Annotated in this window: 46 protein-coding genes, 2 pseudogenes and 1 riboswitch; of the genes and pseudogenes, 19 read left to right on the plus strand and 29 right to left on the minus strand. The window is 73.4% G+C overall.

Annotated elements, in window-relative coordinates; all coding sequences use genetic code 11:
* Nucleotides 1–245: GntR family transcriptional regulator (locus tag EAO70_RS25915; RefSeq protein ID WP_148005365.1), on the minus strand; the 245-nt coding region annotated here is incomplete at its 3' end.
* 150 nt (nucleotides 246–395) lie between these two features.
* Here EAO70_RS25915 and EAO70_RS25920 point away from each other — a divergent pair.
* Nucleotides 396–1,184, plus strand: a pseudogene (locus EAO70_RS25920) (EamA family transporter); the annotation flags it as partial.
* Nucleotides 1,185–1,283: 99 nt separating this feature from the next.
* On the opposite strand, the gene EAO70_RS25925 reads toward EAO70_RS25920, so the two are convergent.
* On the minus strand, nucleotides 1,284–2,117 hold the full coding sequence (locus tag EAO70_RS25925) for an alpha/beta fold hydrolase (protein WP_148005135.1): 834 nt from the start codon (nucleotides 2,115–2,117) through the stop codon (nucleotides 1,284–1,286).
* A 122-nt stretch (nucleotides 2,118–2,239) separates the two neighbouring features.
* On the opposite strand from EAO70_RS25925, the gene EAO70_RS25930 reads away from it, so the two are divergent.
* Entirely contained in the window at nucleotides 2,240–3,136 is an 897-nt protein-coding gene (locus EAO70_RS25930; RefSeq protein WP_148005136.1) for an RNA polymerase sigma-70 factor, read from the plus strand.
* Nucleotides 3,137–3,427: 291 nt separating this feature from the next.
* Complete coding sequence (locus tag EAO70_RS25935; protein ID WP_148005137.1) at nucleotides 3,428–4,168, plus strand: GntR family transcriptional regulator; 741 nt, start codon at nucleotides 3,428–3,430, stop codon at nucleotides 4,166–4,168.
* Between the two features lie 44 nt (nucleotides 4,169–4,212).
* Here the strand turns inward: EAO70_RS25935 and EAO70_RS25940 are convergent, their stop codons facing one another.
* The gene (locus EAO70_RS25940) at nucleotides 4,213–5,370 is read right to left on the minus strand and encodes an ROK family transcriptional regulator (protein ID WP_148005138.1); all 1,158 of its coding nucleotides are present in this window, start codon (nucleotides 5,368–5,370) and stop codon (nucleotides 4,213–4,215) included.
* 197 nt (nucleotides 5,371–5,567) lie between these two features.
* On the opposite strand from EAO70_RS25940, the gene EAO70_RS25945 reads away from it, so the two are divergent.
* Nucleotides 5,568–5,978: a hypothetical protein gene (locus EAO70_RS25945; protein ID WP_148005139.1), complete on the plus strand. Its 411-nt coding sequence runs from the start codon at nucleotides 5,568–5,570 to the stop codon at nucleotides 5,976–5,978.
* A 105-nt stretch (nucleotides 5,979–6,083) separates the two neighbouring features.
* On the opposite strand, the gene mug is transcribed toward EAO70_RS25945, so the two are convergent.
* The 11 genes from mug to bioB all read right to left on the minus strand — a co-directional run bounded on the left by mug (nucleotide 6,084) and on the right by bioB (nucleotide 16,892).
* The gene (gene mug / locus EAO70_RS25950; RefSeq protein ID WP_148005140.1) at nucleotides 6,084–6,581 is read right to left on the minus strand and encodes a G/U mismatch-specific DNA glycosylase; all 498 of its coding nucleotides are present in this window, start codon (nucleotides 6,579–6,581) and stop codon (nucleotides 6,084–6,086) included.
* Between the two features lie 62 nt (nucleotides 6,582–6,643).
* A complete protein-coding gene (gene purB / locus EAO70_RS25955) occupies nucleotides 6,644–8,086 on the minus strand; it encodes an adenylosuccinate lyase (RefSeq protein WP_187284020.1) in 1,443 nt (480 codons plus the stop codon).
* Nucleotides 8,087–8,237: 151 nt separating this feature from the next.
* The gene (locus EAO70_RS25960; RefSeq protein WP_148005141.1) at nucleotides 8,238–9,068 is read right to left on the minus strand and encodes an SGNH/GDSL hydrolase family protein; all 831 of its coding nucleotides are present in this window, start codon (nucleotides 9,066–9,068) and stop codon (nucleotides 8,238–8,240) included.
* Between the two features lie 155 nt (nucleotides 9,069–9,223).
* Nucleotides 9,224–10,243: a hemolysin family protein gene (locus EAO70_RS25965; RefSeq protein ID WP_148005142.1), complete on the minus strand. Its 1,020-nt coding sequence runs from the start codon at nucleotides 10,241–10,243 to the stop codon at nucleotides 9,224–9,226.
* The gene (locus tag EAO70_RS25970; RefSeq protein ID WP_148005143.1) at nucleotides 10,240–11,583 is read right to left on the minus strand and encodes a hemolysin family protein; all 1,344 of its coding nucleotides are present in this window, start codon (nucleotides 11,581–11,583) and stop codon (nucleotides 10,240–10,242) included. Before EAO70_RS25970 ends, EAO70_RS25965 begins: the two co-directional genes overlap by 4 nt.
* Before the next feature lie 217 nt (nucleotides 11,584–11,800).
* The gene (locus tag EAO70_RS25975) at nucleotides 11,801–12,226 is read right to left on the minus strand and encodes a GNAT family N-acetyltransferase (protein WP_148005144.1); all 426 of its coding nucleotides are present in this window, start codon (nucleotides 12,224–12,226) and stop codon (nucleotides 11,801–11,803) included.
* A 64-nt stretch (nucleotides 12,227–12,290) separates the two neighbouring features.
* Nucleotides 12,291–12,971 carry a class I SAM-dependent methyltransferase gene (locus tag EAO70_RS25980; protein WP_148005145.1) on the minus strand — a complete coding sequence of 227 codons (681 nt, stop codon included), beginning with the start codon at nucleotides 12,969–12,971 and terminating at the stop codon, nucleotides 12,291–12,293.
* Between the two features lie 10 nt (nucleotides 12,972–12,981).
* Entirely contained in the window at nucleotides 12,982–13,326 is a 345-nt protein-coding gene (locus EAO70_RS25985; protein ID WP_148005146.1) for a VOC family protein, read from the minus strand.
* A gap of 118 nt (nucleotides 13,327–13,444) precedes the next feature.
* A complete protein-coding gene (gene bioD / locus EAO70_RS25990; RefSeq protein ID WP_148005147.1) occupies nucleotides 13,445–14,179 on the minus strand; it encodes a dethiobiotin synthase in 735 nt (244 codons plus the stop codon).
* A gap of 165 nt (nucleotides 14,180–14,344) precedes the next feature.
* Nucleotides 14,345–15,643: an adenosylmethionine--8-amino-7-oxononanoate transaminase gene (locus tag EAO70_RS25995; RefSeq protein WP_148005148.1), complete on the minus strand. Its 1,299-nt coding sequence runs from the start codon at nucleotides 15,641–15,643 to the stop codon at nucleotides 14,345–14,347.
* Nucleotides 15,636–16,892, minus strand: coding sequence for a biotin synthase BioB (bioB, locus tag EAO70_RS26000; protein WP_148005149.1), 1,257 nt, complete (start codon nucleotides 16,890–16,892; stop codon nucleotides 15,636–15,638). Before bioB ends, EAO70_RS25995 begins: the two co-directional genes overlap by 8 nt.
* 143 nt (nucleotides 16,893–17,035) lie before the next feature.
* Here bioB and EAO70_RS26005 point away from each other — a divergent pair, with 143 nt between their 5' ends.
* Nucleotides 17,036–18,217 (plus strand): 8-amino-7-oxononanoate synthase, encoded by a 1,182-nt coding sequence (locus EAO70_RS26005; RefSeq protein WP_148005150.1) that lies wholly within the window; start codon nucleotides 17,036–17,038, stop codon nucleotides 18,215–18,217.
* Between the two features lie 157 nt (nucleotides 18,218–18,374).
* A complete protein-coding gene (locus EAO70_RS26010; RefSeq protein ID WP_148005151.1) occupies nucleotides 18,375–18,812 on the plus strand; it encodes an ATP-binding protein in 438 nt (145 codons plus the stop codon).
* Nucleotides 18,813–18,928: 116 nt separating this feature from the next.
* Here the strand turns inward: EAO70_RS26010 and EAO70_RS26015 are convergent, their stop codons facing one another.
* The 3 genes from EAO70_RS26015 to EAO70_RS26025 all read right to left on the minus strand — a co-directional run bounded on the left by EAO70_RS26015 (nucleotide 18,929) and on the right by EAO70_RS26025 (nucleotide 20,866).
* Complete coding sequence (locus EAO70_RS26015; protein WP_148005152.1) at nucleotides 18,929–19,405, minus strand: C40 family peptidase; 477 nt, start codon at nucleotides 19,403–19,405, stop codon at nucleotides 18,929–18,931.
* 3 nt (nucleotides 19,406–19,408) lie between these two features.
* Nucleotides 19,409–19,615, minus strand: a riboswitch (cyclic di-AMP (ydaO/yuaA leader).
* A 314-nt stretch (nucleotides 19,616–19,929) separates the two neighbouring features.
* On the minus strand, nucleotides 19,930–20,235 hold the full coding sequence (locus EAO70_RS26020) for a hypothetical protein (RefSeq protein WP_148005153.1): 306 nt from the start codon (nucleotides 20,233–20,235) through the stop codon (nucleotides 19,930–19,932).
* A gap of 7 nt (nucleotides 20,236–20,242) precedes the next feature.
* The gene (locus EAO70_RS26025) at nucleotides 20,243–20,866 is read right to left on the minus strand and encodes a ClpP family protease (protein ID WP_261993032.1); all 624 of its coding nucleotides are present in this window, start codon (nucleotides 20,864–20,866) and stop codon (nucleotides 20,243–20,245) included.
* A gap of 58 nt (nucleotides 20,867–20,924) precedes the next feature.
* Between EAO70_RS26025 and EAO70_RS26030 the strand changes: the two genes are divergently transcribed.
* The 8 genes and pseudogenes from EAO70_RS26030 (at nucleotide 20,925) to EAO70_RS26065 (ending at nucleotide 27,841) form a co-directional block, all read left to right on the plus strand.
* The gene (locus tag EAO70_RS26030; protein WP_148005155.1) at nucleotides 20,925–21,203 is read left to right on the plus strand and encodes a type II toxin-antitoxin system Phd/YefM family antitoxin; all 279 of its coding nucleotides are present in this window, start codon (nucleotides 20,925–20,927) and stop codon (nucleotides 21,201–21,203) included.
* 313 nt (nucleotides 21,204–21,516) lie between these two features.
* Nucleotides 21,517–21,819, plus strand: a complete 303-nt coding sequence (locus EAO70_RS26035) for an urease subunit gamma (RefSeq protein ID WP_148005156.1) — start codon at nucleotides 21,517–21,519, stop codon at nucleotides 21,817–21,819.
* Between the two features lie 14 nt (nucleotides 21,820–21,833).
* Nucleotides 21,834–22,139: pseudogene (locus tag EAO70_RS26040) on the plus strand (urease subunit beta); the annotation flags it as partial.
* A 109-nt stretch (nucleotides 22,140–22,248) separates the two neighbouring features.
* Nucleotides 22,249–23,970 carry an urease subunit alpha gene (locus EAO70_RS26045; protein ID WP_148005158.1) on the plus strand — a complete coding sequence of 574 codons (1,722 nt, stop codon included), beginning with the start codon at nucleotides 22,249–22,251 and terminating at the stop codon, nucleotides 23,968–23,970.
* Nucleotides 23,970–24,635 (plus strand): urease accessory protein UreF, encoded by a 666-nt coding sequence (locus EAO70_RS26050; RefSeq protein ID WP_148005159.1) that lies wholly within the window; start codon nucleotides 23,970–23,972, stop codon nucleotides 24,633–24,635. The genes EAO70_RS26045 and EAO70_RS26050 overlap by 1 nt, the downstream gene beginning before the upstream one ends.
* 16 nt (nucleotides 24,636–24,651) lie before the next feature.
* Nucleotides 24,652–25,329, plus strand: a complete 678-nt coding sequence (gene ureG, locus EAO70_RS26055) for an urease accessory protein UreG (RefSeq protein WP_148005160.1) — start codon at nucleotides 24,652–24,654, stop codon at nucleotides 25,327–25,329.
* Nucleotides 25,326–26,069: an urease accessory protein UreD gene (locus EAO70_RS26060; protein WP_148005367.1), complete on the plus strand. Its 744-nt coding sequence runs from the start codon at nucleotides 25,326–25,328 to the stop codon at nucleotides 26,067–26,069. The genes ureG and EAO70_RS26060 overlap by 4 nt, the downstream gene beginning before the upstream one ends.
* Before the next feature lie 206 nt (nucleotides 26,070–26,275).
* Nucleotides 26,276–27,841, plus strand: coding sequence for an alpha/beta hydrolase (locus EAO70_RS26065; RefSeq protein ID WP_148005368.1), 1,566 nt, complete (start codon nucleotides 26,276–26,278; stop codon nucleotides 27,839–27,841).
* A 52-nt stretch (nucleotides 27,842–27,893) separates the two neighbouring features.
* Here EAO70_RS26065 and EAO70_RS26070 read toward each other — a convergent pair whose 3' ends face one another.
* Both EAO70_RS26070 and EAO70_RS26075 read right to left on the minus strand, forming a co-directional pair.
* Entirely contained in the window at nucleotides 27,894–28,931 is a 1,038-nt protein-coding gene (locus EAO70_RS26070) for an NAD-dependent epimerase/dehydratase family protein (RefSeq protein ID WP_187284021.1), read from the minus strand.
* A gap of 99 nt (nucleotides 28,932–29,030) precedes the next feature.
* Nucleotides 29,031–29,720: a lysophospholipid acyltransferase family protein gene (locus tag EAO70_RS26075; RefSeq protein WP_148005161.1), complete on the minus strand. Its 690-nt coding sequence runs from the start codon at nucleotides 29,718–29,720 to the stop codon at nucleotides 29,031–29,033.
* Nucleotides 29,721–29,800: 80 nt separating this feature from the next.
* On the opposite strand from EAO70_RS26075, the gene EAO70_RS26080 reads away from it, so the two are divergent.
* Complete coding sequence (locus tag EAO70_RS26080) at nucleotides 29,801–30,850, plus strand: DUF3048 domain-containing protein (protein ID WP_148005162.1); 1,050 nt, start codon at nucleotides 29,801–29,803, stop codon at nucleotides 30,848–30,850.
* A 26-nt stretch (nucleotides 30,851–30,876) separates the two neighbouring features.
* On the opposite strand, the gene EAO70_RS26085 is transcribed toward EAO70_RS26080, so the two are convergent.
* From EAO70_RS26085 to EAO70_RS26105, 5 genes are all read right to left on the minus strand, one after another.
* On the minus strand, nucleotides 30,877–31,089 hold the full coding sequence (locus EAO70_RS26085; RefSeq protein ID WP_148005163.1) for a hypothetical protein: 213 nt from the start codon (nucleotides 31,087–31,089) through the stop codon (nucleotides 30,877–30,879).
* Nucleotides 31,090–31,299: 210 nt separating this feature from the next.
* The gene (locus EAO70_RS26090; protein WP_148005164.1) at nucleotides 31,300–32,247 is read right to left on the minus strand and encodes a cytochrome c oxidase assembly protein; all 948 of its coding nucleotides are present in this window, start codon (nucleotides 32,245–32,247) and stop codon (nucleotides 31,300–31,302) included.
* Nucleotides 32,248–32,362: 115 nt separating this feature from the next.
* Nucleotides 32,363–33,388: a 6-phosphofructokinase gene (locus EAO70_RS26095; protein ID WP_148005165.1), complete on the minus strand. Its 1,026-nt coding sequence runs from the start codon at nucleotides 33,386–33,388 to the stop codon at nucleotides 32,363–32,365.
* Nucleotides 33,389–33,582: 194 nt separating this feature from the next.
* On the minus strand, nucleotides 33,583–34,311 hold the full coding sequence (locus EAO70_RS26100; protein WP_148005166.1) for a type 1 glutamine amidotransferase: 729 nt from the start codon (nucleotides 34,309–34,311) through the stop codon (nucleotides 33,583–33,585).
* A gap of 19 nt (nucleotides 34,312–34,330) precedes the next feature.
* Complete coding sequence (locus EAO70_RS26105) at nucleotides 34,331–35,578, minus strand: Mur ligase family protein (protein ID WP_148005167.1); 1,248 nt, start codon at nucleotides 35,576–35,578, stop codon at nucleotides 34,331–34,333.
* Between the two features lie 125 nt (nucleotides 35,579–35,703).
* On the opposite strand from EAO70_RS26105, the gene def reads away from it, so the two are divergent.
* Nucleotides 35,704–36,264, plus strand: coding sequence for a peptide deformylase (gene def, locus EAO70_RS26110; RefSeq protein ID WP_148005168.1), 561 nt, complete (start codon nucleotides 35,704–35,706; stop codon nucleotides 36,262–36,264).
* A gap of 50 nt (nucleotides 36,265–36,314) precedes the next feature.
* Here def and EAO70_RS26115 read toward each other — a convergent pair whose 3' ends face one another.
* The gene (locus tag EAO70_RS26115; RefSeq protein ID WP_148005169.1) at nucleotides 36,315–36,962 is read right to left on the minus strand and encodes a TetR family transcriptional regulator; all 648 of its coding nucleotides are present in this window, start codon (nucleotides 36,960–36,962) and stop codon (nucleotides 36,315–36,317) included.
* A gap of 161 nt (nucleotides 36,963–37,123) precedes the next feature.
* Between EAO70_RS26115 and EAO70_RS26120 the strand changes: the two genes are divergently transcribed.
* Together EAO70_RS26120 and EAO70_RS26125 are read left to right on the plus strand one after the other, a co-directional pair.
* Complete coding sequence (locus tag EAO70_RS26120; protein WP_148005170.1) at nucleotides 37,124–38,338, plus strand: acyl-CoA dehydrogenase family protein; 1,215 nt, start codon at nucleotides 37,124–37,126, stop codon at nucleotides 38,336–38,338.
* 73 nt (nucleotides 38,339–38,411) lie between these two features.
* Complete coding sequence (locus tag EAO70_RS26125) at nucleotides 38,412–38,849, plus strand: DUF6221 family protein (RefSeq protein ID WP_148005171.1); 438 nt, start codon at nucleotides 38,412–38,414, stop codon at nucleotides 38,847–38,849.
* A gap of 43 nt (nucleotides 38,850–38,892) precedes the next feature.
* On the opposite strand, the gene EAO70_RS26130 is transcribed toward EAO70_RS26125, so the two are convergent.
* Both EAO70_RS26130 and EAO70_RS26135 read right to left on the minus strand, forming a co-directional pair.
* Nucleotides 38,893–39,072, minus strand: coding sequence for a hypothetical protein (locus tag EAO70_RS26130; protein ID WP_148005172.1), 180 nt, complete (start codon nucleotides 39,070–39,072; stop codon nucleotides 38,893–38,895).
* Nucleotides 39,073–39,285: 213 nt separating this feature from the next.
* Nucleotides 39,286–39,753 (minus strand): VOC family protein, encoded by a 468-nt coding sequence (locus EAO70_RS26135; RefSeq protein WP_148005173.1) that lies wholly within the window; start codon nucleotides 39,751–39,753, stop codon nucleotides 39,286–39,288.
* Nucleotides 39,754–39,894: 141 nt separating this feature from the next.
* Here EAO70_RS26135 and EAO70_RS26140 point away from each other — a divergent pair, with 141 nt between their 5' ends.
* Nucleotides 39,895–41,268 carry a cytochrome P450 gene (locus tag EAO70_RS26140; RefSeq protein WP_148005174.1) on the plus strand — a complete coding sequence of 458 codons (1,374 nt, stop codon included), beginning with the start codon at nucleotides 39,895–39,897 and terminating at the stop codon, nucleotides 41,266–41,268.
* 47 nt (nucleotides 41,269–41,315) lie between these two features.
* Here the strand turns inward: EAO70_RS26140 and EAO70_RS26145 are convergent, their stop codons facing one another.
* Nucleotides 41,316–42,524, minus strand: a complete 1,209-nt coding sequence (locus EAO70_RS26145; RefSeq protein WP_148005175.1) for a helix-turn-helix domain-containing protein — start codon at nucleotides 42,522–42,524, stop codon at nucleotides 41,316–41,318.
* A 216-nt stretch (nucleotides 42,525–42,740) separates the two neighbouring features.
* Nucleotides 42,741–43,685, minus strand: a complete 945-nt coding sequence (locus tag EAO70_RS26150; RefSeq protein WP_148005176.1) for a hypothetical protein — start codon at nucleotides 43,683–43,685, stop codon at nucleotides 42,741–42,743.
* Nucleotides 43,686–43,699 lie beyond the last annotated feature (14 nt).

Raw genomic sequence — 43,699 nt, forward strand, 5'->3', positions numbered from 1 at the left:
CCCGCCCCACGGTCGCTGCGCAGGTATCCCTCGGCGGTGAGTTGTTCGTACGCCTCCGTGACCAGGCCCCGCGAGACGCCCAGGTCCGACGCGAGCGCGCGGCTCGACGGCAGGCGGGTGCCGGGCGCGAGCCGGCCGGAGCGCACCGCGTCGCGCAGTGCCTCCTGGAGGGCCCGGCCGCGTCCCCGCGCGGGGGCGGCGGCGGGCAGGAGCAGCTCCCACGCAGCCTGTCCGTGGCTGGTCATCTCCGTGCGGCCCCCTCTCCCCGTCCCCGCGGCCSGGCGCKCCSGGCCGCGGCGCCCATGATGCCGTGCCGCGAGACGCGGAAGTGGTCCCCGATGGCGGTACGGAAGTGGACCCCGAACCGGACCGCCCGTCTTCCTACCGTCGGAGCCATGAACGCCAACGCCCTGCGCGGGGTCCTCCTCGTGACCGTCGCCTATGCCCTCGTCGGAGCCTCCTTCACCGCCAACAGCCTGCTCGGCGACTACCCGTACGCGGGCGGCCAGGCCCTGCGGTACGCCGCCGCCTGCCTGCTGCTGCTCCCCCTGCTCGGCCGCGGCGGGACGGCCCCGCTGCGGCTCCTGACCGCCCGTCACTGGGTGCGGCTCGCCGCCGTCGCGGGGGTCGGCATGGTCGGGTTCAACCTGGCCGTCCTCGCCGCCGAGCGGACTGCGGAACCCGCCGTGCCCGGCGTCCTCGTCGGCTGCGCCCCGGTCGTCGTCGCCGTCCTCGTCCCGCTGACCGAGGGCCGCAGGCCCGCCCCCGCAGTACTGTACGGGGCGCTGCTGGTCGCCGCCGGAGCCTTCACGGTGCAGGGCTGGGGGCGTACGGACCTGGCGGGAATCGGCTGGTCCGTGGCGGCGCTCGCCGGCGAGGTCGGCTTCACGGTCCTCGCCGTCCCGGTGCTGCGGCTGCTCGGGCCGAAGCTGCTCACGGCGGTCGTGTGCGGGATCGGCGCGGCCGAGGCGGCGCTCATCGGCCTGGTCGTGGACGGCGCCGACGTCGTCCGGATGCCGACGGCGGTGGAGGCGGGTGCCCTGGTCTGGCAGGCCGCGCTCGCCACCGTCGTCGGGTTCGTCCTGTTCTACATGGGCGTGCAGCGCATCGGCATGGAGCGGGCCACGCTCTTCACGGGCGCGATCCCGATCGCCGCCGCGCTGAGCGCGGCCCTGGTCGCGGGCGCCGCCTTCGGCCTCCCGCAGGCGTGCGGCAGCCTGCTCGTGGGGGCCGGCGCCGCCGTGGGCACCGGCCTGTTCGCCCGGCGCGTCCCGGGCACGGCCTCAGCCGCGGCTGCCGTCCAGGATGACCCGTGCGACGAGAGCCGGGTCGTCGTTCATGGGCACGTGCCCGCAGCCGGGCAGCCGGACGAGCCGCGCGCCGGGGATGGTGTGCTTGGCACGGACGCCCTGCCGCGGAAGGAGCAGCCGGTCGCGGGCGCCCCAGGCCACGGTGACCGGTAGACCGGGCACGTCCTCGCGGAAGGTCACGCTCCCGCCGGCCGCCAGCGTCTGCCGGAACCCGGTGGCCCCGCGCAGCGCGAGCGTCTCGGCGTACGCGGCCGAAGGGGAACGCCGCCCGGGCCGTGCGTAGATGGAGCTGGTGAGCACGGTGCGCCCGGCGGCGGTGCGGGAGAGGCGGTCGATCACCGGTACGGGCAGCGACCGCGCGGCGCCCCGCATCGCCCGCAGCGTCGCGAAGGCGTACCGCCGCTCGCCCTCCGACCAGAAGCCGGCGGGGGAGAGGGCGGTGACCGAGCGCACCAGCTTCTCCCGGGCCAACTGGAGGGCGAGCAGCCCGCCGAGCGAGTTCCCCGCCACGTGCGGCCGCTCGACACCGAGTGCCTCGCAGAAGGCGCCGAGGACGCTCCCGACGGTCGACAGGTCGTACGCGCAGCCCTCGGGCAGCGGGTCGGAGGCGCCGAATCCGGGCAGGTCCACCGCGATCACGTCACGTTCGGCGGCCAGCACGTCAAGCACCGGCTCCCAGGCCTGCCAGTGGTGCCCGATGCCGTGCAGGAGCAGCAGCGGTTCCCCCGCTCCGCGGCGTTCGTACCGGAGGGACGTCGGGCGGGGACCCGCCGGGGTCCCGATCGTGAACGTGATCCGTGCGGGCATGCGGACTCCCTGTCCTGAGGCTTGTCAGACGTCCCGTCAAGGAGAATTACCGATCAGTAGCCCGGAGTTCAAGCCTCTGCCCGAAACTGGACAGCGCCACCGCGGTCGGCTGGGATGGAGGGGTGCCCACCGACCTTCCGACCGACACCCCGACCGCGCGCTTCGAGGAGCACCGCGCCCTGCTGCTCGGCGTCGCCTACCGGATGCTCGGCCGCGTCGCCGACGCCGAGGACGTCGTCCAGGAGGCCTGGCTCCGCTGGACCGCCGAGGACCGGGCCGGGGTCCGCGAGCCCCGGGCGTTCCTGGTGCGGATCACGACCCGGCTGGCCGTCGACCGGCTCCGGCAGGCCACGGCGCGCCGCGAGTCCTACGTCGGTCCGTGGCTCCCCGAGCCCGTCGTGACCGACTTCGGCCCGACCGCGCCCGACACCGCCGAACGCGCCCTGCTCGCCGACTCCGTCTCGCTCGCGGTCCTCGTCGTCCTCGAATCCCTCTCCCCGCCGGAGCGGGCCGTCTTCGTGCTGCGCGAGGCCTTCGGCTTCCCGTACGCCGAGATCGCCACGGCCCTGGACCGCAGCGAGGCGGCCGTGCGCCAGCTCGCCGGGCGGGCCCGGCGCCACGTCGACGAGCGGAGGCCGCGCTACGACGTCGACCCGGCGGCGCGCCGGGACCTCACCGAGCGGTTCCTGGCGGCCGCCGCGGGCGGCGACCTCGGCGGGCTCCTCGACCTCCTCGCCCCCGACGTACGGCTCGTCGGCGACAGCGGCGGCAAGTCCAGGGCCCCGCTGCGGATCATCGAGGGCGCGGACAAGGTCGGCCGGTTCCTCCACGCGACCGCCCGGAGCGCGGACGCGGCCCTCGACGTCCGCCTCCTGGAGCTCAACGGCGCCCCCGCCCTGCTCGCCCTCGCCGACGGCAGGCCGGACTCGGTCCTTCAGATCGAGATCCTCGACGGCCGCGTCCAGCGCGTCCACATCATCCGCAACCCCGACAAGCTGGCGTCGCTCGCCGGCCTCTGACGCGCCCCGCGGCCACCCCACGCGAGGAACCGGCCCGATCACGCCGATCGGCCGGAAGTACACCCCGTCTCCCGCCCCGGAGACGGGGTGTTTTGCTGCGCCGGGCGCACGGGGACGCGAACGTCCTGTGAACGATCTAGGTCAGAGGGTCACATTCGGGGGCGTCCGGCAGAGGATTGGTCTTGACCAAGGGGTGGGCTCGCCTTATGGTCGCAGAGTTAGTGCAGGAACCTTTAATAAACAAGGGCGCGGAAAAACGCCGCGGGACACGGCGAATTGCGGAGGATCAGGGTGGGGACCACGCAGCTGGCATCGGTACCGGAACCGAAGTACCAGCACCTCAAGACAGTCATCGGCGAAGCACTCGACTCGGACTTCGCGGTCGGGGAGATCCTTCCCAACGAGCGCGACCTCGCGGCCCGCTTCGGCGTCGCCCGCGCCACACTGCGCCAGGCACTGGAGCAGCTGGAGCTCGAAGGCCGGCTGCAGCGCCGCCGCGGCGTCGGCACCACCGTCGCCCCGCCGCGCGTCGGCGTCGACGTCTCCACCACGCAGCACACCTGGCCGGGAGTCGGCGACGACGCCTGGCAGCCCCTGGACTCCGCCGCCGACATGGCCCCGGCCGCCGTCGCGCGCGTCCTGGACAGCGGCGCCGAGGAGCGGGTGCACATCGTCCGCCGCGTCCGCACCAGCCAGGGCCAGACCGTCGCCGCCGAGCTGCTCTACGTGCCGGCCGCGTCCGTCCCGGGTCTCAGCGCGATCGACGCCCCCGCCGGAGCCGCCCGCGCCCGCGCGGTGCTCCGCGAACTCCAGCACCTCGCCCTCGACGGCCAGGACCGCTCGGTGGAGCTCGGCTCGGCCCGCGCGGACGACGCGAAGGAGCTCGACCGGCTCCCGGGCGCGCCCGTCCTCGTCGTGACGACCCGCTACCTCTCCGGGGGACGTACCGCCGCCGTCTCCGTGGCCACCTACCGCGCCGACACCTGCCGCCTCACCTTCGGCGACTCCGTCGACCTGGTCATGGCCTCCTAGCCACGGTCACAGCACGCCCCGCGGCCCGTCGCACGAGGAACTCCTCAGCGGCGGGCCGTCACCGTGCCGTCGACCGCGAACAGCTGCTCCTCCACGTGGTCGAGCGCGAGCCGCAGCGCGCCCGTCCCCACCGCGGCCTCGCCGAGCAGGGACAGCACCACCCGCGGCGGCCGCAGACAGAACCGGGCCAGCTCCTCGCGGAGCGGCTGGAGCACACCGTCCAGACCGGCCGCCCAGCCGCCGACGACCACCAGCTCCGGGTCGATCGCCAGGACCAGCGCCGCCACGTCGTGCACCAGCCGCTGGATGAACCGCTCGACCGCCGCCTCCGCGCGCGCGTCGCCCTTGCGGGCCAGCGCGAAGACCTCGGCGACCGCCTGCTCGTCCAGCGGGTGCAGCGGTTCGTCCGTCGTCGACAGCAGGTGCTCGGGGGTGACGCCCCGGCCGAGCAGGTGCAGGGCGCCGATCTCCCCGGCCGCGCCGCCGAAGCCGCGGTGCAGCCGGCCGCCGATCAGCGAACCGGCGCCCGGGCTCAGCCCGGCGAGGACGAAGACGATGTCGTCGGAGTCGGTCGCGGCACCCTTCCAGTGCTCGGCCACGGCCGCCGCGTTCGCGTCGTTCTCCACGATGACGGGGCACTTGAAGGACCGGCGCAGCCGCTCGCCGAGCGCGAGCCCCGTCCAGCCCGGCAACGCCGTGCCGAGGCGGACCGTACCGTCGGCCTCCACGATGCCGGGAGTGCCGACGCCGACGGCCCGCAGGTTCGACCGGGCGACGCCGGCGCGGCGCAGCACGTCGGCCACGACCGTACGGACCCGGTCCAGCCGCTCGTCCTCGGGGGCCGTCTCCGACACCTCGCGCGCGCCGGCGCCGATGATCCGTCCGTCCAGACCGGAGAGCAGCGCGGCCACCCGGTGCGGGCCGATCTCGATGCCCAGCAGATGCCCGGCCTCGGCGCGGAAGCGGAACCTCCGCGCGGGACGGCCCTGCCGCCGCGCCTCGCCCTCCTCGGCCGCCGCCTCGACGACGAGACCGCCCTCCATGAGCCCCTCGACGACCCCTTCGACGGTGGGCCGCGACAGACCCGTGATCCGGGTCAGATCGGTGAGCGTCGGCGCGTCGGCGCCGCGCAGCGCATGGAGTACCACCGCGGAGTTGATCCGCCGCAGCAGAGACGGATCCCCGCCGGTCAGCCGCCCCACAGTGTGTCCTCCCAGCTCGTGCACCTCTTCGGCGGATGGTACTCAATGGCTCCGGTCGCGGCGAGTGCCGCCCCCATGACGCTTTGGATTCGACTCGGCGTCGATACGGGCTCCGCGCGCGCCCCCCAGCCGGCCCGCCGGACCGTCCCGAACCTGACGCGGCGCCAACTGTCAGTGCCGGCCGCTTTACTGGAGCCATGACCACGGCAGGCCTTCTGGCGGCGATCGACTTACTCAGGGCCCGGGGATACGACGACGGCCGGGACCACCACCTCGCGGAGCTCGCGACCAGCGAGGACTTCTGGGAGGACGACGGCACGCGCCGCGAGGTCGTCGAGGACCAGTACGAAGCGGAACGGGACGGGCTGGGCGTCCTGCTCGCCGCCCGCTGGGGGGAGCCCCGTACCGTCGACCTCTTCCCCGTCCTGGAGCGGAGCATGGAGGGCGAGCCGGTGCCGGAGCCCTGGGCCACCCTCAGCTGCCACACCCCGAACCTGCGCCTGTGGCGGGCCGACGGGCAGTGGATAGGACTGGGCGTCTCCCAGTGGGACAAGGAACTCCCGTTCCAGCTGGTCGCCGTGGTCACCACGGTCGACCCGCCGACCTGACCCCGGGGGCGCGCACTCCGGCGCCGGGAGCGGTCGGCGACCGCCCGCGCCCGCGACCGCCGCGCCGACGACCGCCCGCGGTGCCAGGTCGGCGGGCGGCCCCCGCTACCCGGCCGGTGTCTCCGCGGCCTCGCGGAGCCGCGCGTACTCCGCGGCCATCGTCTCCGCCGTCCAGTGCGCGTTGAGGCCGCTCGGGTTGGGCAGCGCCCAGACCCGGGTGGACCCGATCACGCGCTCCTGCGGCCCGATCACCGCCTTCGGCTCGTCGAACGCCGTGCGGTACGCGGTGACGCCGACGACCGCGAGCCAGCGGGGCGCGAGCCGCTCCACCTTCGCGGCGAGGATCCGTCCGCCCTCCCGGTACTCCTCGCGGGTCAGCTCGTCGGCGCGCGCGGTCGCCCGCGCCACCACATTGGTGATCCCGAGGCCGTACGTCAGGAGTTCCTCCTGTTCGTCCGGCCGCAGCCGCCGCGGGGTGAAGCCGGACAGGTGGAGCACCGGCCAGAACCGGTTGCCGGGACGGGCGAAGTGGTGGCCCGTCGCCGCCGTCATGAGACCCGGGTTGATCCCGCAGAACAAGACCGAGAGGCCGCCCGCCACCACGTCGGGAACGACGCGGTCACGGGCGGCCTCCAGCTGCTCCCTGGTGAACCGGGGGCTCCCGGTCAGAGGATCGCGCCGGGGGTGTAGGCGGCGGCCTCCGGGTGCTGCTTGAGGATCTCCTCGATCCGCGACACCACGGACGCGACCTGGTCGGCGGCGGCGCCGGTGAAGGACAGCTTGTCCGCCATCAGTTCGTCGAGCTGCGCGCGGTCCAGCGGGATCCGCTCGTCCGCGGCCAGCTTGTCGAGCAGCTCGTTCTGCACGGTGCCCTGCTCGCGCATGGCGAGGGCGGAGGCCACCGCGTTCTCCTTGATGGCCTCGTGCGCGACCTCGCGGCCGACACCGGCGCGGACGGCGCCCATGAGGACCTTGGTGGTCGCCAGGAAGGGCAGGTAGCGGTCGAGCTCGCGGGCGACGACGGCCGGGAAGGCGCCGAACTCGTCGAGGACGGTCAGGAAGGTCTCCAGGAGACCGTCGAGCGCGAAGAACGCGTCGGGTAGCGCGACCCGGCGGACCACGGAGCAGGAGACGTCGCCCTCGTTCCACTGGTCGCCCGCCAGCTCGCCGGTCATCGAGGCGTAGCCGCGCAGGATGACCATGAGCCCGTTGACGCGCTCGCAGGAACGGGTGTTCATCTTGTGCGGCATCGCCGAGGAGCCGACCTGGCCGGGCTTGAAGCCCTCGGTGACCAGTTCGTGGCCGGCCATCAGACGGATCGTCTTGGCGATCGACGAGGGGGCCGCGGCCAGCTGCACCAGCGAGGTGACGACGTCGTAGTCGAGCGAGCGCGGGTAGACCTGGCCGACCGAGGTGAAGGCGTGGGCGAAGCCGAGGTGACCGGCGATCCGCCGCTCCAGGTCGGCCAGCTTGTCGGCGTCGCCGCCGAGCAGGTCCAGCATGTCCTGCGCGGTGCCGACCGGGCCCTTGATGCCGCGCAGCGGGTAGCGGCCGAGCAGCTCCTCCAGGCGCGCGTGGGCCACGAGCAGCTCGTCCGCCGCCGTCGCGAAGCGCTTGCCGAGGGTGGTGGCCTGGGCGGCGACGTTGTGCGAGCGGCCCGCCATGACCAGCTCCGCGTACTCGGCGGAGAGCTTGCCGAGCCGGCCGAGGACGGCGACCGTACGATCCCGCATCAGCTCCAGGGAGAGACGGATCTGCAGCTGCTCGACGTTCTCGGTGAGGTCGCGCGAGGTCATGCCCTTGTGGACGTGCTCGTGGCCGGCGAGGGCGTTGAACTCCTCGATCCGGGCCTTCACGTCGTGCCGGGTGACCTTCTCGCGCTCCGCGATGGAGCCGAGGTCGACCTGGTCGAGCACACGCTCGTAGTCGGCGAGGGCGGCATCCGGAACCTCGATCCCGAGGTCCTTCTGCGCACGCAGCACGGCGAGCCAGAGCCGGCGCTCCAGCTTGACCTTCTGCTCGGGGGACCAGAGGACGGCGAGCTCCGCGGAGGCGTAGCGGCCGGCCAGAACGTTGGGGATGCGGGGCTTCGCAGTCACAGCAGTCACGTGCACAGAGTTTACTGGCGATTTCTGCAGGCCAGCGCCAGGGTCCGAGCTGGAGGTTGCTACGAGACGCAGTTCACGCACCCCGCCCGCGGACGGCCTCGGGCTACGGTGCCGCGAACGGCCCGCGAACGGCCCGCGAACGAACTCAGGGCTACGGCTCCGTGGACGGTCGCGTGGAGGGCCGTGCGGACGGCTCCGCGGACGGCGGCGTCATCGGCTCGTACGGCAGCAGCTTCGGGCGCTTCGGGGCGAGGCCGTCGCCCGACGAGCGGCCGGTCAGGCGCCGGCCGATCCACGGGCCCAGGTGCTCCCGGGCGAAGCGGGCGTCCGCCGCCCGGCGGGTCGCCCAGCCCGGCAGCGGGGTCGGCGGCGGCGGCGTCCGCCAGTCCGCCTCCGGCGTCATGCCAAGGGTCTGCCAGACGGCCTCGGCGACCCGCCGGTGCCCCTCGCCGGTGAGGTGGAGCCGGTCCACGTCCCAGAGCCTCGGGTCGGCGAGCGAGGGCGCGCCGTACAGGTCGACGACGAGCGCCCCGTGCCGGGCGGCGAGCGCGTCGACGTGCGCGAACAGCTCCTCCATCCGGGGGCGGAAGCGCTCCAGGACCGGCCCGTTGCGGCCGGGGCTGCGCATCAGGACCAGCTGCCCGCAGGAGGGGGTGAGCCGTTCGACCGCCTCGGTGAGCAGTCCGCGCACCCGCCCCATGTCGACCTTGGGCCGCAGGGTGTCGTTGAGCCCGCCGACCAGGGTGACGACGTCGGCCTTCATCGCGACGGCCGTCTCGACCTGCTCGTCGACGATCTGGCCGATCAGCTTGCCGCGCACGGCGAGGTTGGCGTACCGGAAGTCGGGGGTCCGGGCGGCCAGCCGGTCGGCGAGGACGTCGGCCCAGCCCCGGTAGGTACCGTCGGGCCTCCGGTCGGACATTCCCTCGGTGAAGCTGTCGCCGAGGGCGACGAAACTGTTGTACGTGGCATTGATCTCCATGGCGGAGAAATCGTACCGCGCGGTATGCGGGTCCCGCCGCCGGAGCCCGGCGGGCCCCCGGTGGCGGCCGCGTAGCTGCCCGCCGCCCCGGCCCGGGACGCGAAAGGGCCCCGGGAGCGCCTGCTCCCGGGGCCCTCGCCCGCACACCGAGGCCGTTACGGGGCCGCCGGGCGGCCCACCAGCTCCCGCAGCACGTCCTCCATCGCCACGAGACCGGCCGGCTTGTCGTCCTCGTCGAGCACCGCCGCCAGATGCGTCCGGCTGCGGCGCATCGCGGTCAGGACGTCGTCGAGCGGGGCGGCCGCCCGGACCCGGGCGACCGGCCGCAGCATGGACACCGGGAAGGGCTCGTCGCGCGGCAGGACGTCGAGCGCGTCCTTGACGTGCAGATAGCCCAGGATCCGGCGGTTCTCGTCGACCGTCGGGAAGCGCGAGTAGCCGGTCCGCGCCGACAGCGCCTCCAGCTCCTCCGGAGTCGTGCCCACCTGCGCGTACACGACCTTCTCCGCCGGCATCACGACGTCCCGCACGGGCCGGCGGCCCAGTTCGAGGGCGTCGTGCAGCCGCTCCGCGGCCCGGTCGTCGAGCAGGCCCGCGTCACCGGCGTCGGTGACCATCCGGGCCAGCTCGTCGTCCGAGAACGTCGCCGAGACCTCGTCCTTGGCCTCCACCCGCAACAGCTTGAGCAGCACGTTCGCGAAGGCGTTGATCGCGAAGATCACCGGCCGCAGCGCCCGGGCGAGCGTCACCAGCGGCGGGCCGAGCAGCAGCGCCGTCCGCGTGGGCTCCGCCAGGGCGATGTTCTTCGGCACCATCTCGCCGAGCAGCATGTGCAGATACGTGGCCACGCTCAGCGCGATCACGAACGAGATCGGGTGGACCAGGCCGTGCGGCACGCCCACCGCGTCGAAGACCGGTTCGAGCAGGTGCGCGATGGCCGGCTCGGCGACGATGCCGAGGACCAGGGTGCACAGGGTGATGCCGAGCTGCGCCGCGGCGAGCAGCGCGGAGACGTGTTCGAGGCCCCAGATGACGCTGCGCGCCCGCCGGTTCCCCTCCTCGGCCTGCGGCTCGATCTGGCTGCGCCGGACCGAGATCAGGGCGAACTCGGCGCCGACGAAGAACGCGTTGACGACCAGGGTCAGCAGACCGATCAACAGCTGGATCACGATCATCCGTCGACCTCCTCGGTCTCGTCCCCGTGCGCCTGCGCCACGGGCGCGTGCAGCTGCACGCGGGCGGCACGCCGCCCCGAGGCGTCGGCCACGTCGAGCCGCCAGCCGTCCAGGTCCACGATGTCCCCGACGGCCGGGATGCGGCCCAGCTCGTGGGCGACGAAGCCCGCGAGCGTCTCGTACGGTCCGTCCGGCACCCGGAGGCCGATGATCTCCACCTGGTCCGTCCGGGCGGCGCCGTCGGCGGACCAGAGCTCGCGCCCGTCCGCGTCCTCGCCCGCCCGCGCCAGGTCCGGCGTCTCGTGCGGGTCGTGCTCGTCGCGCACCTCGCCGACGACCTCCTCGACGATGTCCTCCAGGGTGGCCACCCCGGCGGTGCCGCCGTACTCGTCGATGACGACGGCCATCGTCTGCCGGCCGGACAGCCGGTCGAGCAGCCGGTCCACGGTCAGCGTCTCGGGGACGAGCAGCGGCTCGCGCATCAGCTCGCCGACCCCGCGGTGGCGGCGCTCCTCGGCCGGTATGGCCAGGACGTCCTTGATGTGCGCGATGCCGACGACCGCGTCGAGGCTGCCCCGGTAGACGGGGAAGCGGGAGAGACCGGTCGCCCGGGTCGCGTTGGCGACGTCCTCGGCGGTGGCCTGCACGTCGAGCGCGGTGACCTGCACGCGCGGCGTCATCACGTTCTCCGCGGTCAGCTCCGCCAGGTTGAGGGTGCGGACGAACAGCTCGGCCGTGTCCGCCTCCAGGGCGCCCTCCTTGGCGGAGTGCCGGGCCAGCGCGACGAGCTCCTGCGGGGAGCGCGCCGACGCCAGCTCCTCGGTCGGCTCCATGCCGAGCCGGCGCAGGATCCGGTTCGCGGTGTTGTTGAGATGGCTGATCAGCGGCTTGAAGGCGGCGGTGAACACCCGCTGCGGCGGGGCGACCACCTTCGCGACCGCGAGCGGCGAGGAGATCGCCCAGTTCTTGGGGACCAGCTCGCCGACCACCATCAGGACGACGGTCGACAGGGCGGTGCCCAGGACCAGCGCCACGGACGAGGCGACGGAGGCGGAGAAGCCGAGGTCCTCCAGGGGACCGCGGATCAGCTTGGTGATCGAGGGCTCGGAGAGCATGCCGACGACCAGGTTGGTGACGGTGATGCCCAGCTGGGCACCGGAGAGCTGGAAGGTCAGCGACTTGACCGCCTTCAGCGCTCCGGCCGCGCCGCGCTCGCCGCGCTCGGCGGCGTCCTCCAGCTGGCGGCGCTCGACCGTGGTCAGCGAGAACTCGGCCGCGACGAACGCACCGCACGCCACGGAGAGGAGGAGCGCCAGGAGGAGCAGCAGCACTTCGGTCATCGGTTCACCTCCGTCCCATGATCAGTCAGGGGGAGGAGGAACGCTCGATGTCGGCCGTGGGGGCCGGTGCTTTCGGGAGCAGTACCCGCGTGGGCACTACCGGGAGGCTCGCCCATGGGCGGACGTTCACACCTTTCGGTCGGTCGGACGAAGGGGAGACCATGGTAAAGGACCGGCAAAACGGCACGTCGGCGGGGGAGCGGCCGGGATCCGCCGCTCAGTCCGTGAGCGGCTTCACCCAGCGGCGCCACTGGTCCTGTCGCTCGTACCCGGCTGCCGCCCACAGATGCCGGCCGGTCTCGTTCTCCTCCAGGACCATGGCGTCGGCCCGCCGTCCGCCGAGGGCGGCGAAGCGCTCCTCGGCCGCCCGCAGCAGCGCCGTCGAGATGCCCCGGCGGCGGTACGCGGGCAGGACCGCGAGCCGGTAGAGGGAGGCGCGCCAGCCGTCCCAGCCGGCGATCACCGACCCGACGAGGACCTCGCCGGAGACCGCGAGGAGCAGCGCTTCCGGGTCGCGCGTGACGAGGCGGATCACCCCGTCCAGGTCGTCGGAGACGGAGGTGCCCTCGGCGGACTCCTTCCAGAAGGTCAGGACCGCCTCGGCGTCCTCGGGAGTGGCGTGACGTATGCGCAGGTCGATCATGGCCGGATCCCATCACGGAGTGTCGCTCCGCTGCCAGGACTTCCGTTCCGCGAGACGGCACCCGCTACCGCCGGGCCGAGCCCAGGACACAGGGCGAGGAGGGGAGCCGCGGGCCCTTCTCCGGCACGTCGAACGAGCGGTACGGGCCCAGGGTGAACCCGGCCGCCTCGATCGCCGCGAGCGGGGCGCGGGAGGTGTGGCAGCCGCCGAAGAGCAGCGGCCAGACCGTCCGGTCGAGTCCCCGCTGCACCCGGGCGAGCCCGGGGGTGTCCGCCAGACCGTGCTCGAAGAAGCGCAGTTCGGCGCCGGGGCGCAGCACGCGGTGGAGTTCGGCGAGGGTCTGCGGGAGGTTCCGCACCGTGCACAGGACGAGCGAGGCCACCGCCGCGTCGAAGGAGGCGTCCTCCAGCGGCAGCGCCTCGGCGGTGTCCGGGAGCAGGGTCACCGGCACCGGGGCGCGGAGCGCGGCCTCCCGGGCGAGCCGCCGGAGCCGGGACTCCGGTTCGAGCGCGACGACCTCGGTGACGTCGGGCGGGTAGTGCGCGAAGTTCAGGCCGTTGCCCGCGCCGATCTCGATCACCCGGCCGGACAGCCCGGAGAGCAGCTCCGCCCGCAGTGCGCCGAGCCCGCCCCTGATGTCGGCGGACACGCTGCACCGGGCGTAGAAGCGGGCGAACAGCGGATGGTGGACGCCGGACGGGGCGGCGGGACCGGGCGGCGTCGACGGGGTGCGCGGCGGTGTCATCGGTGTCTCCTCAGCCCGTCACGAAGCAGAACTCGTTGCCCTCCGGGTCCCGTACGACCTGGAAGGAGCCCTGCGCGTCGGTCACGAGGTCGCCGACCGGGGACGCCCCCTCCGCGACCGCCTCGGCGGTGGCCCGGACCGGGTCCTCGACCTCCAGGTCGAGATGGACGCGGTTCTTCGCGGCCTTGCCCTCGGGCACCCGCTGGAAGGCGATCCGGACGAAGTCCGGTGGGTCCACGTACGACCAGTCGTCGCTCCGGTCGACCGGGCTGCCGCCGAGGAGGCCCGCCCAGAACCGGACCAGGGCGGCCGGGTCGGCGCAGTCGAAGACGATCTCCTGAACGTGAGCGCGCATGCCTCCACCCTACGGAGTGGAGGCACCCGCGTCCTGTGTCGCGAGCCGTTCGCGTCGCCGCGCTCGAAGCGGTGCGCCGCCGCGTGGTGCGTGGTCGGTGAGCCTGCCGTGGTCCGGCCTACGAGGCTCCGGCGTACGGCTGGGCGAACCGCTCCCGGAAGGCCTCCGCGTCCCACGTGCCGCCGAGCTGCGGCCCCAGCCAGCCGGCCGCGGCCGCCCGGAAGTCCGCGGGGTCGAGCGCGCCCGACCCCTCCGGCACGGCCCCGAGCAGCGGAGCGTCCGCCTCCCTCGGCAGATCCGCCAGGTTGCAGCGCATCGCCAGGTCCGGCGCGTCCGGCCAGCTGCCGACCACCACGCCCAGCTGGGCGATCCCGCGCGCCCGCAGCGCCTCCGCGGTCAGGGCCGTGGAGTTGAGCGTCCCGAGCCCGGCCGGGACCACCGTGAGCACCGGCGCGCCGAGGAGCGCGGCGGCGTCGGCGAGGGTGCCGCCGTCCTCGTCGAAGCGGACGAGCAGCCCGCCGGCCCCCTCCACGAGCACCAGGTCGTGCTCGGCGGCCAGCTTCCGGGCGGCCTCGGCGACCTCCGCGGGCCCCACCGGGGCGAGCCCCGCCCGCCGGGCCGCCGTCCCCGGGGCCAGCGGCTCCGGGAAGCGCCCCAGCTCGGCGGAGCCCGCCGCGCCCGAGAGCCGGACGACCTCGTCCGCGTCCCCGCGCTCGTCCGGGCCGACGCCGGTCTGCGCGGGCTTGAGGACGGCGACCGTCCGGCCGGCGGCCGTGGCGATCGCGGCGACGGCGGCCGTGACGACGGTCTTGCCGATCTCGGTCCCGGTGCCGCTGACGACGATGATTTCCACTGTTCTCCTCGCTCCGGCCTCGCTTCGGCCGTTCTGTCCGTTCCCGCGGTCCGTCCGTGCCCGCGGCGCCGGCCGTCGCCGCGGTCCCGCCCGTTCCCCGCGGTGCCGGTCGCTGCCGCGGCCTGACCGCTCCCACGGCCCCGTACGCTCCCGCGGTCCCGCCGGTCAGCCCGCGCTCGCCGCCGCGCGCACGGCGGCGCAGATCCGGGCCAGGTCCTCGTCACCCGTCACGTACGGCGGCATCGTGTAGATCAGGTCGCGGAACGGGCGCAGCCACACGCCCTCCCGGACCGCCGCGCGGGTCGCCGCCGCCATGTCGACCTCGTGGTCGAGCTGGACGACGCCGATCGCGCCGAGCACCCGCACCTCGCGGACGCCCGGCAGCTCGGCCGCCGGGGCGAGCCCGGCCCGCAGGCCGGTCTCGATCCGCTTGACCTCGACCTGCCAGTCCTGGGAGAGCAGCAGGTCGATCGAGGCGAGAGCGACGGCCGACGCCAGCGGGTTCCCCATGAACGTCGGCCCGTGCGCCAGGACGGGGACCTCGCCGCGCGAGATCCCGTCGGCCACCCGGCTCGTGCAGAGCGTCGCCGCCATCGAGAGGTAGCCGCCGGTCAGCGCCTTGCCCACGCACATCACGTCGGGGGAGACCCCGGCCTGGTCGGCGGCGAAGAGCGTGCCCGTCCGGCCGAAGCCGGTCGCGATCTCGTCGAAGACGAGCAGGACGTCGTGGGCGTCGCACGCCTCGCGCAGCACCCGGAGGTACGCCGGGTCGTGGAAGCGCATCCCGCCCGCGCCCTGCACGACCGGCTCCACGATCACCGCGGCCAGCTCGTGCGCGTGCTCGGCGATCCGGGTCCGCAGCAGCTCCGCGTACGACTCCTCGTAGGCGGCGGGCGGCGCGTCCACGAAGACCTGCCGCTGGAGCACCCCCGTCCACAGCTCGTGCATCCCGCCCTGCGGGTCGCACACGGACATCGGCTGCCAGGTGTCCCCGTGGTAGCCGCCGCGCCAGGTGAGGAGCCGCTGCTTCCCGGGACGGCCCAGGGAACGCCAGTACTGCAGGCACATCTTGGCCGCGACCTCGACGGAGACCGAGCCCGAGTCGCTGAGGAAGACGTGCCGCAGCGGCTCCGGGGTGATCTCCACGAGCCGGGCGGCGAGCCGGACGGCCGGCTCGTGCGTGAGCCCGCCGAACATGACGTGGCTCATCTTCTCCAGCTGGCCGCGCACCGCCTCGTCGAGCACGGGGTGGTGGTAGCCGTGGATCGCCGACCACCACGAGGACATGCCGTCGACCAGCTCGTCCCGGCCCTCCGCGGGCTCGGCGAGCCGGAGCCGGACGCCGGACGCGGACGCGACGACCAGCGGCTCCGCACGGCCCGGCATGGGGCCGTACGGATGCCAGACGTGCGCCCGGTCCAGGGCGAGGAGTTCGCCGGTGCCGAGGGGTGCGCCGTCAGGCATTCGGCGCGAGGTCCGTGCCGGCGCCCCGGCGGCGCACGGCCACCAGGTCGGTGCGGGCGTCACTCGCCGTGGGCACCGAAGGCGCTGCCGCCGCTGTCGCCGCCGGAGCCGCGTGACCGCCGCAGGGGCCGCAGCCCCCGCCCTCCTCGCCGTGCGGGCCGCAGCCGGACGAGGCCTCGGAGCCGCAGCCCGCCGAGGACGCCGTGCCGCAGCCGCCGGTCGCGCCCGCCGCGGCGAGGGCGTCCGCGCGGTGCTTCGGCAGCGTCGTCGTGCCCGCGCCCTCCACCTCGAAGCCCGCGTCCGCGATCATGTCCAGGTCGGCCTGACCGGCCTGGCCCTCGCTCGTCAGGTAGTCGCCGAGGAAGATCGAGTTCGCGATGTTCAGCGCGAGGGGCTGCATCGAGCGGAGGTGCACCTCGCGACCGCCGGCGATCCGCACCTCGACGTCGGGGCAGACGAACCGCACCATCGCAAGGATCCGCAGACAGCGCTGCGGGGTCAGGTTCCACTCCTTGGCGAGCGGCGTCCCCTCGAAGGGGATGAGGAAGTTGACCGGCACCGAGTCGGAGTCGAGCTCGCGCAGCGCGTAGACGACGTCGACGAGGTCCTCGTCCGTCTCGCCCATGCCCGCGATCAGGCCCGAGCAGGCGGACAGACCGGCGGCGTGCGCCTTCTGCACGGTGTCCACCCGGTCGGCGTACGTGTGGGTCTTGGTGATCCCCGCGTACGTCGCCTCGGACGTGTTCAGGTTGTGGTTGTACGCGTCTGCGCCGGCGTCCTTGAGCCGCTCGGCCTGGCCGTCCGAGAGCAGACCGAGGCAGGCGCACACCTCGACGCCCTCGTTCTCCTCCTTGATGGCCTCGATGGTCCTACCGACCCGCTCGACGTCCCGGTCCGTCGGACCGCGGCCGCTCGCGACCAGGCAGACACGCTTGGCGCCGCCCGCGACACCCGCGGCGGCGGCCCGGGAGGCCTCGTCCGGCTTCAGCCAGGTGTACTTGAGGATCTCGGCCTTCGAGCCGAGCCGCTGCGAGCAGTACGAGCAGTCCTCGGGGCACAGGCCCGACTTCAGGTTCACCAGGTAGTTGAGCTTCACCCGTCGCCCGAACCACTGGCGGCGCACCTTCCCGGCCGCCGCCACCACATCGAGCAGTTCGTCGTCGGAGGTCGCCAGAACGGCGAGTGCTTCTTCACGGCTCGGCAGCTCGCGCCGCAGCCCCTTCTCCACCAGCGTGTTCAGCAGGTCCATAAGCGCTGATCCTCGCCTACCGCCCACCCCCGGGCCAAGGAGGATCTGAACAAACGCCCCCGAGAGAGGTGTGTGGATGACCACATCACGACCTCGGCACCCTGCGGTTAGGGTCTGTGCGCTGCCTACAAAAGGATCGCCGCATGCCACAGGCCGAGGACGCACGGGCCGCGGGCCCCCGCCGCACCGCGTTCGACTGGACCGACGCCGAGGCGCGCCGCCGGGCCGACGCGGGCCTCGTCCGCACCCTGCGGCCGCGGGCCGCCGAGTCGGACCTGCTCGACCTCGCGGGCAACGACTACCTGGGCCTCACCCGCCGTCCGGAGGTGACCGGGGCGGCCGCCGAGGCGGTCCTGCACTGGGGCGCGGGCTCCACCGGCTCCCGGCTGGTCACCGGCACCACCCGGCTGCACACCCGGCTCGAACAGGAACTCGCCGCGTTCTGCGGCTTCGAGGCGGCCCTCGTCTTCTCCTCCGGCTACACCGCCAACCTCGCCGCGCTCACCGCGCTCGGCGGCCGGGACTCCCTGATCGTCTCCGACGCCGCCAACCACGCCTCGATCGTCGACGGCTGCCGGCTGGCCCGCGCCGAGACGTCCGTCGTGCCGCACACCGACCCCGAGGCCGTACGCAAGACACTCGGCGCGCATCCCGGGCGGCGGGCCCTGGTCGTCAGCGACTCCGTCTTCTCCGTCGACGGCGACAAGGCCCCGCTGGCGGAACTCGCCGCGGCCTGCCGGGCGCACGGCGCCGGGCTCGTGGTGGACGACGCCCACGGCTTCGGCGTCCTGGGCGAAGGCGGCCGGGGCGCTCTCCACGAGGTGGGACTCGCGGGCGACGAGGACGTCGTCGCGACCCTGACCCTCTCCAAGTCCCTCGGCAGCCAGGGCGGCGCCGTCCTCGGCCCGGCCCGGGTGATCGAGCACCTGGTGAACGCGGCCCGCACCTTCATCTTCGACACCGGCCTCGCCCCCGCCGCGGCGGCCGGCGCGCTCGCGAGCCTGCGGCTGATCCGGGCCGAGCCCGGCCTCGCCGAGCGGGCCCGCACCGTCGCGACCACCCTGCACCGGCTGCTCACCGATGCCGGCCTCACGGCGGCCCGGCCCGACGCGGCCGTGGTGTCGGTGCGGGCGCCCTCCCCGGAGGCCGCCCTCGGCTGGGCCGCGGACTGCCGGGAGCAGGGCCTCGCGGTCGGCTGCTTCCGGCCCCCGTCGGTGCCCGACGGCATCTCCCGGCTGCGGCTCACGGCCCGCGCCGATCTGACGGACGCGCAGATCGACGCGGCGGTGGCGACGGTCCTGCGGACCGCGCCGCGCGCCGGGTAGCACCCAAGGGCGTTCCCGGGCAGCAGAGTTCACCGCTTCGGGCGACAGATGGGGACATATCTTGGTGGAACGCCGCACGGCGCGGCGCGATCGGTGGCACTCTGACGCGAAGCGCAATCCGGGGCGTTGGCCCCGGTGGGAAAGGGACAGCGTCGCCATGGCAGATCACCAGGAAGCATCCGTCACACTGCCGAGCGATCCCGCCTCGGTCCCCACGGCCCGGCGGTTCGTCGCCGGGGTCCTCGCGGACTGGGGCCTGGACGATGCCGGGGAGATCGCGGACGCCGTCCGGGTGATCGTCTCCGAGCTGGCGACCAACGCCGTACTGCACACCCTGGGCCAGTCGCCGACCTTCACGGTCGACGTACGCCTGGAGCGCGAAGAGCAGCTGTACATCGGCGTCACGGACAGCCACCCGCGCCGTCCGCGCCGTCTCCCGGCGGCGGTCCAGCAGGACAACGGCCGGGGCATGGTCATCATCCGCGTCCTGGCCGCGGAGGCCGGCGGCCGACTGTCGGTCACGCCGACGGACGACGGGGGCAAGACGGTCTGGATCACGCTTCCCTGGACCGCGGCCCCACTGGCCAGCTGCTAGGGCCGCAGGGATCGAACTGCCGGACTTCCCCGGGGCGTGTTCCGTCCGTCTCCGTCGGTCAGGGGTACGGCGGCGCCACCGCACCCCCCCCGGGACGAACCGCTACCGCCGCCTGATCAGCGGACGCGGCCGTAGTAGACCTTCGACGACCAGATCTTGTCGAGCTTCACCCACGAACCCGACTTGGGCGAGTGCCAGATCTTGCCGCTGCCGGCGTAGATGCCGACGTGGTACACCCTTCCGCCGGAGTGGAAGAAGACCAGGTCCCCCTTCTGCCTGGTGGAGGCGGAGATGTGCCGGGTCTTGTTGTACTGCTGCTGCGCGGTGCGAGGCAGCGACTTGCCCGCCTTCTTGTACGCGTAGAGCGTCAGACCGGAGCAGTCGAACCGGGAGGGCCCGCTGCTTCCGTACCCGTACGGAGCTCCCTTCTTGGACGCGGCGACGCTCAGTGCCTTGTTCGCGTGCGTGGTGGCTGCCTGGGCCTCGACCGCCGCACCGGGTGCGAACAGCGTGCCGCCGACGGCGGCGAGGGTGAGAGCCGAGACGGCTCCGGCCCGGGACAGCAGGGACGGGACGTGCATCTGCGCAGTCATGCGCAACCCTTCGTCAGCCGCCTGCGAAGGATGACCTGTCGGGTTCGGGCTGGCGAAGATGCCCGGCCGCTGACGCGGCTTCACCCCAAGGGACGATCCCGCTGCCGGAACAGCGCGTACGCCCCGTAAAAATCGGGTCCTCCACTCCTGCCGAACCACTCCTGTCGACCAGACGTCCGGGACAGCGGCAGGACTCGGCGTCCGCCCGGACCGCCCCGCCGCGGTGGCGGGGGCTTGTCGTCGACAGGGATCTTGACCCACAACAGGGCCGAAATCCGAGCTGAAACGGCGATATGTGAGGCTCCTCACGACTGATCCATTCGGGTGGACAGGGAGCCTTTGTGATCTTCGGGGGCGGGGTCGACGAGCCTCGTACCAGGGGTGGAACAACCCATTCCGCCGAATGTGTACACCTGCTGTGCAAGTCACCCGGCACATATGTCGACTCGTCGACTACGCCGAACGAGGGAGCGAATCTGCGGCCCGCGTCGGCCGTCCGGACCTGGACACGACACGCCGTCGTGTCAACTCGCGGGGGTCTCCCGGACGGTGACCCGGCCGGTCCTGCGCTCGCCGTCCAACACCCGGAGGGCGCGCGCCAATGTCTCCGCGTGCACCTCGCTCTCGCCCCGCGTGTGCATCAGTGTCACGGCCCGCAGCAGCGCCTCCGCCCGCCCCACCAGGGCCTGTGCCGCGCGCAGTGCGCCGTAGGTGTGGGTGCCCCTGGACGGATTGATCTTCCCGAGCAGGTCGACGACCTCCAGGTAGGCGTCGACGAGTTCGCCCTCGGCGCGGGTCAGTGCGGGCAGCGGCGGCAACTCGGGGACCACGGCCGGGTCACCGGTTCGTGCCGTCGGAGGCGGCGTGGCGGTTCGTGATCACGTGGTCCACCAGGCCGTACGCGACCGCCGCCGGTGCGTCCAGCACCGTGAGCCGGTCGAGGTCGGCCTCGACGCGGTCCCGCTCCCGGCCCGTGTGCTCGGCGAGCATCCCCGTCATCAGCGTGCGGAGCCGGAGCAGTTCGCGGGCGTGGATGTCGAGGTCGCTCGGCTGGCCCTGGAGCGGCTCGTCCATCGCGGGCTGACGGAGCGTGACCCGGGCGCCCGGCAGCATCATGCGCTTGCCCGGGGTGCCGGCGGCGAGCAGCACGGCGGCGGTGGAGACGGCCTGGCCCAGGCAGGTGGTCTCGACGTCGCAGTGGAGCGAGAGCAGCGTGTCGTAGATCGCGGTCATGGAGCTGACCGAGCCGCCGGGGGAGTTGATGTAGAGCGAGACGTCCTGGTCGGGCCCCGCGTGGTCCAGGTAGAGGAGTTGGGCGATGACGTCGTTGGCCGACGTCTCGTCGATCGGCGTCCCGAGGAAGACGATCCGGGATTCGAGGAGCTTCGAGTAGGGGTCGAGGGTCCGTGTTCCGTAGCTGGTGCGCTCGGTGAACGCGGGCAGGACGTGGCGAGCATCCATGACGGGTACCTCCATCTGTAAAAAATGTACAGGACGTACAGGCCGTAAGATGGGGAGCATGACTTACGAGATCCCGGTGACGCAAGCGAGGGCCGAGCTCGCCGACCTGATCAACCGAGTCGTGTACGGCGGCGAGCGGGTCGTCGTCACCCGCCACGGGAAGCCGCTCGTCGCCCTGGTCTCCGCCGCTGACCTGGAAGAACTCGAAGCGTCCGAGAAGCCGGCCGACGAGCAGGTGATCAGCTCCGTCTCCGGCCTGCACTCGCTGGACTCCGCTACCGGCGAACAGCACCGCTTCGGCATCGCCGCCCACCACCGCGAACCCGGCCGCTCCTGACCGCCCCGTCGGCGCGGACCGGAGGCCGAGGGGCCGCGGGCCCCCGCCCGCCGCTCCGTATACACGGCGGCGGCCCGCCCCGACGACGTCTCCGTCGGGGCTCCGGAGGACGGGGCTCTCCGGGCCGGTGTCCCCGTCCGCCGATGTAGGACGATCATGAAAGAGCAAAGCCGCAGTTAACGAGCCGGAAAAACTTCCGCCCTAACGTGCAATGTCTGGCCGCGAGCCACATCTCCGCAGCTCAACAAGGTGTTGACGGTCGGTAGGGTCCGCAGCTGCCGGGTGTCCCGGTCGACGACTGTGAGGTGGAAGAGTGCAACTGAGCCCGCACGAACAGGAACGCCTGCTCATCCATGTGGCCGCCGACGTGGCCACCAAGCGCCTGGCCCGGGGTGTGCGCCTCAACCACCCCGAGGCCGTCGCCCTGCTCACCTCCCACGTCCTCGAAGGCGCCCGGGACGGACGCACCGTCGCCGAACTCATGGCCTCGGGACGCACGGTGCTCACCCGCGACGACGTCATGGAGGGCATCCCCGAGATGATCCACGACGTCCAGGTCGAGGCCACCTTCCCCGACGGCACCAAGCTCGTCACCCTCCACGACCCCATCGTCTGAACGGGCCGCGCCAGATGATCCCCGGAGAGATCCTGTACGCGGAGGGACCCGTCACCCTCAACGAGGGGCGCCCCGTCACGCGACTGACCGTGCTCAACGCCGCCGACCGGCCCGTCCAGGTCGGCTCCCACTACCACTTCGCCGAGGTCAACCCCGGCCTGGAATTCGACCGCGCGGCCGCGCACGGCCTGCGGCTGCACATCGCCGCCGGCACCGCCGTCCGCTTCGAACCGGGCATCCCGGTCGAGGTCGAACTCGTCCCGCTCGCCGGCCGCCGGATCGTGCCCGGCCTGCGCGGCACGACCGCGGGCCCGCTCGACCGGACCCCCGTCGAAGCGACCCGGACCCCCGGCGTGACGACCCCGGGCGACGGGGCGGCCGAGCCCGCCGGGCAGCCTTTCGAGCCGTCCGAGACCGAAGGAGCCGACCGTGCCTGACCTGCACCGCGCCGTCCACGCCGACCTGTTCGGCCCCACCACCGGCGACCGCATCCGGCTCGCCGACACCGACCTGCTCGTCGAGATCGAGGAGGACCGCTGCGGCGGCCCCGGCCGCGCCGGCGACGAGGCCGTCTTCGGCGGCGGCAAGGTCATCCGCGAGTCGATGGGCCAGGCCCGCACCACCCGGGCCGAGGGCGCCCCCGACACGGTGATCACCGGGGCCGTGGTCATCGACCACTGGGGGATCGTCAAGGCCGACATCGGCATCCGCGACGGCCGGATCACCGCCCTCGGCAAGGCCGGCAACCCCGACACCATGGACGGCGTCCACCCCGACCTCGTGATCGGCCCCGAGACCGAGATCATCGTCGGCAACGGCCGGATCGTCACCGCCGGAGCCGTCGACGCCCACGTCCACTTCATCTCGCCGACCGTCGTCGAGCAGGCCCTCGCCACCGGGGTCACCACCCTCGTCGGCGGCGGCACGGGACCGGCCGAGGGGACCAAGGCGACCACGGTCACCCCCGGCCCCTGGCACACGGCCCGCATGTTCGAGGCGCTCGACACCTTCCCGGTCAACATCGGTCTGCTCGGCAAGGGCAACACCATGTCCCGGGAGGCCATGTACTCCCAACTGCGCGGCGGGGCGCTGGGGTTCAAGATCCACGAGGACTGGGGCGCGACGCCCGCCGTGATCGACGCCTGCCTCGGGGTGTGCGAGGAGACCGGCGCCCAGCTCGCCATCCACACCGACACCCTCAACGAGGCCGGCTTCGTCGGTGACACCCTCGCCGCCATCGCCGGACGGACCGTCCACGCGTACCACACGGAGGGCGCCGGCGGCGGGCACGCGCCCGACATCATCACCGTGGTCTCGGAGCCGTACATCCTGCCCAGCTCCACCAACCCGACCCGGCCGCACACCGTCAACACCATCGAGGAACACCTCGACATGCTGATGGTCTGCCACCACCTCAACCCGGCCGTACCCGAGGACCTCGCCTTCGCGGAGTCCCGGATCCGGCCCTCCACCATCGCCGCCGAGGACGTCCTCCACGACCTCGGCGCCATCTCGATCATCTCCTCCGACTCCCAGGCCATGGGCCGCATCGGCGAGGTGGTCCTGCGCACCTGGCAGACCGCCCACGTCATGAAGAGGCGGCGCGGAGCCCTGCCCGGGGACGGCCGCGCCGACAACCACCGCGCCCGCCGCTACGTCGCCAAGTACACGATCAACCCGGCCGTCGCCCAGGGCATGGACCACCTCATCGGCTCCGTCGAACCCGGGAAGCTCGCCGACCTGGTCCTCTGGGAACCCGCCTTCTTCGGGGTGAAGCCGCTCACCGTCCTCAAGGGCGGACAGATCGCCTACGCGCAGATGGGGGACGCCAACGCCTCCATCCCCACCCCCCAGCCCGTCCTGCCCCGGCCGATGTTCGGCGCGCTCGGGAAGGCCGCCGCGGCCGGCTCGGTCAACTTCGTCGCCCAGGCGGCGATCGAGGACGACATCGCCCAACGACTCGCTCTGCACAAGGAGTTCACTCCGATCGGCAGCACCCGCCGGGTCTCCAAGGCGGACATGAGGGAGAACGACGCGCTGCCCCGGGTCGAGGTCGACGCCGACACCTTCACGGTCACGATCGACGGCGACGCGGTCGAACCCGCACCCGCTGCCGAACTGCCCATGGCCCAGCGTTACTTCCTCTTCTGATGAGCCACCGCGCCGCACTCCTCGTGCTCGCCGACGGGCGGTTCCCCGCCGGCGGGCACGCGCACTCCGGCGGTGCCGAGGCCGCCGTCAGGGCCGGCCGCATCCAGGACGCCGCCGACCTGGAGGCCTTCTGCCGCGGCCGGCTGCACACCACCGGCCTCACCTCCGCCGCCCTCGCCGCCGCGTCGGCCCACGGACTCGACCCGGCCGCACTCGACGCGGCCGCCGACGCCCGTACCCCCTCGCCCGCCCTGCGCGCCGCCGCCCGCCGACTCGGCCGCCAGCTGATGCGGGCCGCCCGCGCCGCCTGGCCCTGCGCCGAACTCGACGCGCTCGCCGCCGCGTTCCCGCGCGGCGCCCACCAGCCGGTCGTCCTCGGCGCCGCCGCCCGCGCCGCCGGGCTCGGCCCCGAGGACGCCGCCCACTGCGTCGCGTACGAGACGGTCGGCGGCCCCGCCACCGCGGTGGTCCGCCTGCTCGGCCTGGACCCCTTCCAGGCCACCGCCGTCCTCGCCCGCCTCGCCCCCGCCATGGACCTGGTCGCCGAGGAGGCGGCGCGCGCCGCCCGGCAGGGGATCGACGCCCTGCCCGCGGCGTCCGCGCCCCTCCTCGACATCACCGCGGAGCAGCACGCCTCCTGGCCCGTCCGCCTCTTCGCCTCCTGACCCCTGGAGCCCTCCCATGCACCTCGATCACGGCCACACCCACCACGGCGCCGTCTCCGCCGACGCCCACCGCCCCGACGGCACCCGCCGCGCCCTGCGCATCGGCCTCGGCGGACCGGTCGGCTCGGGCAAGACCGCCACCGTCGCCGCCCTCTGCCGGCTCCTGCGCGACACCCTCTCCCTCGCCGTCGTCACCAACGACATCTACACCCGCGAGGACGCCGAGTTCCTGCTCCGCAACGCCGTCCTGCCGCCCGAGCGGATCCAGGCCGTGGAGACCGGCGCCTGTCCCCACACCGCCATCCGAGACGACATCTCCGCCAACCTCGAAGCCGTCGAGGAGCTGGAGGACGCCGTGGGACCGCTCGACCTCATCCTCGTCGAGTCCGGCGGCGACAACCTCACCGCCACCTTCTCCAAGGGGCTCGTCGACGCCCAGATCTTCGTCATCGACGTGGCCGGCGGCGACGACATCCCGCGCAAGGGCGGCCCCGGCGTCACCACCGCCGACCTCCTCGTCGTCAACAAGACCGACCTCGCCCCCTATGTGGGCTCCGACCTGGAGCGGATGGCCCGCGACGCCAAGGAGCAGCGCGGCGACCTGCCCGTGGCCTTCACCTCGCTGCGCGCCGAGGGCGGCATCGCCCCGGTCGCCGACTGGGTCAGGGCGCAGCTCGGGGCATGGACCGCGTGAGCCTGCGCGCCACCGCCCGGATCACCGCCGACGCCGACGGCGGCCTGCCTCTGCTCGTCAGCGACGGGCCGCTCGCACTGCGCCGGACCAGGGCCGCCGGCCCGTACACCCGGGTCACCGTCGTCGGGGCGATGAGCGCCCCGCTCGGCGGCGACCGGCTCGCGGTCGAGACCGAGGTACGGGCCGGGGCGCGGCTGCTGGTCGACTCGGCCGCCGCCACCCTCGCCCTGCCGGGCCGGAGCGCCGAGCCGGCCGCGTACGACGTCCGGATCGGCGTCGGCGAGGACGGGGTGCTGCGCTGGCTGCCCGAGCAGGTGGTCTCGGTCCGCGGCTCCGACCTGCGGATGCGGACCGTCGTCGAACTCGCCGCCACGGCCCGGCTGGTGCTCCGGGAGGAGCAGGTCCTCGGCCGCCACGGGGAGCCGCCCGGCACCCTCGTCACGCGCCTCACCGTCCGCCGCGCCGGACGGCCGCTCCTCGACCAGGAGGTGGCCTTCGGGCCGGGCGCGCCGGGCGGCTGGGACGGTGGCGCCGTCCTCGGCGGCCACCGGGCCACCGGTCAACTCCTCGTCGTCGACCCGGCCTTCGAGGTGAAGCCGGTCCACCCGCGGCTGATCGGCGAGCACGCCGCCGTCACCCCGCTCGCCGGGCCCGCGGCCCTGGCCACCGCCGTCGCCCCGGACGCCCTGGCGCTGCGGCGACTTCTTGACGACGCCCTGTCCGAACTCGCCCCGTTCTGAGAGCTTTCAGATGCTCTGCGGGGTTGCGGTGCGGTGTCACCGCTGAGCGGTACACCGTTCACCGGTTATTGGTTCGGCAAAGAAACACGTGTTCGCCCTTTCATCGGGAGGCTCCCGGACGAAAGGATCCCCCGGACAGCCAACACACAGCGCCGCCACGGGGGCCGGCGCTCCTCCTGGGGGAGTACACGTTGAGACGTACGGCAATGCTCGGCTCGGCCGGCACCCTGATAGCGGGCACGCTCGTCGCGGGCGCGCTCGCGGCCCCGGCGGCGAACGCCGACAGCAACCGCCACCTGCGCGACGCCGAGTCGATCGGTGTCGCCGTCGCCGCGGCGCGCGCCGCCCAGGCGGGCATCGACTGGCAGGACTGTCCGGCGGACTGGGGCCTGGAGAAGCCGATCCAGTGCGGCTGGGTCACCGTCCCCGTCGACTACGCCAAGCCCCACGGCAAGAAGATCAAGATCGCGGTCGACCGGATCAACGCCACCGGCACCCCCTCCGAGCGCCAGGGCGCGCTCCTCTACAACCCCGGCGGCCCCGGCGGCTCCGGCCTGCGCTTCCCGCGCCGGGTCACCACCAAGAACGCCATCTGGGCGGGCGCCGCCAAGGCCTACGACTTCGTCGGCTTCGACCCGCGCGGCGTCGGCAAGTCGGCCCCCATCTCCTGCGTCGACCCCGCCGAGTTCGTCAAGGGCCCCAAGCCCGACCCGGTCCCCGACGGCGAGGCCGACAAGCGCGCGCAGCGCAAGCTCGCCGCCGAGTACGCCCGGGGCTGCGCCGAGAAGAGCGGCGACATGCTGCCCTTCATGACCACGCCCAACACCGCCCGCGACCTCGACGTCATCCGCGCCGCCCTCGGCGAGAGGAAGCTCAACTTCGTCGGCGTCTCCTACGGCACCTACCTCGGCGCGGTCTACGGCACCCTCTTCCCCTCCCACGTCCGCCGGATGGTCCTCGACAGCGTCGTGAACCCCTCGACGCGCAAGATCTGGTACGAGGTCAACCTCGACCAGGACATCGCCTTCGAGGGCCGGCTCAAGGACTGGATGACCTGGGTCGCCCAGCACGACGCCACCTACCACCTCGGCGACACCCTCGCCGAGGTCCAGCAGCAGTGGGTGACCCTGCGGGCCGCCGCCAAGAAGGCGCCCCTCGGCGGCAAGGTCGGACCGGCCGAGCTCATCGGCTTCTTCCAGAACGCGCCCTACTACGACTCCATGTGGGCCCCGGTCGCCGAGGCGTGGAGCGCGTACGCCGCGGGCGACCCGCAGCCGCTCATCGACAACGCGGCCTCGGACCCCACCGACACCGCCGGCAACGCCGCCTCGGAGAACGGCAACGCCGTCTACACCGCGGTCGAGTGCGCCGACGCCCCCTGGCCGACCAGCTGGAAGACCTGGGACCGGGACAACAGCCGGCTCCACCGGAAGTACCCCTTCATGACCTGGGCCAACGCATGGATGAACCTGCCGTGCGCCACCTGGTCCGCCCCGCGCCAGCGCCCGACCGAGGTGAAGACCGGCAAGGGCCTGCCGCCGGTGCTCATCGCCCAGTCCGAGCGCGACGCGGCCACCCCGTACGCCGGCGCCGTCGAGCTGCACAAGCGGTTCAAGGGCTCGCGCCTGATCACCGAGCGGGACGCCGGCTCGCACGGCATCACCGGTCTGGTCAACCCGTGCCTCAACACCAAGGTCGAGGCCTACCTGCTGACCGGCAAGCTGGACGCCAGGGACCAGACCTGCGCCCCGCACGCCACCCCGACGCCGTGACCGGCTGACGGCCCGGCGGGGGGAGGGACGGCCGTCCCTCCCCCCGCCCGGTTCACCCCCGCGAGGCCAGCCAGGCGTCCTCCGCCGCGTAGTCGAAGAGGTCCAGCCCGTACTTCGCGAGCCCGGGGAAGGCCTCCCGCCAGTCCCGCCCCGCGACCCGCTCGGTCAGCCACGCGACCGTCTCCGGCAGCGAGTCCGCGTACGACACCACCGGCCGGTACCCCAGCTCCCGCTCCGCCGCCGCCATGCCGTAGACCACGGACCGGGGCGCCGTCCACGGCGTGGCCCCCACGACGTCCGCCGGCGGCGCGCCCTCGATCAGCACCGTCTCGCTCGCGACGCCCATGACCGCGTCGACCGCCGCCCCGATCTCCGCCACGGTGGGCGCCTCCGGGTCCCCGGCGTTGAGCACCCGGCTGCCCGGACGCGCCGCCGCCAGCCGGACGAGCTCCGCGAGGTTGTCCACGTGCACCGGGTGGAACCGGGAAGTCCCGCCGTACGCGAGCGGGCGCACCGTCCGCCCGTCGAGCACCCGCTTCACGAACCACAGTTCGCGCGGACCGGGGGAGTACGGCCCGTGGATCGCGCCCGCCCGCAGCACCGTCGTCGGCAGGACGTCGCCCGCCGCCAGCACCTCCCGCTCCAGCGCCACCTTCCGCGTGCCGTAGGTGCTGTCGCCGGGCGCCACCGTCCGCCAGTCCTCCGGGATCGGCAGCGGATAGTCGGGGAAGCCGTCCGGCCGGTCCTGGGTGTCGAAGCTCCGCCCCCGCTCGTCCTCGTAGACGGCGCCGCTGGACACCACCACCGCCGAACCGATCCGGTCCGCGAGCCCCGTCAGCTGCCGGCCGTGCCCGGCGTCGTACGCCACGACGTCCACCAGCACGTCGCAGCCGTCGCCCAGACCGGCGGCGAGCGCCCCCTCCTCGGTGCGGTCGAGCGCCACCGACCGGACCTCGTCCGGCCACCGCGCGTCCCTGCCGCCGCCCCGCGAGGCGGCCGTCACCTCCCAGCCGTCCGCGGCCAGCGCCCGTACGGCCGCTCGCCCCACCTGTCCCGACCCACCCAGCACGAACACGGTTCCCTTGGTCATGATCGTGACGCTACGGCCGCCGCCCACGGCGGCCCAGGGGTTTGCGCCGAGCGCGGATCCGCTCACAGCGTCCGCCGCCCGGGAACCACCGGCGGCGGCTCAGTCGTCCGTCGGCGGCTCCGCCGCCTTCACGTCGGCCGCGTAGGCGTCCACGTACTCCTGTCCGGACAGTCGGAGGATCTCGTACATGATCTCGTCCGTCACCGCCCGGACCACGGTCCGCTCGCCCGCCGAACCGGCGAAGCGGGAGAAGTCCAGGGGCTCCCCGAACCGGATGGTGACCCGGCGGATCCGCGGCACGACCTTCCCCGGCGGCTGGATCTCGAAGGTCCCCACCATCGCGCAGGGCACCACGGGAACCCCGGCCGTCAGCGCCATCACCGCCACGCCCACCTTCCCCTTGTAGAGCCGGCCGTCGTGCGAGCGCGTCCCCTCCGGGTAGATGCCGAGCAGCTCGTCCCGGTCCAGCACCCCGAGGCCCTCCCGGATCGCCGCCTTGCCGGCCTCCTTGCCCGAGCGGTCGACCGGGATCTGACCGGCCGCCCGGAAGAACGCGGCGGTCAGCCGGCCCTTGATGCCCGGCCCGGTGAAGTACTCCTGCTTCGCCAGGAACGTGATCCGCCGGTCGAGGACCGCCGGCATCAGGAAGTGGTCGGAGAAGGACAGGTGGTTCCCCGCGACGATCGCGGCGCCCTCCTCCGGGACGTGTTCGAGACCCTCGATGCGCGGCCGGAAGAGCAGCCTCAGCAGCGGTCCCAGCAGAACGTACTTCATCAGGTGGTAGAACACTCCGCGACCCCCGTTCCTCGTCCCTCATGCCCGTTGTACGCGCGCGCATGCCCGTGGTCCACTGATGGGGGAGCGCCATCATGACCGGGGAGCGCGGAATCGGACGCCCCGGCCGCGTCCTCACCGCGCTGGTGTGCGCGGTGGCGGCGGCCGGGCTGTACGGCTGCTCCGACGCGGGGCGGCCGGAGCCGGTCCCCACGCCGACGCCCGTGCCCGCCACCACGGCGCCGCCGCCCACGACCGTGCCGCCGCCCGCGACGACACCTCCCGCCGCCTCCGGGCTCTCCCCGTTCACCGGGCTCCCGGCCCGGACCGGACCCGTCCTCGCCGTCAAGATCGACAACGTGGCCGCGGCCCGCCCCCACACCGGACTCGGCGCCGCCGACATCGTCTACGTCGAGCAGGTCGAGGGCGGTGCGACCCGGCTCCTCGCCGTGTACTCCGCCCGCCTCCCCGAGCGCGTCGGCCCCGTCCGCAGCGCCCGCGAGTCCGACGTGGAGCTGCTCGCCGCCTTCGGCCGCCCGGTCCTCGGCTATTCGGGCGCCCAGTCCGCCCTCGCCCCGCTCCTGCGGGCCGCGCCCCTGGACCCCGTCACCGAGGCCACCAGCCCCGGCGCCTTCCGGCGCTCCGCGGACCGGGCCGCCCCGCACAACCTCTACCTGCGCCCCGGGCCGGCCCTCGCCACCGTGGCCGCGCCCCAGGAGGCCCGGGACATCGGCTTCCGCTTCGGCCCCGCCCCGGCCGGCGGCACCGCGGCCCCGGCCGAGACCGTCCGCTACCCGGCCGCCCGCTACACGTTCACCTGGTCCGCCTCCGACCGGACCTGGCGCGTGGCGATGGACGGCCGCCCGGCCCGCGACACCGCCACGGGACCCCTCGCACCGGCCACCGTGGTCGTGCAGCACGTCACCGTCCGCCCCTCCCGCTTCCACGACGTCACCGGCGCGGTCTCCCCGTACACCGAGACCGTCGGGAAGGGCACCGCCGTCGTCCTGCGGGACGGGCGCGCGTACGAGGCCCGCTGGTCCCGGGCGACGGCGGCGTCGGGCACCACGTTCACGACCCCGGACGGCGCGCCGCTGGCCTTCGCCCCGGGTCAGGTCTGGGTGGTCCTCGCACCGCGCGGCTGACCGCGCGGGGCCCCGGCCCGCCGGGCTCAGGGGCTCGCCGGCCCGGGACCGGCCGGCGGGCGGCGGCGCGGACCCGCCACGGCCGCGCTGTCCGACGCGGCCAGACCGATCGTCGCCACGATGAGCACCACCGAGCCGAACCAGAGCCAGCCGCTGCTGCCGAGCGCGACCGTGTACGCGGTCGTGAGCACCACCGCGGCGCAGGTGAGCACCGCCATCGTCTTCGTGCCACCGGACATGAGTCCGCCCTCCTCCCGACCGAGGTCGTGGAAGCCGTCCCGCCCATGGTCACCCCGCGGGAGGGGCGCGCGCTACTCCCCGGACGCTCCGGCGTGCGCCGGACATGCCGCCGGGCCCGGCTCCGGACCCCGTACGAGGTCCCGCGCCGGGCCCGGAAGAGGCCCGCACCGCTCACCGCTCACCGCAAGCGGCTCACCGCACGCCGGGCTTCACCGCCGGGCCTGGAGCGAGGCGAGGTACGCGTTGTACGCCTCCAGCTCCTTGTCCCCGTCCCGGTCGGCGGCCCGGTCCATGCGGACCGCCTGCCGCTGCTCGGAGTGGTACCACTGGTAGACCAGAGCGATCAGCACCAGCACCGACGGGATCTCGCTGAACGCCCAGGCGATGCCGCCCGCCGCGTTCTGGTCGGTGAGCGCGTCGATCCCCAGCGAGGCCGGCGGGTTCTCGTACGCCTTCACCATCGGCTCCGAGGCCATCATCAGCGCGATGCCGAAGAAGGCGTGGAACGGCATGCCCGCGAACAGCTCCAGCATCCGCATCACATAGCCCGGCCGGTGCGGGCCCGGGTCGACGCCCATGATCGGCCAGAAGAACACCACGCCGACCATCAGGAAGTGGACCATCATGCCGATGTGGCCCGGCTTCGACCCCATCAGGAAGTCGAAGAGCGGGGTGAAGTAGAGCCCGTAGAGGCTCGCGATGAACATCGGGATCGTGAAGCCCGGGTGCGTGACCACCTTCATGTACCGGCTGTGCAGCAGCTTCAGGAGCAGCTCGCGCGGCCCGAGCGAGCCCCGGCCCGCCACCGGCAGCGCCCGCAGCGCCAGCGTGATCGGCGCGCCGAGCAGCAGCAGGATCGGCGACAGCATGGAGATCACCATGTGCTGCACCATGTGCACGCTGAACATGACCATGCCGTAGTCGTTCAGCCCGGTGCACATGACGAGCGCGATCGTCAGCACGCCGACGGTGAAGAACACCGTCCGGCTCACCGGCCAGGCGTCCCCGCGGCCCCGCAGCCGCGCCACGCCCCAGCCGTACAGGCCGAGCGCCGCGAGGCAGCCGATCAGGAAGAACAGGTCGGGAGAGAACTCCAGCCCCCGTCCCAGCGTGAACGGCGGCAGATCCGTGGTCATGCCGTGCCCGCTGTGATCCATCGTGTGCACTCCTGGAGCCCGATTCGCGCTTGTTGTCCGCACCAGACTAGAACCGCCCCCGGCCGCGACTGCGACCGGGGGCGGTGTCGTACGAGCGCGTCCGCGCGCGTATGCGTCAGATCACGCACTCGGCCTCGGCGTAGCGGTCGGCGGGGACCGTCTTGAGGCTCTCCACGGCCTGGGCCAGCGGAACCATGGTGATGTCCGTGCCGCGCAGGGCCGTCAGCATGCCGAACTCGCCGCGATGGGCGGCCTCGACCGCGTGCCAGCCGAAGCGGGTCGCGAGGACCCGGTCGTACGCGGTGGGGGTGCCGCCGCGCTGGACGTGGCCCAGGATCACGGGGCGGGCCTCCTTGCCGAGGCGCCCCTCCAGCTCCACCGAGAGCTGGTTGGCGATCCCGGTGAACCGCTCGTGGCCGTAGATGTCCGTGCCCGCGGTCTTGAAGTCCATCGAGCCCTCACGCGGCTTCGCGCCCTCGGCGACGACCACGATCGCGAACCGCTTCCCGGCCTCGAAGCGTTCGCCGACCCGGGCGGTCAGCTCGTCGATGTCGAAGGGGCGCTCGGGGACGACCACGGCGTGTGCGCCGGCGGCCATGCCGGAGTGCAGCGCTATCCAGCCGGTGTGACGGCCCATGACCTCGACGACCAGGACGCGCTGGTGCGACTCGGCGGTGGTCTTGAGCCGGTCGAGGGCCTCGGTGGCGACGGTCACGGCGGTGTCGAAGCCGAAGGTCACGTCGGTGGAGGCGATGTCGTTGTCGATCGTCTTGGGGACGCCGACGATCGGGAGGCCCGCCTCGGAGAGCAGGTTCGCGGCCTTGAGCGTGCCCTCGCCGCCGATCGGGATGATCGCGTCGAGCCCGAGGTCCGCCACATGGCCGCGGGCGCGCTCGACGCCGTCGACCAGGTGCGCGGGCTGGACCCGCGAGGAGCCGAGGATGGTGCCGCCGCGGGCCAGGATGCCGCCGACCGCCTCGAGGTCGAGCTTGCGGTAGTCGCACTCCAGCAGGCCCTTCCACCCGTCGTGGAAACCGATGACCTCGTCGCCGTGGTCGACGACGGCGCGGTGCACGACGGAACGGATGACAGCGTTCAGACCGGGGCAGTCTCCGCCGGAGGTGAGCACGCCAATGCGCATAGCCCGAAAACCTTTGCAACGTGGGCCGACTCCCGGACCACGTCGTCCGGCTGGATCCCCGCCACCCTATCGGTGCAGGGTGGCGGGGCCGAACCGGATGTCCGCACAGTGGACAACGTACGTTCGTACGAGAGGCCGCCGGCGCGGTGCGCGACTGTCCTTCCCGGCCCGTCCGGCGCGGGCCGTGCGATCCGCTACGCGGGCTGCGTGGCGGCCGCGATGCGCTCGGCGCGCAGCGCCTCGTACCAGCGGTCGTCCGTCGGGGGCAGCGCGTTCACGTCGAGGGCCAGCTTCAGGAGCAGGTCCGCGATCTGCGGGTTGCGGGCCATGACGGGGCCGTGCATGTACGTACCGAAGACGGTGTCGTTGTACGCGCCCTCGGTGCCGTCGCCGGTCCCGTTGCCCTTGCCGAACACCGTCCGCGCGAACGGCCGGGCGGTCGGGCCGAGATGGGTGATGCCCTGGTGGTTCTCGAACCCGGTCAGCTGGGGCAGGTTGAGGCGCGGGTCGATGTCCCCGAGGACGTCGCCGACGCAGCGGGCGCCCTCGCCGCGGGTCGTGGTGACGTCGAGCAGGCCCAGGCCCGGCTGTCGCTCGCCGACGTCGTTGACGAACTCGTGCCCCAGGATCTGGTATCCGGCGCAGACCGAGAAGATGATCGCGCCGTTCGAGGCGGCCCGGGACAGGCCGCCGTCCCGGAGCAGCCGGTCGGCCGCGAGCCGCTGCGGGCGGTCCTCGCCGCCGCCGATCAGGTAGATGTCGCCCGAGGTCGGCACCGGCTGGTCGCTGCGGACGTCGACGCGCTCGACGCTGAGGCGGCGCTGTTCGGCACGGCGCTGGACGACGAGCACGTTGCCCTGGTCGCCGTAGGTGCTGAGCAGGTCCGGGTAGACCCAGACCAGGCGCAGGCTGCTGTCACTCATGCTGCAAGTCCTCTACGGGTCAGTTGCCGACGCGGCGGCGGACGTCCTGGAAGGCGGTGTAGTTGGCGATCAGCTCGATCTGCCCGGGCGGGGCCATCGCGACGGCCTCGTCCAGCGTCTCGCAGACGCGGAAGTCCACACCCGCGACCTCCAGGCGGACCGCGAGGTCCAGACGGCGGTCGCCGATCACCATGATCGGGTGGCCGGCGAGGCGGCCGTAGTCCACGTCCCACAGCCAGGAGGTGTCCGTGCCGTCGGCGCCGCGGGCGTTGACGGAGAGGATCACCGGGGCCGGCGGCCCGTCGATGAGGGAGAACGTCTCCAGCCAGCCGGCCGGGTTCTTGGCGAGCAGCAGACGCAGCTCGCGGCCCTGGAAGGACACCACGTCGTAGCGTCCGGCGACGGCCTGCACCGCGTACATGCGCTCCAGCGCGACCTGCGGCGGCACGCCGAAGACGGCGGCGACGGCGGCCGAGGTCGCGGCGTTCGCCTTGTTGGCGCGGCCGGGCAGCTGGAGCCGGATCGGCCAGGCGGAGCCGTGCGGGTCGAGCACGTGGTCGCCGCTGAGCGCCCAGCTCGGGGCGGGGCGGCGGAAGCCGCACTCGCCGCAGAACCAGTCGTCGCCCGGGCGCTGCATCACACCGCCGCAGGAGGGGCACGACCAGGCGTCGTCCTTCCACTCCTGGCCCGCGGCGACCCACACCACGTTCGGCGAGGAGGAGGCGGCCCACACGATGAGCGGGTCGTCGGCGTTCGCGACGACGACGGCCTTCGTCCCGTTGAGACCCTCGCGCCACTTCTCGGCGAGCATCCGGGTCTCGGCGGCGCGGTCGAGCTGGTCGCGGGAGAGGTTGAGCAGGGCGATCACCTTGGGCGTGGTGTCGCGGGCGACGCCGGCCAGGTACTTCTCGTCGACCTCGATGACGCCGTACTTCGACTCCGAGCCGCCGGCCAGCGCCGAGGTGATGCCCGCGGGCATGTTGGCGCCGAGGGCGTTCGACACGACCGGGCCGGCGGCGCGCAGGGCCTCCGCGATCAGCCGGGTCGTGGTGGTCTTGCCGTTCGTCGCGGACACCAGGACGACGTCCAGATGCTGGGCGAGCCGGCCGAGGAGGTCGGGGTCGAGCTTCAGCGCCACCTTGCCGCCGATCACCGATCCGCTGCCGCGCCCCGCCGCACGCGACACCGCGGCCGCGGCCCTGCCCGCCGTCACGGCCAGCTTGGCGCGCGGCGACAGCGGCTCTGGATTACCGGGGTGTCCTGACATCGTTCTTGTTCCTCCTTGCGTCGGTCCGGGCTCAGCCTATCGAGATCCGGCCAGCAGCCCGAACAGCGGCACCGTGGTGAGACACCCGAAACAGCCAGGTCACGGCGGACCGTACCCTTACCGCCATGCGAAACCGCCCCATCCCCGGCAGTTCCGGCCTGGTCCGAGCGATGACTCTGCTCGGCGACCCCGTCCTGCACACGCCCTGCGCGCCCGTCACCGACTTCGGGCCCGAACTCGCCCGGCTCGTCGAGGACATGTTCGCCACGATGTACGCGGCGAACGGCGTCGGTCTGGCGGCGAACCAGGTGGGCGTGGGCCTGCGGGTCTTCGTGTACGACTGCCCGGACGACGAGGAGACCCGTCACCTGGGACATCTCGTGAACCCGCGCCTGGTCGAGGCGGACGGCGACGTCGTGCGGGGCCCCGAGGGCTGCCTCTCCCTGCCGGGCCTGGAAGCCCCGACGCCCCGTTACGACCGGGCGATGGTCGAGGGGGTGCGGCTGGACGGGACGCCGGTACGGGTGGAGGGCACGGGATTCTTCGCCCGCTGCCTCCAGCACGAGGCCGACCACCTGGACGGCGGGGTCTACGCGGACCACGTCACGGGGTGGCGCAAGTCACGTCTGGTCCGCGCGGTCCGCAAGCAGCCGTGGGGCGGCGGCGCCGGGGTGCTGGAGGCCTGAGGACCGGAGCCCGCCCGGCCCGCGGGGCCCGGCGCGTCGCGCCCCCGGCCCTAGAACCCCGGGCCGCCGGGGCGGTCGGACGCCTGGGCGAGGCGGCCCCAGAGGAGGTCGGCCAGACTGCGTACGAGTTCGGCGCGCGAGCAGGGGCGCTCGCCGAGCCACCAGTCCCCGGCCGCGTGCATCATGCCGACGATCCCGTGCCCCCAGATCCGGGCCTGGACCTCGGCGCCCGGGCCCAGGTCGATGCGCTCGGCGATGACCTGGCCGAGCTCCTCGCCCATGCGCCGCAGGAGCGGGGCGGAGTGGCGGCCGACGTCGAAGCCCTGCTCGGTCTGGTGGGAGTCCTCGGCGGGGTGCATGAGGAAGCGGTACACCTGGGGCATCGCCTCGATCGAGGCGAGGTAGGTGTCGAGGGTGGACTCGACGCGGCGGCGACGGTCGGACGGCGCGTCGAGCGCGGCCCGCAGGGCGGCGAGGAGGGCGTCCGTGTGGCGGATGGCGAGCGCGCGGTAGAGACCGCCCTTGTCGCCGAAGTGGCGGTAGAGGATCGGCTTGGTGATGCCGGCCTCCGCCGCGATCGCGTTCATGGAGGCCTTGGGGCCGTCCCGGAGCACCACCCGGTCCGCCGCCTCCAGCAGTTCGCGTCGCCGCTGCTCGGCGGGCGTCTGCTGGTCGGTGGTCCGGTGTGCGATGTCCATGTGCGTGTCTCCCCGCCCGTGCGATTCGTGAGGCTGTCGCAACGTAACACCCGGCCGGTGTCCGGTGCCGGTCGGCCGAACCGCTCCACCGCAGGTTGACAGCCCATACCGACCGGTAACAGACTGGTGTTACCGCAAGTAACGTACAGCTGGGAGGGAATATGGGCGAGTTCACGCTCGAACTCAACGATGACCAGAAGCAGGTCCGCGACTGGCTCCACGGCTTCGCCGCCGACGTGATGCGCCCCGCGGCCGCCGAATGGGACGAGCGTGAGGAGACTCCCTGGCCGATCATCCAGGAAGCGGCGAAGATCGGCATCTACTCGCTCGACTTCTACGCCCAGCAGTTCTTCGACCCGACCGGTCTCGGCATCCCCATGGCCATGGAGGAGCTCTTCTGGGGAGACGCCGGCATCGCCCTCTCCATCGTCGGCACCGGCCTCGCCGCCGTCGGCGTCCTCGCCAACGGCACCGAGGAGCAGATCGGCACCTGGGTCCCGCAGATGTACGGCGACGCCAACGACGTCAAGGTCGCCGCGTTCTGCTCGTCCGAGCCCGACGCCGGATCGGACGTCGCCTCCATGCGCACCCGCGCGGTGTACGACCAGGCCACCGACGAGTGGGTGCTCAACGGCACCAAGACCTGGGCCACCAACGGCGGCATCGCCAACGTCCACGTCGTCGTCGCGGTCGTCGACCCGGAGCTCGGCTCCAAGGGCCACGCCTCCTTCATCGTGCCCCCGAACACCCCCGGCCTCTCCCAGGGGCAGAAGTTCCAGAAGCACGGCATCCGCGCCTCCCACACCGCCGAGGTCGTCCTGGAGGACGTCCGCGTCCCCGGCCACTGCCTCCTCGGCGGCAAGGAGAAGCTGGACGAGCGGCTGGCCCGGGCCCGGGAGAGGGCGAAGACCGGCGGCGAGCGGGTGAAGAACGCCGCCATGGCCACCTTCGAGGCCTCCCGCCCCGCGGTAGGCGCCATGGCCGTCGGCACGGCCCGTGCCGCGTACGAGGTCGCCCTCGACTACGCGAAGACCCGCGTCCAGTTCGGCCGCCCGATCATCGAGAACCAGGGCGTCGCCTTCCAGCTCGCCGACATGGCCACCCAGATCGACGCCGCCCGCCTCCTGGTCTGGCGCGCCTCCTGGATGGCGACCGCCGGCCGGCCCTTCACGGCTGCCGAGGGCTCCATGTCCAAGCTGTACGCGAGCGAGGTCGCCAAGAGCGTCACGGCCCAGGCGATCCAGATCCTCGGCGGCAACGGCTACACCCGCGAGTACCCGGTGGAGCGCATGCACCGCGACGCGGCCATCTACACCATCTTCGAGGGCACCAGCGAGATCCAGCGCATGGTGATCAGCCGGGCCATCGCCAAGTAGCCCGCGGAACGCCCCCGGTGGGCGGGCGGCCGCTCGTACAGTGGGGCCATCCGCACGCCACCCGGAGGGTCCCGTGGACGAACTGATCGCCTTCCTCACGGCTCGCTACGACGAGGAGACCGCGGCCGCGGCGCGGCTCGGCGCCGCCGGGGAGGGTCTCCACCCGTGGGAGATCGTCCGGGAGGAGTCCGGGGACGGCGGCGGCCGCGCGTACCTGCGGGTCGCCCGGGCGCGCGTCCTGACGGAGGTCCTCGCGAAGCGGCAGCTGCTCGCGGCCTCGGCCGCCACCTGCCCGCCCGCGTGCGGCCGGGACGGCGCGCACGTGTTCGAGGGAGCGTGCGGGCTGCGCTGGATGGGACCGGTCGAGGCGGACGCGGACGGCCGGCACTGGGTCCGCGACGACACGGGCGCCCGGTTCACGGCCCCGCCGGTGACACCGGAGTGGACCCTGCGCGTCCTGGCCCTGCCCTACGCCGGACACCCCGGCTACCGCCAGGAGTGGCAGGCCTGATCCGTCACCTTCGGACCGCCCCCCCCGGCCCGCGAGGGGGCCTTCAGGCGGCGAGCCCCTGCTCCGTCTGTGTCGCCTCGGCCCACGCGGCCACGAGTACCTGATAGATCCGCTGCTCGTCGGCGGTCAGTGCGCGGCGCTGTTCACCGGCGCGCGCCCACAGGGTGCGGATGGCGTCGTTCAGGGCTTCGGGGCTCGGGGTCTCTCTGCGGCGATCGGACATGGATACAAGGCTAGGCCCCGGAAGCGGTGACCCGTGCACCATTCGAGCGTGCGTTCCGCCACGCCCCGGCACCGGAAGGCCCCGTTCCGGCGGTCCGGGACCGTCCCTGGGCCGCTCGGAGGCCGGTTCACGGCACCGGGGAGCGGCGCGGTGGCGTCGGTCACGTCAGGTGTGCCGCGCCCGCCGCGCGTCCCGCCCGCCCGCAGTGATGCGTCACACGAGGCAGAACTCGTTGCCCTCGGGATCCTGGAGGACCACCGCGTAGTAGTCCATGCCGTTCGGCTCGTCCATCGTGTAGAGGATCGTCGCGCCGAGCGCCGTGAGCCGCGCCACCTCGCCGTCCACCCGCTCCCTGCGCACCGCGAGCGGGACCCCGCGGCCGCCCCCGACCTTCAGGTCCAGGTGCACGCGGTTCTTGACGGTCTTCGGCTCCGGGACGCGCTGGAACCAGACCCGGGGGCCGGTGCCGCCCGGGTCCACGATGGACTCCGGGAGTTCCCCCGCCTCCCCGCCCAGTTCGTCCTCGGGGACGCCGATCGCCTCCCAGTACGCCCGCCAGGTGGCATGGCCCTCCGGCGGCGGATCGGGCACGTAGCGCAGGGCCTCCAGCCAGAAGGGCACCAGCCGTTGCGGGTCGGCGCAGTCGATGGTGAGTTGCAGGGTCATCTCGGGTCGCTCCATGCGGCGAGCCTCCCAGACGGCACTGACAGCCGCCCGGTTCGAGCCGATCGGCCGGATTCGGCCCGCCGTTCGAGCATCCCTACCGGTGAGTCACCCGCTGCGGCACAATCACCCGTCAGGCGACGATCGAGGGGAACGTTCATGGCCACCACCACCGGTACCGCGGCACCCGAACTCACCGGACTCCCGCTGCTCGGCTCCATGCTCGACCTCAAGAACGACTCCCTGGGCACCTTCCTCCGCGCCCGCCGCGACCACGGCGACGTCGTGCGGATCTCCGCCGGCCCGCCCGGGCTCCGCGCCACCGTCTACGGCGTCTTCTCCGCCGAGGGCGCGCAGCAGGTCCTCGCCGGCGAGTCGGCCAACTTCCGCAAGGACAACGCCTTCTACCAGGAGGTCCGCGAGTCCTTCGGCAACGGACTGCTCACCAGCCAGGACGAGGACTACCGCCGCCAGCGCCGGCTCGTCCAGCCGCTCTTCACCCGCCGCCGCGTCGACGGCTACGCCGCCGCCATCGCCGCCGAGGTCACCACCCTCGCAGAGGAGTGGCGGCAGGCCGACGCCGGCACCGTCGACGTCCTCCAGGACATGGCCCGCCTGGCCCTGCGCGCCGTCGCCCGCATCCTCTTCGGCACCGACGTCGACGCCGCCGTCGAGATCGTCGAGAAGAACTTCCCCGACGTCGGCGCCTACGTGCTGCGCCGCGGCTACTCCCCGGTCAACGTCCCCCGCGACTGGCCCACCCCGGGCAACCGCCGCGCCGCCGCCGTCCACCGCGCGCTCTACGAGGTCTGCGACCGCATCATCGCCGAGCGCCGAAGCTCCGGCGGGGCCCCCGGCGACGGCCAGGACCTGCTGACCCTCCTCGTCGAGGCCGAGAGCGCCGAGGACGGCAGCTTCGACGCGACCGAACTGCGCGAGCAGGTCCTCGTCTTCCTGCTCGCCGGCCACGAGACCACCGCCACCTCGCTCGGCTTCGCCCTCCACCTGCTGGCCCTCCACCCGGAGGAGCGGAAGCGGGCCCACGAGGAGGTCGACCGGGTGTTGGCCGGCCGGGCCCCCGGCGCCGGGGACCTCGACGCGCTGCCGTACGTCACCCGGGTCCTGAAGGAGGCCATGCGGCTCTTCCCGGCCGCTCCGGTCATCGGCCGCCGGGCCGTCGCCGCCACCGTCGTCGGCGGCGTCGCGATCCCGGCCGGCGCGGACGTCATCGTCGCCCCCTGGGTCACCCACCGGCACCCGGACTACTGGGAGGACGCGGAGCGCTTCGACCCCGACCGCTTCACGCCCGAGGCGGAGGCCGCCCGCCCGCGCTACGCCTGGTTCCCCTTCGGCGGGGGCCCGCGGGCCTGCATCGGCCAGCACTTCTCGATGCTGGAGTCGGTGATCGCGCTGGCGATGCTCCTCCAGCGCTACGACCTGGAGGCCGTCGACACCGTGGTGCCGGTCGCGCCCGCCATCACCCTCCAGGCGGCGGGCCCGGCCCGCTGCCGCCTCACACCCAGGAACCCCTGAGGGACCCCACGGACCGGCCCGGGCCGCGGGAACGCCCGCGGCCCGGTTCAGTCCCTGCGCCGGCCGCCCAGATGGAGCGCGCGCAGCGCCGCTTCGAGGGCGAAGCGGTGGTCGGGGTCGAGGAGCCGGTCGCCGAAGTGGCCGTCCAGGTTCCGCAGCCGGTAGCGGACCGTCTGGGCGTGTACGCCGAGGAGTTCGCCGACCTGCTCGGCCGGCGCCCGGGTGGAGACGTGGACCCGCAGGGTCTCGATCAGCCGGTCGCGCCGGGTGCCGGACAGCTCGTCGAGCGGGGCGAGTTCACGCCGGGCCAGCTGGTCCACCAGGGCCGTGTCCGTGAGCAGCCACAACGTTGTCAGGTGCTCCTCGCAGTGCACCAGCGGCGCGTCGGCGACCACGCCCTCGTCGATGAGCTGGAGGACCCGGCGCGCCCAGCGGATCGAGTGGGCGGCCTGCGCCGGCGGCACGGTCAGGCCGACGACCGCCGACGTGCCCGCCAGGGCGGAGCCGAGCATCGCCAGGCGGTCGGCGGTGAGCGGGCCGGGGATGAGCAGGTACGGCTGGGGGAGGGTGAGGTCGGCGAGGACGTCCCGGTCCAGCCCCGCCTGGACGAGTTCGGCGAGCGGCGGCCGCAGCGCGACCAGCGTGCACTCCTCGGGGAGCTCCCAGGAGGCGTCCCGGCACAGCTCGGCGATCGTCGCCCGCGGCAGCGGCGGCCCGGCGACGACGAGATGGAGTAACTGTCTTCGCAGCGCGGCCACATCGGACACCGCGCGGGTCTGCACCATGACGTAGCCCTCGCGCGACAGGGCCTCCAGCTCGTCGACGTAGGCGAAGAGGGCGTCCGCGAAGGCGAGGATCAGGGTGGGGGAGAGGTTGTACGTACGGCCGATGATCTTGGCGCGGCGCAGGGCGACGCGGGCGCCGAGGCGGTAGGCGCCCAGTAACGTGTCGAGGTCGCGGCCCTCGTAGGCCTCGACCCGGCCGAACTTGCGGAGCAGTTCGTCGCGGAGGGCCGAGTCGGTGGCGGGGTCGGCGACCCGCTCCACGAAGGCGGCGAGCGCCTGCTCCACGCCCTGGCGGATGGCGTCCGAGTGCGGCCCGTTGAACAGGTGGGCGTACACGGGGTAGGTCCGCTGGACCTCCATGCCGATCTCCTTGATGAGGCCGGGTATCTCCGGCCTCATCAGGGCGGCGAACTCCCTGGGGAGCGGTTCGAGCGGTTCACCGATGTCCGGCGACTGGGTGATTGCGGGCATGAACCGATCCCTTGCTCTCCTACGCGACCGGTGGGGGAGCGACGGTGCGGAGCCCAGCCTGGCGTGGTGGGCGCCGCCTTGGTCGTCAGGTGCGTACCAACGTGATCTGCTGAAGCTAGGTCACCTGCTGTGTGCTGTACACACGTTGCGCAAGAGTTGGCGTGCCTGAGGGGTACGCGCTTACCTAGTAGGCCGGGAATCGACCATGGATGGCTGTTACCGCACGGCCGAGTGCCAGTTGCGGGAGAGGGTCTTGCCGGCGTCGGGGGCGGCGAGACCGGGGGCGAAGAGGCCCGTCAGGTGGGTCTGGGTGTTGTTGAGGGTGAGGCTGTTCTTGCCGGCGGCGGAGGGCAGCCCCGTCTTGAGGTTGACGGCGGCGTCGATGAGGCCGAACCAGCCGAGGCCGCAGCCGCTGGCGCCGGGGACGGCGAAGGTGGTGTCGCTCTGGGTGGAGCCGAGGATGTTGAGGCGGCTCATGTCGCCCTCCTCGTTCGCGGAGCCGTCGCCGTTGAAGCGCTCGACGCCGAAGTCGGGCGAGGTGAGGTTGCTCGGGCGCAGGATGATCGGGTTGGCCTTCGTCCCGATGTAGCAGTTGCTTCCGAGGAACGGGTTCTCCAGGCGGATGCGGACCGGGATGGAGACGATCGGCTTGTCGGTGAGGACGCCCGCGATCTGGTCGAAGTCCGAGGGCGTGCCGACCGACTCCATGGTGGCGGTGATCTTGTTGAGCTTGGCGTCCGTGAGCTGACGGCAGATGTCGGAGATGAACGGGATGTCACTGGGACACATCAGCCCGAGGAGGCCGCCCGGGACGTTGGCCGGGGCGGCGATCAGCGCGCCGCCGGCCGGGGCCGCGACGGTGCTGGTGCCGTCCGCGTTCTGGACGACGCCGATCTGCAGGTTGGTGCTCCCCGTGGGCACGGTGGTCTTGCCCAGCTTGATGGAGCCGCTGAGGGAGTACGACACGACGCACTGCGGCGAGGTGTCGAGTCCGTCGGAGGCGAGCATCGCCGCCGCGTCGACGGGGCAGCGGTTGGACGGTGCCCAGCCGCCGTTCAGCTGGGGGTTGGCGGCCGTCGCCGAGCCGATGGAGGCGAGGGCGCCGAGCGCGGTCAGGGCCGCGAGGGTGGCGAGGCGGGTGCGGGAGGAGACGAGGGGCATGGCGATGCCTTTCG

The organism is Streptomyces sp. adm13(2018), from assembly GCF_008042145.1.
Classification (GTDB): Bacteria; Actinomycetota; Actinomycetes; order Streptomycetales; family Streptomycetaceae; genus Streptomyces.

Bases quoted from the DNA above. Each gene is read 5' to 3' on its own strand.
- EAO70_RS25925 (WP_148005135.1), bottom strand. From the start codon at position 2,117: ATGCCCGCACGGATCACGTTCACGATCGGGACCCCGGCGGGTCCCCGC.
- EAO70_RS26065 (WP_148005368.1), top strand. From the start codon at position 26,276: ATGCTCGGCTCGGCCGGCACCCTGATAGCGGGCACGCTCGTCGCGGGC.
- EAO70_RS25985 (WP_148005146.1), bottom strand. From the start codon at position 13,326: ATGCGCGCTCACGTTCAGGAGATCGTCTTCGACTGCGCCGACCCGGCC.
- EAO70_RS26090 (WP_148005164.1), bottom strand. From the start codon at position 32,247: ATGGATCACAGCGGGCACGGCATGACCACGGATCTGCCGCCGTTCACG.
- EAO70_RS26115 (WP_148005169.1), bottom strand. From the start codon at position 36,962: ATGGACATCGCACACCGGACCACCGACCAGCAGACGCCCGCCGAGCAG.
- EAO70_RS26130 (WP_148005172.1), bottom strand. From the start codon at position 39,072: ATGTCCGATCGCCGCAGAGAGACCCCGAGCCCCGAAGCCCTGAACGAC.
- EAO70_RS26145 (WP_148005175.1), bottom strand. From the start codon at position 42,524: ATGCCCGCAATCACCCAGTCGCCGGACATCGGTGAACCGCTCGAACCG.
- EAO70_RS25980 (WP_148005145.1), bottom strand. From the start codon at position 12,971: ATGACACCGCCGCGCACCCCGTCGACGCCGCCCGGTCCCGCCGCCCCG.
- EAO70_RS25975 (WP_148005144.1), bottom strand. From the start codon at position 12,226: ATGATCGACCTGCGCATACGTCACGCCACTCCCGAGGACGCCGAGGCG.
- def (WP_148005168.1), top strand. From the start codon at position 35,704: ATGCGAAACCGCCCCATCCCCGGCAGTTCCGGCCTGGTCCGAGCGATG.
- EAO70_RS25995 (WP_148005148.1), bottom strand. From the start codon at position 15,643: ATGCCTGACGGCGCACCCCTCGGCACCGGCGAACTCCTCGCCCTGGAC.
- EAO70_RS25965 (WP_148005142.1), bottom strand. From the start codon at position 10,243: ATGATCGTGATCCAGCTGTTGATCGGTCTGCTGACCCTGGTCGTCAAC.
- EAO70_RS26010 (WP_148005151.1), top strand. From the start codon at position 18,375: ATGGCAGATCACCAGGAAGCATCCGTCACACTGCCGAGCGATCCCGCC.
- EAO70_RS26050 (WP_148005159.1), top strand. From the start codon at position 23,970: ATGAGCCACCGCGCCGCACTCCTCGTGCTCGCCGACGGGCGGTTCCCC.
- EAO70_RS26070 (WP_187284021.1), bottom strand. From the start codon at position 28,931: ATGACCAAGGGAACCGTGTTCGTGCTGGGTGGGTCGGGACAGGTGGGG.
- EAO70_RS25970 (WP_148005143.1), bottom strand. From the start codon at position 11,583: ATGACCGAAGTGCTGCTGCTCCTCCTGGCGCTCCTCCTCTCCGTGGCG.
- EAO70_RS26150 (WP_148005176.1), bottom strand. From the start codon at position 43,685: ATGCCCCTCGTCTCCTCCCGCACCCGCCTCGCCACCCTCGCGGCCCTG.
- EAO70_RS26120 (WP_148005170.1), top strand. From the start codon at position 37,124: ATGGGCGAGTTCACGCTCGAACTCAACGATGACCAGAAGCAGGTCCGC.
- EAO70_RS26100 (WP_148005166.1), bottom strand. From the start codon at position 34,311: ATGAGTGACAGCAGCCTGCGCCTGGTCTGGGTCTACCCGGACCTGCTC.
- bioB (WP_148005149.1), bottom strand. From the start codon at position 16,892: ATGGACCTGCTGAACACGCTGGTGGAGAAGGGGCTGCGGCGCGAGCTG.
- EAO70_RS25945 (WP_148005139.1), top strand. From the start codon at position 5,568: ATGACCACGGCAGGCCTTCTGGCGGCGATCGACTTACTCAGGGCCCGG.
- EAO70_RS26025 (WP_261993032.1), bottom strand. From the start codon at position 20,866: ATGGATGCTCGCCACGTCCTGCCCGCGTTCACCGAGCGCACCAGCTAC.
- EAO70_RS26105 (WP_148005167.1), bottom strand. From the start codon at position 35,578: ATGTCAGGACACCCCGGTAATCCAGAGCCGCTGTCGCCGCGCGCCAAG.
- EAO70_RS26080 (WP_148005162.1), top strand. From the start codon at position 29,801: ATGACCGGGGAGCGCGGAATCGGACGCCCCGGCCGCGTCCTCACCGCG.
- EAO70_RS26030 (WP_148005155.1), top strand. From the start codon at position 20,925: ATGACTTACGAGATCCCGGTGACGCAAGCGAGGGCCGAGCTCGCCGAC.
- ureG (WP_148005160.1), top strand. From the start codon at position 24,652: ATGCACCTCGATCACGGCCACACCCACCACGGCGCCGTCTCCGCCGAC.
- EAO70_RS26085 (WP_148005163.1), bottom strand. From the start codon at position 31,089: ATGTCCGGTGGCACGAAGACGATGGCGGTGCTCACCTGCGCCGCGGTG.
- EAO70_RS26135 (WP_148005173.1), bottom strand. From the start codon at position 39,753: ATGGAGCGACCCGAGATGACCCTGCAACTCACCATCGACTGCGCCGAC.
- EAO70_RS26140 (WP_148005174.1), top strand. From the start codon at position 39,895: ATGGCCACCACCACCGGTACCGCGGCACCCGAACTCACCGGACTCCCG.
- EAO70_RS26005 (WP_148005150.1), top strand. From the start codon at position 17,036: ATGCCACAGGCCGAGGACGCACGGGCCGCGGGCCCCCGCCGCACCGCG.
- EAO70_RS25960 (WP_148005141.1), bottom strand. From the start codon at position 9,068: ATGGAGATCAATGCCACGTACAACAGTTTCGTCGCCCTCGGCGACAGC.
- EAO70_RS26095 (WP_148005165.1), bottom strand. From the start codon at position 33,388: ATGCGCATTGGCGTGCTCACCTCCGGCGGAGACTGCCCCGGTCTGAAC.
- EAO70_RS26015 (WP_148005152.1), bottom strand. From the start codon at position 19,405: ATGACTGCGCAGATGCACGTCCCGTCCCTGCTGTCCCGGGCCGGAGCC.